General features: G+C 47.4%; 52 protein-coding genes (2 of these 52 running past the window's edge). 48 read left to right on the top strand and 4 right to left on the bottom strand.

Annotated features, from left to right (window positions below):
- Together OM416_RS14490 and OM416_RS14485 are read left to right on the top strand one after the other, a co-directional pair.
- Positions 1-653, top strand: the 3' portion of a protein-coding gene (locus OM416_RS14490) for a DUF3298 and DUF4163 domain-containing protein (protein WP_264930313.1). Its footprint begins 19 nt before the window's first position; 653 of the gene's 672 nt are visible here — the last part of the coding sequence; its start codon lies off the left edge, out of view; it ends in the stop codon at positions 651-653.
- A 225-nt stretch (positions 654-878) separates the two neighbouring features.
- Positions 879-2,666, top strand: coding sequence for a cellulase family glycosylhydrolase (locus OM416_RS14485; protein ID WP_264930311.1), 1,788 nt, complete (start codon positions 879-881; stop codon positions 2,664-2,666).
- Between the two features lie 136 nt (positions 2,667-2,802).
- Here OM416_RS14485 and OM416_RS14480 read toward each other — a convergent pair whose 3' ends face one another.
- Complete coding sequence (locus OM416_RS14480; protein ID WP_264930309.1) at positions 2,803-3,963, bottom strand: glycosyltransferase family 4 protein; 1,161 nt, start codon at positions 3,961-3,963, stop codon at positions 2,803-2,805.
- Positions 3,964-4,168: 205 nt separating this feature from the next.
- Here OM416_RS14480 and OM416_RS14475 point away from each other — a divergent pair, with 205 nt between their 5' ends.
- From OM416_RS14475 to OM416_RS14445, 7 genes are all read left to right on the top strand, one after another.
- Positions 4,169-4,738: a hypothetical protein gene (locus OM416_RS14475; protein WP_264930307.1), complete on the top strand. Its 570-nt coding sequence runs from the start codon at positions 4,169-4,171 to the stop codon at positions 4,736-4,738.
- Between the two features lie 26 nt (positions 4,739-4,764).
- On the top strand, positions 4,765-5,049 hold the full coding sequence (locus OM416_RS14470; protein ID WP_264930305.1) for a hypothetical protein: 285 nt from the start codon (positions 4,765-4,767) through the stop codon (positions 5,047-5,049).
- Positions 5,050-5,270: 221 nt separating this feature from the next.
- Positions 5,271-5,726, top strand: a complete 456-nt coding sequence (locus OM416_RS14465) for a PTS sugar transporter subunit IIA (RefSeq protein ID WP_264930303.1) — start codon at positions 5,271-5,273, stop codon at positions 5,724-5,726.
- Positions 5,726-6,043, top strand: coding sequence for a PTS fructose transporter subunit IIB (locus tag OM416_RS14460; RefSeq protein ID WP_017689749.1), 318 nt, complete (start codon positions 5,726-5,728; stop codon positions 6,041-6,043). Before OM416_RS14465 ends, OM416_RS14460 begins: the two co-directional genes overlap by 1 nt.
- A 29-nt stretch (positions 6,044-6,072) precedes the next feature.
- Positions 6,073-7,191, top strand: a complete 1,119-nt coding sequence (locus tag OM416_RS14455) for a PTS fructose transporter subunit IIC (protein WP_036610325.1) — start codon at positions 6,073-6,075, stop codon at positions 7,189-7,191.
- Between the two features lie 248 nt (positions 7,192-7,439).
- Positions 7,440-10,118, top strand: a complete 2,679-nt coding sequence (mngB, locus tag OM416_RS14450) for a mannosylglycerate hydrolase (RefSeq protein WP_264930300.1) — start codon at positions 7,440-7,442, stop codon at positions 10,116-10,118.
- A gap of 52 nt (positions 10,119-10,170) precedes the next feature.
- The gene (locus OM416_RS14445; protein WP_264930298.1) at positions 10,171-12,138 is read left to right on the top strand and encodes a BglG family transcription antiterminator; all 1,968 of its coding nucleotides are present in this window, start codon (positions 10,171-10,173) and stop codon (positions 12,136-12,138) included.
- A gap of 168 nt (positions 12,139-12,306) precedes the next feature.
- On the opposite strand, the gene OM416_RS14440 is transcribed toward OM416_RS14445, so the two are convergent.
- A complete protein-coding gene (locus OM416_RS14440) occupies positions 12,307-13,080 on the bottom strand; it encodes a sporulation protein (protein WP_264930295.1) in 774 nt (257 codons plus the stop codon).
- 185 nt (positions 13,081-13,265) lie between these two features.
- Between OM416_RS14440 and OM416_RS14435 the strand changes: the two genes are divergently transcribed.
- From OM416_RS14435 to OM416_RS14380, 12 genes are all read left to right on the top strand, one after another.
- Positions 13,266-13,706, top strand: a complete 441-nt coding sequence (locus OM416_RS14435) for a hypothetical protein (RefSeq protein ID WP_264930293.1) — start codon at positions 13,266-13,268, stop codon at positions 13,704-13,706.
- An 18-nt stretch (positions 13,707-13,724) separates the two neighbouring features.
- Positions 13,725-14,267 (top strand): hypothetical protein, encoded by a 543-nt coding sequence (locus OM416_RS14430; protein ID WP_076330198.1) that lies wholly within the window; start codon positions 13,725-13,727, stop codon positions 14,265-14,267.
- Entirely contained in the window at positions 14,264-14,806 is a 543-nt protein-coding gene (locus OM416_RS14425) for a GNAT family N-acetyltransferase (protein ID WP_264930290.1), read from the top strand. Before OM416_RS14430 ends, OM416_RS14425 begins: the two co-directional genes overlap by 4 nt.
- 48 nt (positions 14,807-14,854) lie before the next feature.
- Positions 14,855-15,379 carry a YfiT family bacillithiol transferase gene (locus OM416_RS14420; protein WP_264930287.1) on the top strand — a complete coding sequence of 175 codons (525 nt, stop codon included), beginning with the start codon at positions 14,855-14,857 and terminating at the stop codon, positions 15,377-15,379.
- A 34-nt stretch (positions 15,380-15,413) separates the two neighbouring features.
- Complete coding sequence (locus tag OM416_RS14415; RefSeq protein ID WP_145146658.1) at positions 15,414-15,932, top strand: GNAT family N-acetyltransferase; 519 nt, start codon at positions 15,414-15,416, stop codon at positions 15,930-15,932.
- 128 nt (positions 15,933-16,060) lie between these two features.
- On the top strand, positions 16,061-16,444 hold the full coding sequence (locus OM416_RS14410) for a VOC family protein (protein WP_264930284.1): 384 nt from the start codon (positions 16,061-16,063) through the stop codon (positions 16,442-16,444).
- Positions 16,445-16,700: 256 nt separating this feature from the next.
- Complete coding sequence (locus OM416_RS14405) at positions 16,701-17,381, top strand: class I SAM-dependent methyltransferase (protein WP_264930754.1); 681 nt, start codon at positions 16,701-16,703, stop codon at positions 17,379-17,381.
- Between the two features lie 48 nt (positions 17,382-17,429).
- The gene (locus OM416_RS14400) at positions 17,430-18,200 is read left to right on the top strand and encodes an SDR family NAD(P)-dependent oxidoreductase (RefSeq protein ID WP_264930282.1); all 771 of its coding nucleotides are present in this window, start codon (positions 17,430-17,432) and stop codon (positions 18,198-18,200) included.
- Positions 18,201-18,385: 185 nt separating this feature from the next.
- Positions 18,386-19,075 (top strand): response regulator transcription factor, encoded by a 690-nt coding sequence (locus OM416_RS14395; protein ID WP_264930280.1) that lies wholly within the window; start codon positions 18,386-18,388, stop codon positions 19,073-19,075.
- Positions 19,072-20,076, top strand: coding sequence for a sensor histidine kinase (locus OM416_RS14390; protein ID WP_264930278.1), 1,005 nt, complete (start codon positions 19,072-19,074; stop codon positions 20,074-20,076). Before OM416_RS14395 ends, OM416_RS14390 begins: the two co-directional genes overlap by 4 nt.
- Positions 20,077-20,192: 116 nt before the next feature.
- Positions 20,193-20,948: an ABC transporter ATP-binding protein gene (locus OM416_RS14385; protein ID WP_264930275.1), complete on the top strand. Its 756-nt coding sequence runs from the start codon at positions 20,193-20,195 to the stop codon at positions 20,946-20,948.
- Positions 20,945-22,870 carry an FtsX-like permease family protein gene (locus OM416_RS14380; RefSeq protein WP_264930273.1) on the top strand — a complete coding sequence of 642 codons (1,926 nt, stop codon included), beginning with the start codon at positions 20,945-20,947 and terminating at the stop codon, positions 22,868-22,870. The genes OM416_RS14385 and OM416_RS14380 overlap by 4 nt, the downstream gene beginning before the upstream one ends.
- Positions 22,871-22,956: 86 nt before the next feature.
- On the opposite strand, the gene OM416_RS14375 is transcribed toward OM416_RS14380, so the two are convergent.
- The gene (locus tag OM416_RS14375) at positions 22,957-23,283 is read right to left on the bottom strand and encodes an SRPBCC family protein (RefSeq protein WP_264930271.1); all 327 of its coding nucleotides are present in this window, start codon (positions 23,281-23,283) and stop codon (positions 22,957-22,959) included.
- A 146-nt stretch (positions 23,284-23,429) separates the two neighbouring features.
- On the opposite strand from OM416_RS14375, the gene OM416_RS14370 reads away from it, so the two are divergent.
- From OM416_RS14370 to OM416_RS14350, 5 genes are all read left to right on the top strand, one after another.
- A complete protein-coding gene (locus tag OM416_RS14370) occupies positions 23,430-23,855 on the top strand; it encodes a GNAT family N-acetyltransferase (RefSeq protein ID WP_264930269.1) in 426 nt (141 codons plus the stop codon).
- Positions 23,856-23,903: 48 nt separating this feature from the next.
- Entirely contained in the window at positions 23,904-24,338 is a 435-nt protein-coding gene (locus OM416_RS14365) for a GNAT family N-acetyltransferase (protein WP_169478917.1), read from the top strand.
- A 108-nt stretch (positions 24,339-24,446) separates the two neighbouring features.
- Entirely contained in the window at positions 24,447-24,869 is a 423-nt protein-coding gene (locus OM416_RS14360) for a hypothetical protein (protein WP_264930265.1), read from the top strand.
- A gap of 180 nt (positions 24,870-25,049) precedes the next feature.
- On the top strand, positions 25,050-26,270 hold the full coding sequence (locus tag OM416_RS14355; RefSeq protein WP_264930263.1) for an RtcB family protein: 1,221 nt from the start codon (positions 25,050-25,052) through the stop codon (positions 26,268-26,270).
- Positions 26,271-26,520: 250 nt separating this feature from the next.
- Positions 26,521-27,699, top strand: coding sequence for a DUF4272 domain-containing protein (locus OM416_RS14350; protein WP_264930261.1), 1,179 nt, complete (start codon positions 26,521-26,523; stop codon positions 27,697-27,699).
- Between the two features lie 67 nt (positions 27,700-27,766).
- On the opposite strand, the gene OM416_RS14345 is transcribed toward OM416_RS14350, so the two are convergent.
- The gene (locus OM416_RS14345) at positions 27,767-28,804 is read right to left on the bottom strand and encodes a LacI family DNA-binding transcriptional regulator (RefSeq protein WP_264930752.1); all 1,038 of its coding nucleotides are present in this window, start codon (positions 28,802-28,804) and stop codon (positions 27,767-27,769) included.
- A gap of 518 nt (positions 28,805-29,322) precedes the next feature.
- On the opposite strand from OM416_RS14345, the gene OM416_RS14340 reads away from it, so the two are divergent.
- From OM416_RS14340 to OM416_RS14235, 22 genes are all read left to right on the top strand, one after another.
- A complete protein-coding gene (locus tag OM416_RS14340) occupies positions 29,323-30,705 on the top strand; it encodes an ABC transporter substrate-binding protein (RefSeq protein ID WP_413775786.1) in 1,383 nt (460 codons plus the stop codon).
- A gap of 124 nt (positions 30,706-30,829) precedes the next feature.
- Positions 30,830-33,757, top strand: a complete 2,928-nt coding sequence (locus OM416_RS14335; protein ID WP_264930259.1) for an extracellular solute-binding protein — start codon at positions 30,830-30,832, stop codon at positions 33,755-33,757.
- 75 nt (positions 33,758-33,832) lie between these two features.
- Complete coding sequence (locus OM416_RS14330; RefSeq protein ID WP_062833376.1) at positions 33,833-34,744, top strand: carbohydrate ABC transporter permease; 912 nt, start codon at positions 33,833-33,835, stop codon at positions 34,742-34,744.
- 2 nt (positions 34,745-34,746) lie between these two features.
- On the top strand, positions 34,747-35,610 hold the full coding sequence (locus OM416_RS14325) for a carbohydrate ABC transporter permease (RefSeq protein ID WP_017689719.1): 864 nt from the start codon (positions 34,747-34,749) through the stop codon (positions 35,608-35,610).
- Between the two features lie 11 nt (positions 35,611-35,621).
- Positions 35,622-37,088, top strand: a complete 1,467-nt coding sequence (locus tag OM416_RS14320; RefSeq protein ID WP_264930255.1) for an NHL repeat-containing protein — start codon at positions 35,622-35,624, stop codon at positions 37,086-37,088.
- The gene (locus OM416_RS14315; RefSeq protein ID WP_264930253.1) at positions 37,069-37,689 is read left to right on the top strand and encodes a YIP1 family protein; all 621 of its coding nucleotides are present in this window, start codon (positions 37,069-37,071) and stop codon (positions 37,687-37,689) included. The genes OM416_RS14320 and OM416_RS14315 overlap by 20 nt, the downstream gene beginning before the upstream one ends.
- Positions 37,690-37,703: 14 nt before the next feature.
- A complete protein-coding gene (locus OM416_RS14310) occupies positions 37,704-40,289 on the top strand; it encodes a DUF5696 domain-containing protein (protein WP_264930251.1) in 2,586 nt (861 codons plus the stop codon).
- Positions 40,286-41,185 (top strand): carbohydrate ABC transporter permease, encoded by a 900-nt coding sequence (locus tag OM416_RS14305; protein ID WP_264930249.1) that lies wholly within the window; start codon positions 40,286-40,288, stop codon positions 41,183-41,185. The genes OM416_RS14310 and OM416_RS14305 overlap by 4 nt, the downstream gene beginning before the upstream one ends.
- 28 nt (positions 41,186-41,213) lie before the next feature.
- Complete coding sequence (locus OM416_RS14300) at positions 41,214-42,224, top strand: carbohydrate ABC transporter permease (protein ID WP_264930246.1); 1,011 nt, start codon at positions 41,214-41,216, stop codon at positions 42,222-42,224.
- Between the two features lie 28 nt (positions 42,225-42,252).
- Positions 42,253-43,215, top strand: coding sequence for a glycosyl hydrolase (locus OM416_RS14295; RefSeq protein ID WP_319951908.1), 963 nt, complete (start codon positions 42,253-42,255; stop codon positions 43,213-43,215).
- Between the two features lie 223 nt (positions 43,216-43,438).
- Positions 43,439-43,975, top strand: coding sequence for a hypothetical protein (locus tag OM416_RS14290; protein WP_264930244.1), 537 nt, complete (start codon positions 43,439-43,441; stop codon positions 43,973-43,975).
- A gap of 205 nt (positions 43,976-44,180) precedes the next feature.
- A complete protein-coding gene (locus OM416_RS14285; protein ID WP_264930242.1) occupies positions 44,181-45,758 on the top strand; it encodes an extracellular solute-binding protein in 1,578 nt (525 codons plus the stop codon).
- Positions 45,759-45,781: 23 nt separating this feature from the next.
- A complete protein-coding gene (locus OM416_RS14280; RefSeq protein WP_264930240.1) occupies positions 45,782-46,750 on the top strand; it encodes an ABC transporter permease in 969 nt (322 codons plus the stop codon).
- A gap of 59 nt (positions 46,751-46,809) precedes the next feature.
- Positions 46,810-47,682 (top strand): carbohydrate ABC transporter permease, encoded by an 873-nt coding sequence (locus tag OM416_RS14275; RefSeq protein WP_413775785.1) that lies wholly within the window; start codon positions 46,810-46,812, stop codon positions 47,680-47,682.
- A gap of 43 nt (positions 47,683-47,725) precedes the next feature.
- Positions 47,726-50,080 carry an AraC family transcriptional regulator gene (locus OM416_RS14270; RefSeq protein ID WP_264930238.1) on the top strand — a complete coding sequence of 785 codons (2,355 nt, stop codon included), beginning with the start codon at positions 47,726-47,728 and terminating at the stop codon, positions 50,078-50,080.
- Positions 50,081-50,122: 42 nt separating this feature from the next.
- The gene (locus OM416_RS14265; RefSeq protein WP_264930236.1) at positions 50,123-51,640 is read left to right on the top strand and encodes a sulfatase; all 1,518 of its coding nucleotides are present in this window, start codon (positions 50,123-50,125) and stop codon (positions 51,638-51,640) included.
- Between the two features lie 151 nt (positions 51,641-51,791).
- Positions 51,792-53,690 carry a hypothetical protein gene (locus tag OM416_RS14260; protein WP_264930234.1) on the top strand — a complete coding sequence of 633 codons (1,899 nt, stop codon included), beginning with the start codon at positions 51,792-51,794 and terminating at the stop codon, positions 53,688-53,690.
- A gap of 194 nt (positions 53,691-53,884) precedes the next feature.
- Positions 53,885-54,784: a formylglycine-generating enzyme family protein gene (locus OM416_RS14255; RefSeq protein ID WP_264930745.1), complete on the top strand. Its 900-nt coding sequence runs from the start codon at positions 53,885-53,887 to the stop codon at positions 54,782-54,784.
- A gap of 168 nt (positions 54,785-54,952) precedes the next feature.
- Positions 54,953-55,561 (top strand): DUF1349 domain-containing protein, encoded by a 609-nt coding sequence (locus OM416_RS14250; RefSeq protein ID WP_264930232.1) that lies wholly within the window; start codon positions 54,953-54,955, stop codon positions 55,559-55,561.
- A gap of 78 nt (positions 55,562-55,639) precedes the next feature.
- A complete protein-coding gene (locus OM416_RS14245; protein WP_264930230.1) occupies positions 55,640-56,485 on the top strand; it encodes an AraC family transcriptional regulator in 846 nt (281 codons plus the stop codon).
- A gap of 194 nt (positions 56,486-56,679) precedes the next feature.
- On the top strand, positions 56,680-57,252 hold the full coding sequence (locus OM416_RS14240; RefSeq protein ID WP_319951907.1) for a nucleotidyltransferase family protein: 573 nt from the start codon (positions 56,680-56,682) through the stop codon (positions 57,250-57,252).
- Between the two features lie 51 nt (positions 57,253-57,303).
- Positions 57,304-57,671: the 5' portion of a YdcF family protein gene (locus OM416_RS14235; RefSeq protein ID WP_264930228.1), read on the top strand. It continues 367 nt past the right edge of the window; 368 of the gene's 735 nt are visible here — the first part of the coding sequence; its start codon is at positions 57,304-57,306; its stop codon lies off the right edge, out of view.

The following is a 57,671-nucleotide window of genomic DNA, read 5'->3' as shown; positions in this document are numbered from 1 at the left end:
AAAGAAAAAAATTGAGATGGATAAATTACCTTTTGATCACTGTACTGATTGCTATAATTCTTCCGAGTAGTCATGTAGAGGCAGACAGCTCGATTACAGTGAAAACGAAGGTCCAATATTACAAAGGACAGCCATACATACATCTAACAGGTGGAAAGAAATCTGTGACAGATAAGCTAAATAAGACATTTAAACTCCACGCAGTGAAAGCAGCTCGCTTGGACAAAGAAGAAAAGAAATCAAACAAAAATTATTTCTACATTACCATGGCCAGTGTAAAATACAATGCCAAAGAAAAGTTATCTGTGGTATATGAAGATCATGTGTACGCTGGCGGAGCACATGGAATGGATGCGACAAAATCATATAACTATGATTTAAGAACGGGGAAAGAACTGAAGCTAAGCGAGTATGTCAAAGACGATACTCAGATGGAGAAGGTAGAGAAATCAATCTCCAACAGTCTATTAGCCATGTATAATGCAGGAGTTTCTATTTTTGAAGAAAATATTTATGATTTTCAGCTTGATCAAACATCTCAATTCTTTTTATATGATAAAGGGATCGTCATCCGATTCCATCCTTATGAGGTTGCACCTTACGCTAAAGGGTTTGTAGATATCAAAGTCCCATACAGTAAATTCAACCAATAGATCGTATGCAATAAAAGACATGATCCAGTTCGATGAGGTCATGTCTTTTTATATAAAATATTTTAAAATAATCTAAAAAATACCAACATTTTCTGACATTTTATAGTATATTAAGAGTGTCTGGGAGGTGAGTGATGAGATAATCCATGTTGGTGATCTGTTCGGCTTCTATGTGTCTACATACCGTGTGAATAGCTTAACCCATCCCAAGAAGGAGGTTTTGTTATGAAGCGAATTGGAAACATGTTTCGGAAAGCAATGCTGTTCTCTCTGTCATTAATGCTGGTGTCTATCGCGTACTCACCTCATCCAGCTTCCGCTGCAAGCGGGCCTGTCAAAGGATTTCATGTAAGCGGTACCAAGTTATTGGATGCTTCAGGTACACCTTTTGTCATGCGTGGGGTGAATCATGCCCATACCTGGTTCAAGAATGATCTACAAGCGGCTATTCCGGCTATTGCTGCGACAGGTTCCAACACCGTACGTATTGTCTTGTCTAACGGAAGTCGCTGGACAGCAGATTCACTGGCGGATGTAGAGCAGATTCTGGCGCTGTGTGACCAGTACCAACTAACCGTTATGCTGGAAGTACATGATGCCACCGGGTCGGACAGTATTGCTGAACTGCGGAAAGCCTCGGATTATTTTATCAGCATCAAGGATGCCTTGATTGGCAAAGAAGATCGTGTGATCGTGAACATTGCGAATGAATGGTACGGTTCATGGGGAACCGCAGTATGGGCGGATGGATATCAACAAGTGATTCCTGAACTCCGTCAGGCCGGCATCAAGAATACGCTTGTCGTAGATACCGCAGGTTGGGGGCAATACCCTACAGCGATTTTCAATCGTGGACTGGATGTGTTTAATTCGGACCCACTGGCAAATACCATCTTCTCCATTCATATGTATGAATACGCAGGCGGTGATGCAGCAACGGTCAAAAACAACATTGATCATGCGCTGGCCATCGGCGTACCTGTCATTGTAGGCGAATTCGGATTCAAGCACACCAGTGGTGATGTGGATGAAGCGACGATCTTGAGCTACGCACAGCAAAAGGGAGTTGGCTGGTTAGCCTGGTCCTGGTACGGTAATGGTGGCGGTGTAGAATATCTTGATCTGAATAACGGTCCAGCAGGTTCCCTGACCGATTGGGGACAGACGGTGGTCAATGGACCGAACGGTACGCTGGCTACCTCTGAGCTGAATACGATCTATACAACCCCTGGATATCAACCTGTTCCAGATAACGGTAGTGGGGGAGTTGTCACGATCCCGGCCGCGCCGACAGGTGTAACAGCCACGCCGGGTAATGGACAAGTAGCGCTGAACTGGAGCGCATCTCCCGGAGCAGCGAGTTATATTGTACAGCGTGCAACAACGAGCGGAGGAACATATACGGATGTAGCCACGAATGTGAGCGGAACAACCTACACCAATACGTCTTTGACGAATGGAACCACGTACTATTACAAAATCAAAGCCGTGAACAGCGCGGGCTCCAGCCCAAGCTCGGTACAGGTGAGTGCGACACCACAGGCGGGTACAACCACGCCAACGTCGAACCTGGTTCTGCAATATCGTGCGGCAGATACCGATGCAACGAACAATCATATCAAGCCCTACTTTAATATCAAAAACAATGGTACATCTGCGGTTAACCTGAGTGGTCTGAAGATCCGTTATTACTTTACAAAAGACGGCTCCGAGGGGTTAAATACCGTTATAGATTGGGCGCAGATCGGAGCAGCCAACATCACGACTAGCATTGGAAGTATCACGGGCACGAATGCAGATACCTATGTCGAGATTGGTTTCACTTCGGGTGCAGGGTCTCTGCCAGCGGGAGGTCAGACGGGAGACATTCAGCTGCGTATCCACAAGGATAATTGGGGCAATTTCAACGAAAATAATGACTATTCCTTCCGTCCAACGCAAACTACCTATGACGTGTGGAACAGGGTGACTCTCCATCAGAATGGCAACCTGATTTCCGGGGTCACACCTTAACGTAAAGCGTATCCGCTATTCAGGCTGACCGTAGTAACGTTTACATGCTGCGGCAGCCTGAACGGGCGAACGGGTTTAACTTTGCATAGGGCAGAGACTGTTGTTATAGGTTGTTGAAAAAGCTCATTTCGTCAAACTAAGCTGTAATAATTCGATCTTTCGTTCGTCGATTCCGATGTTCTATCGCTTCCTCATAGTCCCCGATTAGTGTATCAAAAATATGCTCCCACGACCGCTGCTCAGCCAGCTTTCTGCCTTCCAGTCCCATCATCCTCAATTGGTTTCCGTGATTTCCCCAGAGACATATCTCCCGAATCAGTGCATCAGCCTGACCTGGCTCGAATAATACACCATTGCGGTGGTGGGATACCAGATCCTTGACACCTCCAGCATTGGCCGCTACCACTGGGAGTCCTGAAGCCATCGCTTCCAGTACCACATTGCCAAATGTCTCCGTAGAGGAAGGAAACACAAACAGATCTGCCGAAGCATACATAAAAGCAAGTTCTTCGCCATGCATATATCCTGTAAAGGTGACATTCGATGGGGTTTGTGTACGCATTTTGGGGAGAGATGGGCCATCGCCAACGATAATCCAGTGTACTCGGGACTGCATTTCCTGTGGCAACTGCTGCATGGTAGTTGTGAGCGTAGCGATATCTTTTTCGGGGGCAATGCGTCCAACGTAGAGTAAAATAAGGGGAGCGGTGATCTGATATCGTTCACGGATATCCGAGCTGCGTTTATCAGGAGAGTACAGGTTGCAATCAATCCCGCGGGACCAAAGCTTCAGACGCTGAATGCCTTGAGCTTGCAGGGTGTTTAACGTTTCCTGCGATGGGGTGAGTGTTGCATCACAGGCACGGTGGAACCATTGGATATATTTCCAGTAGAGCGGAATCATGCTTTTCAACCGGTAGTATTCGAGATAACGATCGAAGTGGGTATGGTAGGAGACAACATGCGGAAGATGATGTTTGAGCGCATACCTCAGGCCAAGCAGCCCCATATTAAAAGGCGTGGCGATATGCATCAGATCGGGCTGAAAGTCTTGTAGCTGTTTGTGCGTGTTTGCTCTGTTGGGTAGAGCGATGCGGCATTCGGGATACAGAAAAAAAGGAATGTTAGCAACCGATCTGACTTGAGTCTCATGGCTTCCTTCAATGACGGAGTTCGGAGTAAACAGCAGATGTTCAATTCTTCTGCGGTTCAGATGGTTACTCAAGCGGTGGAGCGTGCCAGCAACACCATTGGTTTCCGGAAGATAGGTGTCTGTGAACAAGGCCAGGCGCATCATTACCCCTCCCAAGACTCGTGATGCCAAGATCATAACAGCGGAACATTTTCCAGAGGTCAAGTGCACGTTAACTTGACGCTTTTCCCTGTAAAATTGATAACAGGATATAAAATACCAACTTTCATAAGCTCAACTTGTATAGCGTATTCTGCTATGATGTAATAACGTGTCGGCGTATATAGAGAGATACAGGAGGCAGAGAAAGATGAACAAGTTACAAGAAGAACTGCAGGAATTGTTACCACTCGATCAGCTTGAGGAGATGTCAGGTGAAGAAGTGGTGGGGAGTATTGCCATGGACCTTTATCGGGCTGAGTTTGCGACGATTCGAGAGAGTGGACCGGAACTCCCGCAAGTATTGCGAGATACCATTCTAATCATTGATCTGGATACCGAGTTGTCCATGAACGGAATGACCGGTTTCCTTGAGAATGCCAGCGGGCAGTATCTCGGTGAGACAATAGCAGCGATGGAGCGGATCGGTAATGAGGCTGATGCCGTAATCCTGAAGAAGATCGAGCAGATATTGTCCGAGAGCGGCGTAACGCACGGGAAATTACGAGATAATGTGAATGGCCTGTCCGAAGATGACATCACGACAAGCCTGCAAACACACGGGGAACAGATTCATGAGGTATTGCAGCGAATTGAGCTGGAAGCCGGCAATATAAGTATGCAATCCGATAACGAAGAAAGTTTTGACCTGTTGTATCAATATGTGGATGCGAATAAAGATCGTCTGAGACAGGAGATGCAGCAATTCTTGTCTAATTGAATGGAAAGAGGAGGCAAATGACAAGCATGAACAAACGATTAGCGATGGAATCCGTTCTGGTTACTCTGTTATTCATCATCGGTTTTGTAGCCTGGAATGTCGTTCAAGGCATGATGATGACCATGAATTACGTACCTGATCTGATGAACACCGCTTCATCCGGTACCCCATTGCAATCCAAGATTGCTTTTGGAACCCTTGTTCAATGGAATATAACATCCATGATCATGGCTGTTGCCGGATTCATTTTGCTCGCCGCTGCATATTACGGTCTTCGATCAGGAATGCAGCGCTGGACACAGCGTTCCTGAAATTTGTCCGCTTAGGCCCCACATTCAGTGTACTTACGTGATCTATATAACACACCATTTACAACTGCCCTGAGTCCATTAGACTCAGGGTTTTTACTGTGGCTAATGTTTTTCCGCTTCGAAGGGGAAATTTTCTAGATCCAAGGTCCAGGCAGAATCCGTTACAATGATCTTGTAAGCGCTTATCGTTTTGGATAGAGAGAGGAGGAGAGACAGAGATCATGATTACAACCAATCAGATTTATCTCGATCAGACATTGCATAGCAAAGAGGACGTATTTGATTTTATATCTGCGGAGGCAGAGCGTTACAGCATCACTACAAACCGTGCGCAACTTGCGGCTGATCTGTGGGAACGCGAACGTGTCTACTCCACCGGACTTCAGGATCACTTTGCGATTCCCCATACCCAGAGTGAAGTTGTAACACGTCCGGCGGTGATGGTCATTCGGTTGCGGGAGTCCATTGATTGGGAATCACATGACGGCAAGCCGGTAAAATATATTTTTGCCATCCTTGTGCCTAAGGGTCATGTAGACGTATCCCATCTACAAATTATCTCTTCACTTGCCACCTTGTTGCTTGAAGATTCATTCAAAGAGGCTATCGCAGAAGCAGTGCAGCCGGAAGATGTATATACGTTGCTTCATCAATATACGGAAGGACTGGTGTCATAATGAAAATCGTAGGTGTTACGTCATGTATCGCAGGTCTCGCCCATACTCCGATGGCCGCCAAAGCATTGGAGAAAGCAGCTCAACAACTGGGATATGAGATCAAAGTGGAACAGCAGGGGGCTATGGGGCAAGTCAATAAGCTGACGGAAGAAGATATTGCTGCAGCGAATTTTGTACTAATTGCAGCGGATCAAACGGTGAAGGACATGGATCGGTTTGGCGACAAAAAAGTCGTGCGTGTCAAAATCGGTCATGCCGTAAGTCAGGCAGAAGCGGTATTAACCAAAGCTGTTGAGGCTGTGAACGCACAAGCTTAACCCCACCTTCCACATGAGGAGAGAGTACGATGAGAAAATGGTTCGGTGAAGCAAAAACACATCTAATGACAGGTATCTCCTATCTGCTGCCGGTCATTATCGCGGGTTCCCTGGTCGTTGCCATCTGTAAAATTATCGCACTATCGATGGGCATTACCGATCTTGATCCGTACAAAGATGGAAGCGGATTCTTGCATATTTTATATCTCGTGCAAAATGTAGGATGGAGCGGCATCGGACTATTGACGATTGTCCTGTCCGGTTATATTGCGTACTCCATTGCCGACAAACCTGCGCTGGCCGCAGGGCTGATCGGCGGGGTGCTGGCACAGCAGACCAACGCCGGTTTCCTCGGCGCGTTGATCTCAGGCTTCTTTGCCGGATATATCACCTTGTGGGTTAAAAACAAAGTCAAGATTACAGGTCCGGCCGCTGGCTCGGTACCATTAATCATTTTACCGCTGATTACCGTCGGTTTAACCGGATTTCTGATGGCGGTCATTCTCGGTGGCCCGCTGGGCGCACTGAATGAGTATCTGATTGCCTGGGTTCAAAATATGAGCCAGAGCGGAACGAATACCGTTGTGCTTGCCATTATTCTGGGAGCGATGATTGGGTTCGATCTCGGTGGACCCGTCAACAAAGCGGCATGGATGGCAGGCAACGCCCTGTTCCTGTCCGGTGTATATCTGCCGAATATTTTTATCAATATTGCCATCTGCATTCCGCCGCTTGGTTATGGCTTGGCGACATTGCTGATGAAGAAGCGTTTTTCCAAAACCTATCAGGAAGCGGGCAAAGGTGCAGTGATTATGGGCGTGATCGGCATTACGGAAGGTGCTATCCCGTTCACACTGCGTAACCCTGCGAAGATGATTCTGGTCAACATGTTTGCCTGTGCAACGGGTGCTGCCCTGACTGCATTGCTGGGAGCACACATCATCATGCCACCGATCGGTGGGTTATATGGAGCTGTATCGGTAGGTACCCCAATCGCGTACCTTGCCGGAGGCATTGTCGGTGCACTAATCGTGGCGGGAGGCACCATGCTGGTGAACTTCCGTGATGAAGAAGAGAAACAGCCTGCCAAGACTCAGGAAGCTTCGGTGAAGAAAAACGGGGAAGAAATCGAACTCGTTTTTGACTAAAAGTACATGTTCAAAAAGATCGGTTTTCAGTATCGAGAAGATGGGATGAAGGTAGAAATGGAGTAGCGGAGCGTAGGGAAAACTACGTGAGCAACTACAATGTTTCCGAAGGAAACAACCTTCGTAAGCATCCACTTATTTCGGCTGAATTCCATCTTCGATGCTGATGATGCCAACAGGCATCCCTCGTAATCAAAAGCGGACTTTTTTGAACAACCTTTAAAAAGCATCTGGAGGGATATAGAGATATGAGTGAGAGCAATCGCACCAAAGTACATGTGATTCCACATACGCACTGGGACCGGGAATGGTATTTTACGACCTCCCGTTCCAAAGTGTATCTCGTCAAACACGTCAAGGAAGTATTGAACGCACTGGAAAATATCGAAGGATTTCATTATTACCTGCTGGATGCACAGGGCTCGCTGCTGGATGATTACATCCGCTGGTGTCCTGAAGATGAGGAACGCATTCGCCAACTGGTTTCAGCCAAACGACTGATGACGGGACCCTGGTATACACAGACGGATCAATTGGTGATTTCCAGTGAATCCATGGTTCGAAACCTGTATTATGGTATGAAAACAGCACAAAAGTACGGACATGCGATGAAGGTTGGTTATGTCCCGGATGCATTCGGACAATCGGCACAGATGCCACAGATCTACCGCGAGTTTGGCATTGAACGTTTCCTGTTCTGGAGAGGCGTATCAGATAATACGAATCCACATACCGAGTTTACGTGGGAAGGATCGGATGGTAGCCGTGTATTTGCTGTACAGATGCCATTCGGGTATTACTACGGCGGTAACATTCCAGAAAATGAAGAAGATCTGATCCCTTATCTGGAGAAACAGATTGGTGCGCTGGAACGAAAAGCCTCGACCAAACATATCTATTTCCCTAATGGATTTGACCAGGCACCTGTCCGGTTGAACCTGCCGGAGTTGATTGAACGGTTCAATGCGCTGGATACAGAACGCGAATATGTGATGAATGAACCGGAACGTTTTCTGGCGGAGATCGAAGCGGATAGTCAGGATCTGCCTGTACTTCGGGGTGAATTAATGGAAGCCAAGCACATGCGCATTCACAAGTCCATTTTTTCCACCCGTGCGGATCTCAAACAACAGAATAACCGGATTGAGAATCTGATTGCCAATACGCTCGAACCTGTGCTTGCCATAAGCCATTCTCTCGGGCATGATTACCCGCATCGCATTGTGGAGGACATTTGGAAGCTATTGTTTGAGAATGCGGCACATGACAGCATCGGTGGCTGTAACAGCGATACAACGAATCAGGACGTTGCGTTCCGTTACAAACAGGCCTATGATATCGCACTGAATCTGCTCGATCTGCATATGCGGATGATTGCTTCAACGATACAGCAGGAGGAGACATTTGCGTTCACCCTGTTCAACACGCTACCGTATGTGCGAGGCGGGGTTACCGAGATTGAAGCTTATATTCCGGAAGAATCCTTTGTGATTCGGGATACAAAAGGGCGCGAGCTGGCCTATACCATTTTGGAAAAAGTAGACCAGACCGATTATGTGCTTGGACAGCACATCGATCTCAATCCAAGCCGCAAAGTGTATCTGCCGGAACGGGTATATCGCGCGAAATTGCTGGTGGAACTGCAAGAGGTTCCGGCAATGGGCTACACCCAGATTATCTTTGATTTCAGTCAGGGCACTGCACCCGTTATTGAGCGGCGTAACGGGGACATGATTGAAAATGAATATTTCACCATTGCGCTGCGAGCAAACGGCACCTTGCAAATTACGGACAAGCGTTCAGGCCAAGTGTATGCAGATCAAATGGTCTTTGAAGATAATGGGGATGACGGGGATTCCTACAATTATTCTCCACCCGAGCGGGATCTGATTGTTTCTTCGGCTGGTAGCCAGATGAGTGCAATGACCACCCAAACGTCTGTAACCCAGACATTATCCCTGCGTTTCACGTTGGATGTTCCCTACGATCTGGAAGAGCGCGCCGCAGGCATCACGTCGGGAGCATTGCCAATGCAGGTGGACATATCCCTTCGCAAAGGAGAAAAGCTGATCCGCTTCCACATTCAGGTGCAGAATGAGGTGTTTAACCACCGTCTGCGTGTCCTTTTTGATACAGGAATTGCTTCCGCTCTATCCATTGCAGATCAGCCTTTCGGTGTGATTGCTCGTCCAACCTCATTGCCAGAAGTGGAGGTATGGGAGCGCGAACAATGGCAGGAGAAACCGATCACCATTGAAGCGATGCAGAGTTATGCAGGGTTGAACAACGGTTCGCATGGTATGGCTGTGATGACGGAAGGTGTACGTGAGTACGAGATTGTTGGGAAGAAAATGGATACCATTGCCCTGACCTTGTTCCGTACGTTCGGTTTCATGGGTAAGGAAAACCTGTTGTATCGTCCCGGACGGGCTTCCGGTGAGAAAATTGTAGCAACGCCAGACGCGCAATTGCTTGGTGAGCTCTCCTTTACCTTCGGCCTGCATATCCAGACTTCTGGATTCGACGAAGCGAATGTAGCCCGTGCTGCGCGTGAATATTTAACACCGATCAGCAGTTATCAGCTGTGCGACTTTTTGAACGGACGACTGATCTTTGCTTTCCGAGATGAGGAACGTGTGCTGGAACCCGACTACAGCCTGATGTCGTTCAGCGGCAATTCCAACGTGGTGTTAAGCAGCTTTAAGAAAGCAGAGGAGAGTGACGGATACATTGTGCGTGTCTTCAATCCGTATTTGTCACAGTCTGCAAACGTGAACATGCACTTTAATCAACCTGTACATGCAGAGCGTGTATCTCTTGGTGAACACCCCCTGGAGCCTCAACAGAGGTTAACCGAGGGAGAAGAGGTCGTTCGTTTACCGGAACTCGCACATTGTAAATTGATGACGGTACTTGTATCGATATAAGGTGAGCTTTAGTTCTACACAATCCTGATCAGAAGGGAGGTCGGATATCGGTATGATTTTTCCAACTAAACGGTTGAAAAAGCTGTTCCACCTCATTCATGGTGAAGGACAGGAACAGGCTTGGACGAGCCAAGCGCTTGCAGACAGGCTGGAGGTTACGGTGCGTACCATTCGGGATGATCTGAAAAAGTTGGATCATATCCTTACGGGGCATGGCGGGAGCCTAGAGTCCAAGCGTGGATGGGGATATTCCATTCGTGTACACGATGCGAAGCGGTATGATGAGCTGTTGGAGGAACGGAAGGATGATCTGCAAAAAGGTGCGCCAGTACCTGGGTCACCCGATGAGCGTATCCGTTATGAATTGTTCAAGCTGCTTGGTGAACCGGGTCATATTAAGATGGAAGACCTCGCTGATCAGCTGTATATAAGCCGTGCAACGATGAACAACGATCTGAAAATCATTCGTCAGATTCTGGAGAACTACCAGCTTCAGCTTCAGATCAAGCCAGGACATGGTGTGAAGGTCGTCGGTGACGAGCAAAGGTTCCGTTATTGCCTTGCCGAGTACGCCGATGCGCGAGATGAAGAACTGGGACCGGAAGGCATGACTGCTGCACAGGAACGTTTGCTGTATCCAATCGAACCCGCGCACATCCGCGAGATTGTCATTCGCCATGTAGGCAAACAGAATGTTCGTATTGCAGATGTGGCCCTGAAAGATCTGATTACGCATCTGGCTGTTATGGTATTGCGCATTAAACAGGGGCATGAACTGGAGCGATTCGAGAAAGTGGAGGCGAATCTTCAGGATCAGCAACTTGCACAACACATTATTCAAGACCTGGAGTCGTTATATTCCATTCACTGTCCAGTCGGAGAGCGAGATTATCTGTTGCTTCATATTGTTAGCAAAAAAATGACCGCTACCGATTGGAATGGACTCCGAAGTGACCCATTATATGTTGCTGTACAGCAGATGCTGGGTCATATCTATGATCGGTACACCTATGATCTGCGGGATGATGACCGCTTGCCGAATGATCTCTATGCCCATCTGAAGCCTATGATTACACGGTTGGAACATGGCATGAATATGCGGAATCCACTGCTGGGACATATACGTAAATATTATCCACTGGCTTATGAGATTACGATCAGTGCAGTGAAACAGCTACAGACATACGTACCTCATGAGATCAATGACAGTGAGATTGGTTACCTGGCTCTTCACATTGGTGCAGCATTGGAACGTAAATACCAGATTCCTCATCGCAAACGGAAATCCGTATTACTCGTCTGTGGGTCAGGATACGGCACAGCCCGTATTCTTGAATCCAGATTACGCTCTTTATTTGCCGAGCTGGAGGTCTCTCGTGTAGTATCGCTAAGAGAGTACGAGGAGATGGGGAGTGTGCCTGAAGATTTGGTCATTTCCACGATCCGGTTACGGGAGTCCAAAGGCAAACCGTCGGCCGTCATTGCTGCGATTCCATCGGAACGCGACATGGCAACGATCACTCATCTGGTGCGAACTAGTGATGAGCAGGAGGAAATGACGCTGCTGCGTTACTTTGATCCAGCATTGTTCATGTTTCGGTCCGATCAGCCTAACAAAATGACACTTATGGCTGAGATGAGCGGGGCGCTGTTGGAGAAGGGAATTGTAACAGAGCAATTCTGGCCAGCTGTGCAGGAGCGGGAAAAGATGGCTTCAACCGCGCTTGGAAGAGGTATGGCGATTCCACATCCCATGGAGCTGAGTTCAACTCGTACGACCGTATCGGTATGTCTGTTCGAGAAGCCGATTCCGTGGGATGAAGAGAATGAAGTACATGCGGTATTTATGTTATCCATATGCAAAGAGGATTACGAACAGGCGATGGGTATCTATGATCTGTTTGTAGAGTTGATTCGGCAGGAGGAGCAGCTGGAAAGCCTGAAATCCTGCGGCAGCTTCGATGCCTTTGCCCAACTTATATGCGAAACGTTGAGTCTGAAAAGTACCGAAGTGTATTGATATATAAGTTCACTAAGGATACTTCCACTGACACTCCGATGACAGAATAACCTTCCGATCGCTGTTATCCCCGGATTTTTCTGATCCCCTTTTCGAAAGGGGAAAAACCGTCCTTCATCAGATTTGTCTGATAGAGGACGGTTTTTATTCGTTTACACAAACTATAGATTAGATATGTTTGGAAATGACTTCTTCCAGTCCTTGAGCGACAGAATGCGGACCCCGCTCCAGGTGTCTTTCATACAGATGCAGGCGGACGAAGCTCTCATCCGTTCCCATCGCTTCAGAGAATATTCCACTGAGTCCACGAGCGCGGCGATCGATCTGTAATAACAGTTCCAGTGAATCCCCCATCGGATAGAACAGCACTTCCAGTTCATCCAGATGCCCACGGAACTTGCTCGTTGGCACAAATTCGAATTCCTGCACAAATGGCAGATTGCCGCCCAGCTTCGGCGCATAGTCATTGGTTACTTCACGCAGCTTGAAGCCAAGGATATCAATTGCATCGAGCACGGTGTTCATGTCTTTGCTAGGCACAACATGCAATCTGTCCCGGTCGGATGGGTCCACGGCGCTTGAGATATCGAGGCCCGTTTCTACCCATACTTCTGCACGATGTAGTGTAATAGGCAAATTTTCTGGCAGGTCAAATGAGAAGTCTTTCTCCAATTTGGCTCCAGGCTGCAATGTAAATCCTTCGGTGAGCAAATATTTGGCTATAACAGCTGTTTCTTTTACTTTGCGATCATCGCGCTCCCGTATGTAATGGGTTTTGATTGAAAGATAGATTCGATCTACATTCTGTTCCACATCTCCACCTTCAATGTACACAACCCCTGAGATGATTCCTCCAGGCGTGACCTCTGGTGTATGCAATTCTGTATTTACTTTGGCTGCTCCAACACCTACACTGGCTAACATTTTCTTGAAAAATGACATGCGCTCAACCTCCAGATCAGATGGTTTACTATTTGGGGATAAATACGACTTCGACCTTAATACGGAAACTGGAAGAGAAGCGTTTCAAATTTTAGTAAAGATATAACCCTATCAAAACAGGAGAATCGACTTACCTATGTCGAATGGTTTGGAAGAAGGGATTTTTTGTAAGGAGCTGAAGCCGAGTGAACACAGAATTTTCAGAACAGGAACATGGTGAGACTGGTGTCAAAACTATCTCTGAAAAGATGGCGAACGGGGAACAGAAATATAAAATGATAGCAGAAGACGGCAGTTATTATTGTAGAACCGTTGCTTCAGCCCAGGGAGCATGGCAAAACAGTCATGTACATATCAAACTAACGGAGTTTTATGTTGTGCAATCCGGATGGATTGCTTATGCCAGTTATGGAGAAGATCAGATGCTTTCGATTCAAGTGATGCGTGAAGGAGAGCACATCGTTGTCCAGCCGAGAGTTCATCACAATGTATATATGTCAGCCAATAGCGTTATCCATACAATTAAATATGGGTTGAATACACATAGTGATTGGTCTGCTTCTCCGGAATTAGACTGCGTTACACAAACATTAATGGAGAGCGAATTGCTTCAAACTTACGGATAATCTTGGGGGGTTAAATACATGCGTAGAAGTACAATATGTTGGCTAACTGGCATTGCGATTGTTATTGTAGCAACTTTCATTGTATATAATAATTTGACCCCGAGCGTTACAGAGCAGGATGTTAGCTTAAAGGGCACGATTCGGCAGACCGCTTCGGAGAAATACGAGGTGCAATTATCTATTACACGCAGAAAAGAAGATAAGAGTCAGCATACTGTATATCCCGTTGTGCCTGGCTGGGGTTCAATATCGTTTAGTGATAAAAAGGACAACCGATTTATTCAACCTGTTTCCGTCGGCAGTACGGGTGCAATGGAAGGAATTCTTCGTCAAGCGTTACAGAGGCAGTCAGCCACGGCAATGACTGAATTTTCAGGGTTCTCCATACCTGATGCAGCGGGCACGTACAAGATGCGTTTTACCATTCATCCTTTGGATGAGAAAGCAGAACTTATTCAGCATCCCATGATCTATTATGTTCATAAAGAAAATGTTCTGGGCAAGGACCTGAGTTGGGTCTCGGGAACTCCGCTTGAAATCATTAAGGAGTATGCAGAGTGAATAATGTATATGAATCAAATGAAATCACCGTACGTTTTTTGGAAATTGAAAATGAACACCATCTGGTGAAGTGGCTGACTGACCCGAAAGTCCTTCAATACTATGAAGGCCGTGATCGGCCGCATGATCTGGAACGGGTAAGAGAACATTTTTACAATCAGGATGATAATGCTACTCGTTGTATCGTGGAGTATGGAGGAAGTCCGATTGGATACATTCAGTTCTATGAGCTTGAGGAAGAGGAACGAACGGAGTATGGTTATGGAGACACGGATGAAATCATCTATGGAACGGACCAGTTTATTGGAGAGGTAGATTACTGGAATAAAGGTATAGGTACACAGTTGGTGCAATCCATGCTTAATTTTCTGATTAATGAAAAACAAGCCCGTAAAGTGGTTATGGACCCTCAATCCTGGAACTTGCGAGCGATATCCTGTTATGAGAAATGTGGTTTCCAAAAGATTAAACTGTTAGAGAAACATGAGCAGCATGAAGGACAGATGCAAGACTGTTGGCTTATGGAATATACACTGTAGTTGCTGTTTAAAGTTATTTTCAATCATACAAACAAGGAGGAATAATGGATGGATGAAAGATTTCCGATAGGACCATTTGTACACACGGGCGAGGTTACGCCTGCACAGAGAGAGCAGTGGATTCGGGATATTGCTGAGTTGCCTGAACGCGCGCGCGAAGCGGTAAAGGGACTGAGTGAAGAGCAATTAAGTCTGCCGTACCGAGAAGGCGGATGGATGCTCAAACAGGTGATTCACCACATGGCAGACAGCCATATGAACAGTATGATTCGTTTCAAGCTGGCACTGACAGAGGATACACCTACGATTCGGCCTTATTATGAAGAGCGCTGGGCTGAATTGAGTGATTCAAGAGACCTGGATATCGAATTCTCGCTGCAAATTCTGGATGCGCTCCATCGTCGCTGGGTGTTTCTGTTAAACGCGTTGACTGATGCAGATTATGCCAAACAATTCTATCATCCCTCATCGAAAGAAACGACGAGACTGGATTACAATCTGGGTATGTATGCTTGGCATGGCAAACACCATGTTGCCCACATCACATCGCTTAGAGGAAAACTGGGAATTTAAAGAACCAATAGACCTCTTATGAAAGGAGTGCATCATGACGAATATACATATACGGCTCTTAAATGAGAATGATCCATTTGTAATCTCGCAGGCTTTTCAAGCGCAGGGATGGCATAAATCTGCCGAGCAGTATTTCCATTACCTAGCTGAACAGCAAAATGGGAAACGTGTGACCCTAGTTGCGGAGTTCAATGGAGAATTTGCCGGTTATGTTAATGTATTATGGGTATCACATTATCCGGCGTTCAAGGAGCAGGGGATTCCTGAAATCAACGATTTCAATGTGCTGATGAAGTACCAGCGCCAAGGGATTGGTTCACGGTTGATGGACCGAGCAGAGGAAGTTATTCTGGAACGAACGGATGTAGCAGGCATTGGTGTAGGTGTGTTTTCCGATTATGGCAAAGCGCAAGTTCTATATGCCCATCGCGGGTACATACCAGACGGTCACGGTGTACACAAACTTGATCATTACATTCAGCCGGGTGAAGAAACGATTATGGACGACGATGTTGTACTTTATCTTACGAAGAAGTTAAGAGCCACGCAATAAGTGTAATGTGTTCTTAGTTACCAAAGAAAGATGATAAAAAAGCTATCCTGCATGTTATACTCTATTGGAATTTGAGGAATGATAAGTAGGATGTTGAGAGATTAGATGATTAGAGGAGTGAAGGATGCATGTTTAGCAAAGTCGGCCAGATTATGTTGTATGTCAACAATCAGGATGAATCATTGGCATTTTGGACGGAAATTGCGGGGTTCCATATTGTGGATGAAGTAAACCTTGACGAGGGTATGAGATGGATTGAGATTGCGCCTACCCCAAATTCGCAGACGAGCATTATTCTTCATGACAAGGCATTTGTGGAGCGGATGTCGGCGGGTGTAAATCTGGGCACACCTTCGTTAATGTTCTTCACCGAAAATTTGGATCAATTATATGCCGACTTGTCTAGTAAACATGTAACGGTTGGAGAGATTGTCGAGATGCCAACGGGGCGTGTCTTCAACTTTGCCGATAACGAAGGAAATTACTTTGCTGTACTGGAACGGGCGAAGTAAATTACAACTTAAAACAGCACTATTGCAAGCGATCGACATTCCATGTCGGTCGTTTTTTGTTGGGAAAAAGCTTATGTTTTCGAATATAAAACACAAGAAAAATAGAGAACTACTGGGTAAAAATGTTATAATAGAGTGTGGATAATTTAATGAAAATAACAAGAATTTGATAGCGGAAAATGAGGAGTGGAACGGGAATTTAAGGAGGAATGTGGTTGTGGAAAAGACGATTAAAAGTGTACAGGATCTGTATGATATGCTCGATGCCGACTTCAGATCTGCCAAGCAGTTTTGGGAGCCTTTCTATGAGGATCGGAACAGACCAATACCCTTTTTCCCAAACAAACCGGATGAAAACCTGGTAGCGCATGTGAACACAGGTGTGCTGAGCGGCGGCAAGGCACTGGAACTGGGTTGTGGCCCAGGTAGAAATGCATTGTATTTAACTCGCCAAGGGTATCAGGTAGATGCTTATGATCTTTCGGAGACAGCTATTGCCTGGGCTAAGGAGAGGGCGGCAGAAGAGCAACTGGATGTGCATTTTGAATGCCAATCTGTGTTCGAATTGGCACCAGAGCAAGAATATGATCTTGTCTACGACTCGGGTTGTCTGCATCATCTGTTACCACATCAGCGCATTCCTTACATAGAAATGATCCACAATGCACTCCGTCCAGGAGGATATTTTGGAATGACTTGTTTTGCTCCGGGTTTTGGCGATATTGGTGGGCCGGAGACCGTTATGAATGATTGGCAGGTGTATCAAGAGAAGTCGATGCGAGGTGGTCTTGCATTCACGGAGGAGAAGCTTCGCTACATGCTGGAAGATGGCTTCGAAAGTGTCGAGTTCCGTGCGATGAAGGCGATGGAGCAGCATGAACCGTGTTTTGGTGTACCTTTTCTGTGGGCCACGTTGTGGAGAAAGAAAAACTCCTAAGAGTAGTGGAATAACATGCATTGGAAATAGAGGAGGTGTGGTATCTTAATGGGAACAGGAACAGGAACAGGAAAAAGACACTTTATCATTACAGGCACATCCAAAGGGATCGGTTTACAACTTGCAGAGTTATTATTGGCTAAGGGGGATTACGTTTACGGTATTTCACGCGCGGGTTCGGATCTGTTGGAATCAGGCGAGGAATGGAGCGGGCGTTACCACCATGTTCAGTATGATCTTGCCGACCTGACTGGGATTGATGATTTGATTACACGTGTATTGAGCCAAATTCCGTCTCAGGAAGCCGATTTCATTGGACTCATTAATAACGCAGCGATGCTAGAGCCTCTAAAACCTGTCGATCAGTGCAGTGCGGCAGAGATAAGTCAAAGTCTTAACATCAGTCTCGCAGCGCCAATGATATTGAGTTCATCTTTTATTCAACAAACGAATCACCTGTCCGCCAGGCGTAAAATTGTCAATCTCTCATCGGGTTCGGGGAGTTATCCTGCGCCTTCAATGGCAGTGTACTGTACATCCAAGGCAGGCATGAACATGTTTACCCAATGCGTATCTTTGGAACAAACGGGCAAACAGAACCCTGTTGAGATTATTGCTTTTGATCCGGGGATGGTTGATACGGAATTACAGGCTGTTGCACGAGGCAAAAGTGCAGAGGAATTTGCCCTTGCTGGTGTGTTCAATCAAGTATATGAAGCGGGACAATTAAGGTCGCCACGAGACGTAGCGATGCAGTTGATCGAGCATATGGACGCACACAGTGATGCAAGCCATGTTATGCACACCATTGAGAGATAACATGATATATGTATTTCGGATCTTTTTCTTTACGAAGTATGCATACTTTTTGATATAAGCCCAACTTCCCTGTACACTGGAATCAGCGATCGGAAGTACGATTTGTAACGGTAAAGATGATCCTGCAACAACGGAGTCTAATTACCTTTTTCAACCTTAGAAGATCAGAAACGTGGTGAAGTCTCTTGTTTAAAATTATGCTCATTGAAGATGACGAATCGTTATTCAGTGAAATCAAGGAACGCTTAACCCAGTGGTCGTATGACGTGTATGGTGTGCAGGACTTTGGCAAGGTATTGCAGGAGTACAGCGTGATTCAGCCGCAACTGGTCATTATTGATATTCAGTTGCCCCAATATGACGGGTTTCACTGGTGCCGGATTATTCGTTCGCACTCCAATGTGCCGATTATCTTTTTGTCCTCACGGGATCATCCTGCGGATATGGTCATGTCCATGCATTTGGGTGCAGATGATTTTATCCAGAAGCCTTTTCATTTCGATGTATTGATTGCCAAGATCCAAGCGACTTTGCGGAGGGTGTACAACTATAATACAGAGCATATTGAACTCCGAACCTGGCGCGGTGCGGCTATTGAATATGTGAAAAATACGTTGACCTGTGGGGATGAATCCATCCTGTTAACCAAAAATGAGATGTTCATCCTTAAAGTGCTGGTCGAGCACAAAAATCAGATTGTTACCCGTGAGGATCTCATCCGGAGCTTGTGGGATCATGAGCATTTCGTGAGTGACAATACACTCACGGTAAACGTTAACCGGTTACGGAAGAAACTTGAACCCCTTGGACTGGACGGTTACATTGAAACCAAAGTAGGTCAGGGCTACATGGCAACGGAAGAGGCGGAAGCATGATCGGCAAATACATACGGGAAAAGGCTAGCTGGTTATGGCTGTTGGTAAGCATGCAGCTCATTATCTTATTGGTGGCCTACCTGGACTCGTCCATTCCATTTCAATCTGTGATGTATATCGTAGGATTGAATGTAATGGTATGCCTTGTTTTTATCTGGGCGAGATACCTGAAAGAAACCCGCTTTTATAAAAAGTTGAACACTTGGGATCATACCTATGATCTTGGAGAGCTTGAGATCGCCGAGAGTCCCTATGAACTCATCGTACACGAGGCTATTACCTCCCAGTCGGAGCGGTATCGTAAGGAGTCGTCACATCATTTTATCGCTTTGGAACAGGAGAAGGATGAGATGTTGTCCTGGATTCATGAGGTGAAGACCCCACTGACTGCGTTGCAACTGATGATCGAGCGCTTGCCAGATGATAAGCTACAGAATCAAATGACATATGAATGGTTACGAATTCATCAGTTGCTGGATCAGCAGCTTCATCAGAAGCGTATTCCGTTCATTCATAATGATCTGTTCATCGAAGAGACCGAACTTGAACCGGTATTGAATAGCGAGATACGAGCACTGAAATCGTGGTGCATTTCCAAAGGCATTGGCTTCGATGTCTCCCTCACGGCTACTCACGTGCTGACAGACAGCAAATGGTTAGGCTTCATCCTCCGGCAGTTGTTGAGCAATGCGGTGAAGTATAGTGATTCATCGGATATTCTCATTGAAAGTCGGGAACAGGATGGACACATCATACTCATGATTCAGGATCACGGGCGGGGGATTGAGGCTCAAGATTTGCCGCGTATATTTGATAAAGGATTTACGTCTACCCGAGGCAGAATGAATGGGTCAGCTACTGGGATGGGACTATATTTGGTTCGTCAGGTGGTCCAGACGCTTTATATGAACATTCATGTAAAATCTTCTCTTGGCGAGGGCACAATCGTCACACTTACTTTTCCGCGAAAAAACGACATGGTGCATCTTGCAGGCATGTGACAACAATGTCACATGCTTTTTGGTTTTGTTCGGTGAATCGCACGATAACACTGCACATCCCGCCTATGATATAGACATGAGCATTTTGCAGAAGATCTAAGAGGAGCGAGTGGGATATGTGGATACTGGAAGCCAAAAAAATTCATAAAGTCTATGGTAATAAACTGAATAAACAGGAAGTGCTGAAGGGGATCGACCTCGGGGTAAGCAAGGGAGAGTTTGTCGGTATTATGGGGCCTTCGGGTTCGGGTAAAACGACGCTGCTTAATGTACTTTCCTCCATTGATCGGGTGAGTCAGGGCACGATTGATATTGAGGGCAAGGAATTCACCGGAATGAAGGAGAAACAGCTGGCTGAGTTCCGCAAACATCATCTGGGCTTTATTTTTCAGGAATATAATCTGCTGGATACGTTGACGGTGAAGGAAAATGTATTATTACCGCTCTCGATCACGAACATTCCAAAGCAGGAGGCACACCGGAAGTTTGAACAGATTGCCGGTGAACTGGGAATCTACGAATTAAAAGACAAATATCCATCTGAAATTTCGGGTGGTCAGAAGCAGCGGACTTCGGCAGCACGAGCATTTGTCCACGAGCCGAGTATCATTTTTGCGGATGAGCCGACAGGAGCGCTGGATTCCAAGTCGGCTTCGGATCTGCTCAGCAAGTTAAGTGATATGAACAATGCACGAAAGGCGACTATTATTATGGTTACCCATGATCCGGTTGCCGCAAGTTATTGCAGCAGAGTAATCTTCATTCGTGATGGTCAGATCTATACCCAACTGAATAAAGGAGACGAGTCCCGGCAATCGTTCTTCAACGATATTATCAAAACCCAGGGCGTGTTGGGTGGTGTACAGCAATGAGCTTGAGTTATATTATCTTCCGCAATCTCAGGAAGAATCTGAAGAATTATTATCTCTATGTATTTGCGCTTGTGTTCAGCGTGGCCTTATATTTTTCCTTTGTGACGTTGCAGTATGATTCTTCCATGGATGAGGTAGCTGCTTCAACGAAAGGTGCGGCCGCCATAGGCACATCTTCGGTACTTTTAATCGTCATTGTCGGCATCTTTTTGCTCTATGCCAATACGATCTTTATCAAGCGGCGCAGCAAAGAAATTGGGTTGTTTCAATTGATCGGACTGACGAAAGGCAGAATTTTTGGCATTTTGAGTGCGGAGAACAGTATTCTCTATTTTGGCTCTATGGCTGTCGGTGTGTTAATTGGGTTTCTTGCGTCCAAGCTGGTATTGATGATCTTGTTCAAAATTCTCGGTGTCGATGCGATTACGAAACTGTACTTCTCACCAATGGCCTTGCTGCAAACGGTCATCGTCTTTACGGTCATATACCTGCTCATCATGCTGATGAACTATACCTTTATCAATGGGCAGAGTATCCTCTCGCTCTTTCGGGTATCAGCCACTTCGGAACAGCAGGTGCAGAAGATGTCTGTCGGACAGATGATTACAGGCGTCTTGGGTATTGCCCTGATTTTGTATGGATACTTCTTATCTGCACGGCTGTTCAGCGGCGAGGCAATGGATATGCAGAAGTTGATGTATACGATGCTTCTGATTCTGTTCTCGGTCATATTGGGGACATACCTGTTCTATAAGGGATCGGTAAGTTTTATTTTTAATCTGATTCGCAAAAGTAAAAACGGATACCTTACCATTCATGAGGTGTTGTCTTTATCTTCAATCATGTTCCGCATGAAATCCAACGCATTGCTGCTTACAATTATTACAACCGTGTCGGCGCTTGCTATAGGCATGCTGTCGCTCAGTTACATTTCGTATTATTCAGCAGACGTGCAGGCCAAGGAAAGCTTGCCGGAGGATTTTTCTTTTGCTCAGGTGGATATGAAAAATCGCTTTGTTGCGGAGTTGGAACACAAACAGATTCCATATGAAGAGAAGCATAGACAGCCCATTTATATTGAAATTGATGCTCATAAAGTGATGGATGAGTCCATGACGGAACAGTACCTGTTTAGTAGTGTGTTGAGTGACAACATGGTGGATAACATTGATTTGAAGCCAGGTGAAGTGGTTTTCATGGGATATGGAAATGCGATTCAGCAGTTGATTTCGATTCAGGAGAAAGGTCCAATCGTCTTGCATGGATTGAAGCGAACGCTGGCACAACAACTGATCGGAACAACCAAACGTGGAGTCCTTCCCGCGTATTATACTGGGGGCACGCCTGTAGCGGTGGTAGATGAGACGGTATATCAGCAGCTGAAGCAGGACATCGATCCCGAGCTGCAGAAAGCCGAGTGGGCTGACTACTATGGTGTACGTATTAAGAACGAGGGGCAGGCTGAAGATGCATACGCCGTATATAAGGAGCAGCAGTTGGAAGCGCCAAGTTTCTCCCAGATTGAATTCAGAAATAACCAACGTAACACGATGGGCCTAATTATGTTCATTGTTGGATTCCTTGGGTTGACGTTCTTGATCACATCGGGATGTATCCTGTACTTTAAACAAATGAATGAGAGTGAAGAGGAGAAGGGCAATTATACCATTCTTCGTAAACTTGGATTCACGCAAAGCAATCTGTTGAGAGGAATTCAGATCAAGCAGTTGTTTAACTTCGGTATTCCGCTTGTGGTGGGATTGAGTCATAGTTACTTTGCCGTGAAGTCAGGTTGGTTCTTCTTTGGTACGGAGCTGGCGACACCTACGGTCATTGTCATGATAGTCTATACATTGCTATATTCAATTTTTGGCCTGTTGTCTGTGTGGTACTATAAACGGGTAATTAAGGAAGCTTTGTAGAATTGGGATCAGGAGATGCTGATATAGCAAAATAGGTTGAGTAAAGGGCAGCTGTAATGATTACAGACTGCTCTTTTTCTTGCTTTCTATCCCTGCTCAGAACCGGTGTTGTATTTAAGGATTGCTTTTTCAATATCGTCTCCAGTCCAGCCTTCTTCATGGGGAACGATAATCTGTTGTGTGAACGTCAGCTCGGAACGCTCTCCATGAGAAGTGACTTCAACGGTAATCGTATCAACAGTTTCGCTAAATTGTGGCATCTCAAATGTAAGCACCAATCGGCTGGGTGGATCAATCTCCAAGTATTCTCCAATAGCTCTATAATCCTTCCCCTCACGATGGTCTACGATTTCCCAAGTACCGCCGACTTTGGGTTCATTCTGTACAACTTTATACAGATAAGTATAATGCAATTAGTTACTTTTGTTTAACGGGTTATCTGGAAAATGAATATAGCTTCGTAAAAAAAAGGATGATTTCGGAATTAAGTCGAAATGATTAATAGAGTCCATGAATCTGATTCATGTATAACAGTGTAACGAGGGGAGTGGAACAGAAGATGTCTCAGTTAAACATCAATCAAAGTACTTCAGAAGATTCGGCATATGTTCGCCAGCGATTAGTCGCATACAATGCGACCCATGTGAGTGAGGAATTAAGAAATCGGTATGAAGAATTTAATTTTAATATCAAAAATGAGACTGGCGAGATTGTTGCAGGAGTGCTCAGTACACTTTGCTGGAATTGGGTAGAACTTGATATCCTTTGGGTGGACTCCGATCAGCGGCATCGGGGATACGGTTCCCAGTTGTTGCTTGAGGTGGAGCGTATTGCGCGCGAGAAATCCTGTAATTTTATTATGTTAAATACATTCTCATACCAAGCACCGGAATTTTACAAGAAGCACGGATACCAATTGATCACAACCATCGAGAATGCTCCAACAGGGCATTGCCATTATTACTTCAAGAAGGACCTTAATTAAGATAGAATATAGAATACCAAATAAGAAAGAACGTCAGGAGGACATATTATGGTTACGATCAAAGCCATTGAACTACAGGACCTGCCAGGTTTAAGCAAACTGTATGATGAGTTGATGGGTATGCCTACCAATGAGCAGCAGATGAAAAAGATGTTTCATTACATACAGCAGAATGGTCATTATCACGTGCTTGGGGCATTTTACAATGGCAAACTGGTCGGATCGGTTATGGGGATAGAGTGTATGGATCTGGTGGGTCCATGCAAACCGTTCATGGTTGTGGAGAATGTGATTGTGTCGGATCAGGTACGCAGACAGGGGATTGGGCAGAAATTAATGCTCCAGATTGAGCGGATTGCGAAAGATCTTGGTTGTGGTTACATGATTCTGGTGTCTGGCGATCAGCGCAAGGAAGCGCATATATTTTATGAGAAGCTGGGTTTCAAGGATGAGAAGGTTCAGGGTTACCGGAAGCATTTCTAATTAAACGATCAGTTAAAAAGTTCTTACACAAGTGGAAGGATTACTTAATGAGTATGGCGAATAAGGCATAGTCTTAACAAAAGAGATGAATAAGAGGGAGGCACTCTCATGTTCAAAAAATGGGCTAATGTCTTCATGATTCTGAGCCTGGTATTCGCCGTATGTTCCCCAACTTCCTATGCTGCTGCCAAAACGGTGAAGGTCACCGTGACGCTGGTGAGCGCAGAGCTTGTGGAGAATAATTCTGTCGGCAATGAATGGGCTATCGGAGCAAGTGTGAACGGCAAAGATTTGGAAGAGGGCTCGTCGGTTACATTAAACCTGAAATCCACAGGTACATTGAAACTGGAAGCCATCGCCGAAGAACAGGACAAGATTCCGGATTACGGAAGCAAAAGCACAAACGTCAAACTATCTTCGTTCTCCAAGTCAACCAACAAGACACTTTCCGTAGTGGTCACCGAGAACAGAGGAAGATATTCTGGTAACACAGCAACTTGGGCGTTCAAGTTTAAGATTAGCAAGAAGTGAATAGGAACCAACCAACCGTGAGAAAAGGGAGCCGAGCTCTCTTTTTTTATGCATAGATAATTGGTGATCTAAAAGGAAGAGAACGTTTCGAGCATCGCGGATCTTTGTTAAACTAATGAAAGCAACAGATCAAAATCTAAGATGAATTTTCAAAAAAATACATAGGAGGTTAACACAATCATGCGTATCGTAGATAACATTAAAGTCTGGGGGGAGCCGCTGGAGAACGCCGTAAGTCAGGCGGTGACTTGCTCGCAATATGGAGATGTATTGGGTGTGGCTCTGATGGCCGACCATCACAAAGGTTACTCGCAACCCATCGGTGGTGTTGTCGCTTATCGGAATATGCTCAGTCCGTCAGGTGTCGGATATGATATTGCCTGTGGCAACAAGGCTGTGCGCACGAATCTGATGTGGGACGATATTCGGGATCAGATTGCAACGATCATGGATGACATCAATTCGACTATATCTTTCGGCGTGGGCCGCAACAATCCAACACCCGTAGATCATGAATTGTTCGACGATGCGAGCTGGAAGCTGTTTGATACCATAGAGCCGGGATTACAGCATAAGCTGAAGACTCTGGCACGCAACCAACTTGGAACCGTAGGCAGTGGAAATCATTTCGTAGATATTTTTGTAGAAGAGACGACGGGCAAGGTATGGATCGCGAATCATTTTGGCAGTCGCGGATTCGGTCACAAAGTGGCGAGTGGATTCCTTAATCTTGCTGCAGGGCGTGAGTTTAGTGGCAAAGCTCCCGGTGAGTCGATGGATCAGCCGCCTACATTGTTTGACCTGAATAGTGAAATGGGTGATATGTATTGGGACGCAATGACTTTGGCGGGCCGCTATGCCTATGCAGGACGTGATTATGTCATTGAACAGGTGCTCGGAATTCTCGGGGCAAGTGCTGAATACGCCGTACATAACCATCACAACTTTGCCTGGAAAGAACAACACATGGGTGAAGAGGTGGTCGTAGTCCGCAAAGGTGCAACGCCACTGGCACCCGGGCAACTCGGTTTTGTCGGAGGTAGTATGGGCGATATCTCCGTAATTGTGGAGGGCATCCACAGCGAGGAGAATACCGAATCATTCCGCAGCACCGTACATGGGGCAGGGCGTACGATGAGCCGAACCCAGGCGGCTGGAAAAATGAATTACAAGCTTCGCACACGCATGGGCGGTGAGATTAGCGAAGCACAGATGCATGAGGCGATTCGCGCCTATGGCGTGGAGCTGCGGGGAGCGGGCACGGACGAAAGTCCGTTTGTGTACAAGAAATTGCAAGACGTACTGAACGCACATGCGAATACGCTGAAAATCAACCATATGCTGCGTCCCGTTGGTGTCGCCATGGCCGGAGGCAATGAATTCGATCCTTATAAGGATTAGTCATATATGTTCAACTTGAACATTTACACGATAACGGAGAGGGCAGAAATGACTTGAAGAAGTGGAGCGTTCGCCTAAAAGCTTTCTAAAAGAAAGCTACATCGGAAGCATACGCTATCACCGGATTTCCCCTTTCAAAAAAAGGAATAAAAAAATCTGGGGATAACAGCGATCGGAAAGTTATTCTGCCATCGGAGTGCCAGTGTAATTATTCATTAGTTGAACTATATATAGAGAGAGGGTGAACTTCATGAGAAATTGTGCGATATATAGCTCTCAGTTTGACCTGGATCAGCTGTTTGAAGTGGTTCAATCCATTTATCCAGAGGATGCCATTGAGCGGCAGGAGGACAAGACCCACATTCAAGTGACTCAGAAGAAATGGTTCAGTAAGAAAACAAAAGGCTTCAATATTATGACGAGCCAGACACATCCTGAGGAATTTACGACAATGATTCAGGGGATGCTTGGATTTTTGAGTCAGATTGAGGGGCGTAATGCTTCGCTCCAGGAAAAGGTACTGATCAAATGTTCCACACTTAACATGGTGGTTGGTATTGAGACGGAAGAGGATATCTCGGAAGAATTCTATGGCGAGTTATTGCGTTTGGCTGATGCGCTGGATGCCGTCATTTTCTGGGGAAGGGGATCTCTGCTGAATGCACAAGGCCAGCTATTGCTGGATGTGAATGGAGAATCCGAAGTGGAAGATTACACGGTAACAGCGCACACTAGTTTCCTTGACGGTAGCAGACCTCAGTCGGAGTCTGCGATTCAACGTAAAGCGAGGTCAGAGCAACTGTTGATTGAGCAAGGAGTTCCGTATAATGCGAACTTGCCCGCAAGAGCCGGAGACGAGCACACGACGATTCGAAGTGAAGTGGAAGTCGCTCGACGTGCTGTTGCTTTGTGTCTTGCTGCGCTTAAGGGAGAGTGTCTGGGAGCTGGTGAAAGTGCGGAAGATACAGCAGCGTTGGTTCAGGAAGTGATCGACAAGTATGAGGCGACATCTTTCTTTTCTCCCGTAGAGAAGGCATTTATCGATCAGCACGGAGCAGAGCAGCAGGAGATCATCTCCTTCTCTTGGGGATATGAAGCCTACCACGTGATGTTGTGGGCGCTTGGTTATGTGAAGGAACTGGGTGCACCAACGGAGTTGTGTAACGTAGGGAAGGATGTCGGTTATTTGCAGCAGAAGGATAGCTTTACCGACTTTCTCTCGGATGCATCTCTGCGTAGCAAGAGTGAGATTTTGGATGAAGCAGATCTGATCTACCGTTACAACTGGCTGTGCGTAGATAGTCGGGTAATTGACAAAACACCTCCCGCTGGTCTGAATGGCGGAGTGGCTTATGAGCGTCACCGTGCATTGAACTGGCTGATCTGTTACCTGGATCGGGACTGGGATGATGTGCGTACGGATACGTAGAACGGTATAACAATGCAAATACCCCTGTAGCCGCACGAATACGGTTAAAGGGGTATTTGGTGTGCTTTTACCCGCTATGCCTGCCGAACTGTTCGCGAATAATGACGTCAGCAAGAATCAGCTTTTTCTCGACGTTACTTTCTGGATTCGCAATGCGCCATAACATCTGATCTACTGCACGCGCACCGAGCAATTCCTTGTTCACATTAACTGTGGCCAGCACGGGAATGTTGTCGTAGACATTATCAAATCCGGTGACAACACACTGATCGGGTACACGAATGCCCATACTTTCTAGGGCCTCGATCGTGTAGAGTGCATAGAAATCATTCGCACATACAAAAACTTCAGGCAGATTATCCTTGTTCATCACCGAAGTGAAGGTTTGGCGGAATTCCTCTAATGCCTGATTGCTCAGCTCGGGAATCTGATGGATTTCCATCCCGTGACCCATGAGCACAGAAGTATAGGCAATCCAACGTTCGTAGAAGCTGTGAGCATCACTGGTGTTTCCAACGAATTGGAAGGTTTTGAACCCCTTGCGGAGCAAATAGAGCATGATCTCGCGCATGGACGCAAAGTTATCGGTAAATATGCTGTCGCTGTGGAAAACAGGGTCCAGATGATCGACCATCACGACCGGTATGCCGAGCCGTTTGATTTCAAGCAGAATCGGCGTTGAGATGGAGCCAACGGTAATGATTCCCCGAATGGCATCCGGATTTAACAAGGTGAACAACTGGTCTGCTGATGGTTCCGTTAAGGTAAGGATATTAATGCCTTTCTGGTTCAGCTTGGACGAGATCCCGTTAAATACGGGCCCCCAGTATACGGATTCTTGATTTTGATACCGGACATTGGGAAATAAAATCAAGATCGTACCGCTTGAACGGGTGTTCTTCGGGTCCTGAGATTCATTGCTGTTATACAGTTCACCAGACAACATGCTGTTATCTTTGAAATATCCAAGTTTGCCAGCGGCCTTGAGAATGACATCCCTCGTCTGATCGCTAACGCCCGATTTTCCAGACAAAGCCCGTGATACCGCAAATTTCGACAAACCCGTAAAATGTGCAATTTCCTGAATTGTTACCTTCGTCTTCATCATACCATCCTTACATTCGTAGTTCTGCCGTATTCCTTATTTGGAGCGATATCCAACTGATTCTAGTATAGCATGATGTATTTCTCTTAATCTAATAACGGACAGAGAATTCAAAATGTTAGTGGTGCACAGTATTTTACGATAGACAATGAACGTGAAGGTAAGCACATTTTCAGATAGAATGACGAATTTTGTCTTCGGAATTATTATTTTGTTATTTTTATAAAATAACAAAATAATAAAATTTATTGAAGTTTTCAGTAAGCATGTACTTAGTAAACGCACTAGTGAATAAGCTGTATTACAGGAAAATTAGAGCCTAATCAGCATTTTATCAGAATAAATAGAAAATGTTAACAACAAAAATGTTGACGCTTACATTTTGCTGTGTTAAATTTTGTTTGTCAAAAACAAACGAGAAAATAACAAATGGTGGTGGTTGTTCATTTTCGATTGGTTGATGAGTGGGGTTAACGATGTAGAGATTGGTATACACATTCGGGGAGGTTGTTAAAATCATGATGAGAAGATGGAATGTTCTACCTCTGATGTTATTGGCAGTGATGCTTTTTGTATCCGCTTGCAGTGGTGGGGGGACAGCGCCGACGGGGACTGACGCAGAGGGAACAACGAACTCAGGCAACAGCACCGAAGTCGCTGAAACAGAAAAAGAGGACGTAGCAGAAGAAGTTGTGGCGAATGTGCCTGATCTGGGTGGACGTGTCATCAAGGTTGCGGCTTGGTGGGATCTGAAACCGGCAGGAGAGACGGCCTCGGATAAGGCCAGACTCGATAAAATTCTAGAGGTAGAGAAGAAATACAACGTAAAATTGGAGTTCGTCAACGTACCTTTCGAAGAATACATGAATAAATTCACCACGTCTGCGCTGGCCGGCGAACCCTTCGCTGACATCGTTCAGATGGAATACAAATCCGCACTACCCGCTATCCTCAAAGGGCAACTGTTGCCCATCTCCGAATTCACTACACCTGAGAACAACATCAACCAAGAGGCTAACCTGATTACTAAATTTCCTGCCATTGCAGGCAACGAATACGCCTTCGAATCGCCAACCAGCATCGGTCTGGGACTTCACTATAATCGTGACTTATTCAAAAAACTGTCGTTACCTGATCCGCAAGAGCTGTATAACCAAGGCGAATGGGATTGGGATAAATTCATGGAACTCGCCAAACAGGCAACCAAAGATACGAATAATGATGGCAAAACAGATGTATACGGATTTTCTGGCTGGGCCCTTGATGTCGTTCGTCATTTTACCGCAGCCAATGGTGGCACGATTGTAGATGATGCCAATAGCAAAGAAGGATTGTCTGATCCGAAAACGATTGAAGCTGCGGAATTCGTCAAACGCCTGTATAACGTGGAAAATGTCGTGAAGGTCAAAACCGGCGACAAAACCAACTGGGAGGAAAGCAATACGTTCAAGGATGGAGACGTAGCTCTGTTTACCGCCGCCGAATGGCAGTTGGGCGATCTCACCTTTGCAGTCGGTGTTGTACCGATCCCGAACGGTCCACAGGGTAGCAAAGAGGTAACGTATGCAAACAACGCGGCATCGGCGAAGTTCATTCCGAAAGGTGTGGAGGATCCAAAGATCGTCTACCAAATCTATGAAGAGACCTTCGACATTCCGCAGATTGAAGAGTATCCAGGTCAGGATTATCTGGAGAGCCGCTATACCGACGAGAAGGATATCGCCATCATTCGCGAGCACATCGCCGGAACGGGCCGCATCTTGCTGGATGATGCCTACACGGGATACCCATTCGGGGATTATGTGAACGATATCATCAAAAACAATGCTTCCGTGACAGCAACAGCCGAGAAATACAAAGCACAGGCACAAGCGGCCATTGATAAACTCGGCAAACAATAAGAACTTATCACCAGCAAACGATTCAGGCAGGGGGCTCGTGTCGGCAATGTTGCACGGAGCCCCATTTTCCTGAACCACCAAATCGGTATTGCTGGCATCAGCCTTGATGAGGAGGACTCGTAGGATGGCTGGAATTCTACAACGCAAGACATGGATATTGTCCACAGTAATCATCGTGGCGGCAGCCTGCATCATTCTATATGTAACTTCCGGCGCTGATGTGAAGAGTGCAGACATTCCACCTGGCAGTCTGCCTGCCATTGAAGTGGATGCGATCTTGCAGCAGACCCGGCAGAAGAAGGGATACGAACAGTATCGGTCTGTAACGGGCCAGGCTTCGCAGCCGAGTGTGGACATCACCATTGAAGCAGGAGATTACATAAGAGCCGAAGGTGAAGACGTCCGCAAACTGACTCATTATGAGGGAATGGATGGTGTATCTCTCTATACCGGAGAGACCGGACAAGTCGATTGGACCATTAACGTGCCGGAGACTGGGTTGTATAACCTGTCCGCAATCTATTTTCCCGTTGAAGGCAAGAGTTCGGCCATTGAGCGTGCATTGTACATTGACGGTGAACTTCCATTTGCGGAAGCCGCCTATTTGCAGTTTGATCGGGTATGGGCGAATGAGAAAGATGTCGTTGAACAGGATAACCAAGGCAATGACCTCCGCCCGAGACAAATGGAGCAACCTCGCTGGATGGAAGAAACGTTTCAGGACTCAGACGGGTACGAACAGGCTCCATTCAAGTTTTATTTGGGAAAAGGGGAACACACGCTAACGCTAAAATCATCGCGTGAACCCATGGTCATTCGATCCATTCGCCTTTTCAATGAGAAGACAGCGGTCCCTTATGCGGAGACTGCAGGGGCACAACATTCTGATTCCTCCGGGCAACCGAAGGATATACTTATTCGCATTGAAGGAGAAGCCGCTATTGCCAAATCTTCACCTACGTTATACCCGACGAGCGAAAGGTCAAGTTCTGCTGTATCTCCTTATAGCGCTTCCCAGGTACGCATTAATACGATTGGCGGCTTTAACTGGCGTCTGCCAGGGCAATGGATCGAATGGGAAGTGGATGTGCCGGAGAGCGGACTTTATCATATTGGTTTTACCGCACAGCAGAATTTCGTCAAAGGCATCTATTCTACACGCAAACTGACCATCGATGGTGAAGTTCCGTTTGCAGAGATGGCCAAAGCACCTTTCCGTTATCAAAGTGACTATCGTATTGATGTCATGGGTGGCAAGGAAGCATACAAGTTTCAATTGGACAAAGGAAAACATGTGCTACGGCTGGAGAACAGCCTCGGTGACTTTGCACCCCTTATCCGCAATGTGGAGGACAGTCTGTACAACTTGAACTCCATGTACCGACGCATTCTGATGATTACAGGTACCAAGCCTGATGAATTCCGGGATTACCGGGTGGAGAAGCAGATTCCGAACCTGCTGGAAGTATTCAGCGGAGAAAGTAAACGCCTCAAGGACGTGGCTGCACAGCTTCGTCTCCTGTCGGGACAGTCCAGCGATCAGGAAGCGCTGATTAAGACGATGGCGCTGCAACTGGACGAGATGATTGACAAGCCGGATACCATTCCAAGACGGCTTGCGGCTTATAAAACCAATACAGGCGGTCTCGGTACATGGGTGCAGCAGGCACGAGAGCAGCCCCTTGAAATCGATGCATTATATGTCACTTCGGTCGATCACGATATTCCTGGAACAGGCATGGGGCCACTTGCCAAGCTCGGTCATGAAGCGAAGATATTCTATCATTCGTTCTTCATTGATTATAACCAGCTCGGCAATGTAGCGACATCGGAAGATCAGCGGACGGTAACCGTCTGGATTGGTAGCGGACGTGACCAGGCGAATACGATGAAGGCGATGATTGACAAGACCTTCACACCAGACAGTGGCATCCATGTCAATCTGAAGCTGGTGAATATGGGAACCTTGCTGCCAGCGACTTTGTCCGGTGAAGGACCGGATGTAGCGATGCAGATCGGCAATGATCTGCCGGTGAACTTTGCGATGCGGAACTCGGCTGTAGATCTGACGCGATTCAGTGATTATAGCACCGTGGAACAGGAGTTCAGGGAAAGCGCTATCGTGCCGTATGCCTATGATTCTGGCGTATATGCTCTGCCGGAAACACAAACCTTTAATATGCTGTTTTATCGTAAAGACGTGCTTGAAGAACTGGGGCTTGAAGTGCCTCAGAACTGGGAAGATGTTGAAGCTCTGCTCGCGATTCTGAGCAAGAATTATATGGAATTCGGTATGCCGATTGTGACCCAGGCCAATATGCAGGGAGTTAATATTCCGCCGAACTCACAGTATGCCACGATGCTGCTTCAGAACGGAGGCGCCTTCTATCGGAACGATGACAAGGAATCGGATCTGGATTCCCGGATCGGGATCGAGACGTTCAAGCAGTGGACGGAGTTCTATACCGATTACAAGCTGGAGCGGGAATATGATTTTGCCAACCGTTTCCGGACAGGACAGATGCCTATTGGACTAACGGATTACACCATGTACAACCAGTTGTCCGTATTTGCACCGGAGATTCGGGGACTATGGGGATTCGTTCCTGTCCCGGGAACCGTTCAGGCGGATGGAACCTTGAATCGGGATGTACCGGGTGGAGGAAGTGCGGTCATGATGCTGGAGAGTGCCAAGGATCAGGACGCGGCATGGGAGTTCATGAAGTGGTGGACCAGTACGCCAGTTCAGGCGGAATTCGGACGGGAGATGGAAGGGCTGATGGGTGCGGCTGCCCGTTATCCAACGGCCAACATCGAGGCACTGGATTCCTTGCCGTGGCCTGCGGAGGATTACGCCAATCTCAAAGCGCAATTCGAAACGGTAAAGGGTATTCCTGAAGTACCCGGTGGTTATTTTACAGGTCGCCATCTATTCAATGCATTTTACAAAACCGTTGTTGGCCAAGTGGAAGCCAGGGAATCCATCATGGATTATACCCAATATATTCAGGACGAGATTCGAGTCAAGCGTAATGAATTTGGTCTTCCGTAAGCAGAGGGAGGGTTAATCGTGCCACAAATATCACTCCGAGACGGACAAAACAGTCCTCCTGAGAAAGCGTCAAGGATGGGCATGAAATCGTGGTGGAGCTGGAAGCTCCAGGAAATGAAGGCCAGCAAACATTCCTATGTCCTGCTTGCACCTTATATGCTCCTGTTCATCATGTTTACCGTGATTCCGGTTGTCATCTCGATCATTCTCAGCTTCACCTACTTTAACATGCTGGAATTTCCGCGTTTTATTGGCTGGCAGAACTATACTCGTCTGTTTCTGGAGGATGATGTATTCCTGATCGCGATCAAGAATACGTTGCTGTTCGCCATTATTACCGGACCAATCAGTTATATCGCCTGTTTCGTCTTCGCATGGATCATTAATGAGTTAACGCCGAAATGGAGAGCGTTCATGACGCTGATCTTCTACGCGCCCTCCATCTCGGGCAATGTGTATTTTATCTGGCTAATGATCTTCTCGGGAGATCGTTATGGTATTGCCAATGGGTTGTTGATCAAATGGGGTTTTCTGCTGGAGCCGATCCAATGGCTGAAGACAGAAGCTTACATTATGCCGATCCTCATTCTCGTGCAGCTGTGGCTGAGTCTCGGAACCGGATTTCTGGCGTTTATCGCTGGTTTGCAGACGGTGGACCGGACGTTGTACGAAGCAGGAGCAGTGGATGGGATCAAGAATCGCTGGCAAGAGCTATGGTATATTACCTTGCCTTCGATGCGTCCACAGCTCATGTTCGGCGCAGTCATTCAGCTCACAACCTCGTTTGCCGTGGCCGATGTGTCGATCGCACTAGCCGGGTTCCCGAGCGTGAACTATGCGGCAGAGACGGTGGTCACCCATTTGATCGACTTCGGTACAACACGGTTTGAGATGGGCTACGCATCGGCGATTGCCACCGTGCTGTTCATGATTATGGTGGGCACTAACTTGCTGGTACAGAAACTGCTTCGAAGGGTGGGAGAATAGCTATGGCTGCAATTGCGACAGGCAAAAAGCGGGTGAATCGCTCACTATCGGGAAGCCTCTCCCTGTTTGCCCTTCTGCTCGTATTTGGTGCCTTCATGGTGCTGCCGCTGATCTATGCGATCAACAATGCATTCAAACCATTGGATGAGATTTTCACCTTTCCACCAACGCTGTTTGTCAAAAATCCCACGTTCAGCAACTTTACAGATCTGCTGAATCTGCTGAGTGACTCGTGGGTGCCGTTCTCACGTTATATATTCAACACGGTATTTATTACAGGTATCGGAATTGTAGGCCATGTGCTTCTGGCTTCCGCAGCGGCCTACCCGCTTGCCAAACACAAGTTTCCGGGCAAAGTATTCATGTTCCAAGTGGTCGTACTGTCACTGATGTTCACACCTGCAGTGACGGCAATTCCGAACTATATGATCATGTCATGGCTCGGATGGATCGACACGTACTGGGCTGTTATCATTCCGGCATTTGCGTATTCACTCGGGTTATATCTGATGAAACAGTTCATGGAGCAGATCCCGGATGCGCTGCTGGAAGCGGCCAAGATTGATGGTGCCAGTGAATACCGGATCTTCTGGTCCATCGTCATGCCCAATGTGAAGCCAGCCTGGCTTACATTGATCATTCTGTTGTTCCAGATGTTATGGGGCAGTGATGGCAATGGATACATCTACAGCGAGCAGCTCAAGACCCTGCATTATGCAGCAGGGCAGATTATTCAGGGCGGAATATCCCGGGCAGGAGCGGGTGCTGCGGTAGCACTGATTTTGATGAGTGTGCCGATCACGCTATTTATTTTCTCTCAGAGCCGAATCATTGAGACGATGGCGAGTTCGGGCATGAAGGATTAAGGGGGAACGATATGGCACGCACAGTGAAAAGATGGCTTGTTCTCCTGGCGGCAGTATCTCTGCTGCTGGTGAATGCCGTGCCTGCGGCGGCCTCCCCGGCGCCGTATGAGAGTTATAACTACAACTACTGGAAAGAGGCGGTTCCTTCACCGGATGCCTATCTGCCCGAGCGTACCATATCAGGCCGTGACCTCGGCATTAGTGAATTCAAAGACCCTGGTGATGTGAACGTTTCTTCCTCTGGATTGATCTATATTTTGGATAGCGGCAACAGCCGAATTGTCGTCTTGGACCCAGGCTTTAAGCTGCTGCGCGTCATCGATGGATTCATGATGGATGGTAGCAAGGAGACCTTTAACCTTCCAGGTGGATTGTTTGTAGATGAAGAAGAACGCATGTATGTCGCCGATACGGGAAACAGCCGTGTGGTTGTTCTGGATGGAGAGGGGACGCTGATGCATACCATCACGAAGCCCGAGTCAGATATCCTATCGACCCAATTCCAGTTCCAGCCCTTGAAGCTGACGGTGGACCATGTGGGCCGAGTGTACGTTGTGGCACAGGGGGTCTACGAGGGGATTATGCAGTTTGACGAGAGTGGGAAATTTATCGGATACGTCGGTACGAACAAAGTGGAGCGGGACTACGGCGAATATATCTGGCGCATGTTATCGACCAAAGCCCAGCGAGCGCAGATGGTCCTCTTTGTTCCAACGGAGTTCTCCAATGCGGATATCGACCACAAAGGATTCGTGTATGCGACGAATATTGATCCTGGCTCGAATGAACCGATCAAGCGGCTTAACCCGTCTGGCGAAGACGTACTGAAGCGGTTTGGTTATGTTGACGTCAAAGGCGATATCCGGTTCCGTAACAATCCCGGTCCATCCAAACTGATTGATGTGAAAGTACTGGGCAATGGCATGTACAGTGTACTGGATGCGACACAGAACCGGGTGTTCACGTACGACGATGAAGGTCATCTGCTCTACATATACGGTGGCAAAGGAAATCAGGTGGGCACACTCAAAACACCTGTCGCGATTGAACAATCGGGTGAGCACCACTTGGTTCTGGATCGGGGCAAAAACAACCTTGTCGTCTATGAGCCGACCCGTTTTGGTGCCCGTGTGAATGAAGCGGTGGCACTCCACTATCGGGGCGAGGACACAGAGGCCGTGAATATATGGAGAGAAGTGCTTAAGCTGAATGCTAACTATGACATCGCTTATATCGGTATCGGCAAGTCTTTATTAATGGAGAAGAAAAACGAGGAAGCGCTGGGTTACTTCGAACTTGGAATGGACCGCAAGAGTTATTCTGTCGCATTCAAAAGGCATCGGCGGGAGATGATGAAGGAACATTTCGGTACATTCCTGACCGCTGCAATCGCGCTGATTGTCATTCTGATCCTGACCCGGGTGGCGGTTAAATGGAGACGGAGGAGGCAGGTTGATCGTGAAGCAGGATTTCATTAAGTTTCCGCTGCATCTCATTTTTCATCCCATTGATGCATTCTGGGACCTCAAGTCGGATAACCGGGGACGGCTGCTTGTTGCTTTTGCAGCACTGGCGCTTACCGTTGTCATGATGATTTTGCAAAAGCAGTATGCCGGATTTCTCGTCAATTACATCGATCCTCGTACGATTAACAGCATCATCGAGATTGCCACGGTGGCGGTGCCGTTCTTTCTATGGTGCACGGCCAACTGGGCAGTTACGACCTTGATGGAAGGGGAAGGCAAGTTCAGGGAAATCGTTCTGGCGACAGGTTACTCCCTCATTCCGATTATTCTGATCTATGCCCCGATGATCGTGATCAGCCGGTTCATGGTGCAGGAGGAGACTGCTTTTTATTATCTGTTTAATAGCATTGCGTTCTTCTGGTTTGTACTGCTTCTGTTCATTGGCATGATGACGGTGCACCAGTACACGGTGATTAGAACCATCATTACGATGGTGCTGACGCTCATTGTAATGGGCATTATCGTATTCCTTGGCGCACTGGTCTTCAGCATGCTGCAACAGCTGTACGAATTCGGTTATAACATTTACCGCGAGTTGATTTTTCGGACCTAAAGGAGGCGGCATCCGTGAACAAAAGGCAACGATTATATACGGTGCTGGCTGGTGGTACAGCTGTGATCATGATTGCAGCCGGGCTGCTGTATATAAACAACAGGGGAGTTCCAGCCGTAGAAGCTGCGGCTTATCTGGACACAACAACCAAAGCTATGCCCGTCATGGAGGAACCGTTGCAATTCCTGACCGATTCTTCGCAGGGTGTGCCGGGGATGCAACTGGTCGACGAAGATCAGGGATTGGCCCTGTACTTTAACGAGGAAACAACGGAAATTGCAGTACGTGACGGGAAAAGCGGAGAGATCTGGTATAGCAACCCGAAAGAACGGGCTGAGGACGGTCTTGCTTCCTCGTATGAAAAAGAAGTGCTGTCCTCCCAACTGAATGTGTCTTTCCGGGATGCGATGGGCACACTGGAGAACTTTCCGAATTTCAGCTCCAGTATTAGCAACAAACAATTCACCGTGGGGCAGATCGATAAGGGGATTCGGGTGAACTATACGCTCGGTGATACGTCACTCGGCATTGATGCGCTGCCCAAACTGATTAGCAAGCAGCGGCTGGAGGAGAAGGTTCTTTCCAAGCTGGATGCTACGGTCGCAAGGTATACGTCTGCTCGTTATTATCCAACCAAGAACAATCCGGATATTCTGGAACGGCTGGATGGACAGATCTCGAAGCAACTTGTGCTGAACAAGATGCTGGGTGCCTTTGAGACGGCGGGTTACACGGCGGACGATCTGGCTTTTGACAATCAGGAGAATGGAGTCGAAGGTGGGGGTGTATCGGATAAGCCCAGCTTTGTCATTTCTGTCGAATACCGGTTGGATCAAGGGGCACTCGTTGTGACCGTTCCTCTGAGCCAAATAGAAGAAAGTGGGCAATACCGCATTCGGAATATTGATTTGCTCGCTTATTTTGGTGCTGCGGATACGAAGGGTGAGGGTTACATGCTCGTGCCCGACGGTTCAGGCAGCCTGATCCATCTGAACAACGGCAAAACCCAGGAAGAGCAATATGTACAGCGCGTTTATGGCGCAGACCCGAATGATAATTCGCTCAGTCGTCCTCAGGTTAGTGAATCCGCGTATATGCCCGTGTTTGGTCTGAAGAACGGGGAGAATGCCTGGTTTGCAGTCATTGAAAAAGGGGACGGCATTGCCAGTATCTCCGCGGATATTGGAGGCAGACAGAACAGTTACAACCATGTGCATGCGACCTTCTCTCTACGGGGGGAGGATGAGCTGGAGATGTACACCTCGCAGAAAATGCAGGAGATTCAGCTGCTTAGCGAAGAGCCTTTCCGTGGAGATATTCAGGTCCGTTATCATTTCCTTCATGGAGAAGATGCCAGTTACTCGGGCATGGCCCGCCTGTATCAGCAGCAGTTGATAGAGCAGGACGTACTGAAGCCGCTCGCAGAACAGACGGAGTTGCCGTTCTATGTGGATGTGCTTGGTGCAGTGGACAAAAAGGCTTCTTTCCTGAGTGTGCCTTATCGGACCACCTTAGCGATGACGACGTACGAACAAGCCACCGAAATGGCGGCGAAGTTGCAGCAGGAAGGTGTGAACCGCGTACAAATGCGTTATCAGGGATGGTTCGGTGGTGGCATCAGCCATCATACGCCAACCCGGGTGAAATTGGACAGTGAAGTGGGTAGTCGTTCCGAGCTACAAGCGTTGTCCGCTAACCTGGAGCAGTCGGGTGGAGCTCTGTTCCCGGATGTGGCTTTCCAACATATTTATTACGATGATTTGCGCTTTGCTCCTTCCTCGGATGCAGCTCGGTTTGTAACGAAGGAGACAGCGGAACTGTATCCATACAATCCTGCACTTAATCGCATGGATCAGAGTAAGGACAGCTATTATTTGCTCTCAGCGGCCAAGCTTCCTTATGTGGTGAGTGAGTTTGCTGACCAATTCAATAAACTGGGCATTGGTGGATTATCTCTTCGTGATCTTGGGCAGGTCCTGACTTCAGATTACCGGGATAGTCGGGTGATTCATCGGGAGACGGCGAAGAACATTGTGAAGGAGCAGCTGGGCAAGCTGGAACAGTCCTATCCAAACCTGATGGTATCCGCAGCAAATAGCTACGCTTGGGGAAGTGCACAGCATGTTGTGAATGTACCCGCAGGGTCAAGTCGGTTCAATATTACCGATGAAGAAGTCCCTTTTTATGCGATGGTCATTCATGGGTACATGAACTATGCGGCATCTCCGATGAACACGTCGGGGGATCAGGATCTCCGGAAACAGTTGCTGCGCAGTTTGGAGCTTGGGGCAGCTCCATATTTTCAATGGACCTATGAACCATCATCCAGGCTGAAGCTGACGAATTATGATTCGGCTTACGCAACGGAGTATGCATATTGGGTGGATAACGCCGTTGCATTGTATAAGCAGGCTAATGAAGTGCTGGGAGAGCTGGAGAATGAGCAGATTCTCCAGCATGAACGCATTCAGGATGGCGTGGTCCGGATCACCTATACTGGCGGTACATCCATCCTTGTGAATTACAATGCGGATGCAGTAACGGTGGATGGAACAACGGTTGGCGGAACGGACTATGTGGTGGGAGGAGTGAACCGATGAGAACCATTCGATTATCGCTGAAGTCACGGAGAGCGCTGCTTGGACTTGCGTTTATCTCCCCGTGGCTGCTCGGTTTCATCTTCCTCTTTGCCACACCACTTCTGCAATCGATTCGGTTCAGTCTGAGTAATCTGTCCGTTGCTCCGGGTGGGTACGTTCTGGACTTCGTTGGATTTAAAAATTTCAAGGATGCGCTTCTGGTTGACGCTACATTCAACCGGATTCTGGTAGATTCAGTTGGAGCGATGGTACTGAACGTGCCGATGATTCTGTTCTTCAGTCTGTTCACGGCGACACTGCTCAACCAGAAATTCAGAGGCAGAACGATGGCACGCGCGATCTTTTTCCTGCCTGTTATTCTGGCTTCCAGTGCAGTCGCAGCAGCGGAGTCTGCGGGATTAATCAATCTGATGGGGGATGCGAGTGCGGTGGATGCATCAGTTGATGGCGGTGCTTCGTTCAACGTGGTATCCATTGTGCGGATGCTGGCGGATGTGGGATTACCGATGGCCTATGTGGATTACATCGTTGAAGCCATCATGCGGATCTATGAAATTATTAGTAGCTCAGGCGTTCAGATTCTGATCTTCCTCGCCGCGCTGCAATCGGTACCGGGATCGATGTATGAAGTTGCGAAGATCGAAGGGGCGACAGCCTATGAATCGTTCTGGAAAATTACATTTCCCATGGTCAGTCCGTTGATTCTGACGAATGTCATCTATACGATCATTGACTCATTTGCCGGCAGTCCAGTCACACAGGCCATCTACCAAACCGCATTCAAAACCCAGAACTTTGGCTTAAGCTCGGCGATGTCCTGGCTGTACACGCTAGTGATTGGTCTTGTATTGATCGTAGTGGGCTGGGTCTTGTCACGGCGGGTTCACTACAATTGACGGTTAACATTAAGGGAGGCTTCAGATTATGGCTGCATCAGGGACAGATCGCATGGTGGTAGTTCCGAAGCAGAAATATCACATGCATCGGGTGCGAAACAAGACATCGGATCTTCTCTATTCCATATTCAGATATGCACTGGTCATCGGTATTTCATTTATTATTTTGTATCCGTTATTTCTCAAACTGTCAGTTACGTTCAAGGATAAGCAGGATATCTACAATCCAACGATCTATATGATTCCCCAGCACTTTACATTGGATAATATCCGGCTAGCGGCGCAAGTGATGGATTACCTGCCTCTGCTGGCGAACACCTTATTGTTCGTTACCATTACAACGCTTTTGACAGCCATGTCCTGTGCGCTTGCAGGCTACGGCTTCGCCCGGTTTTCTTTTCCGGGTAGCAATGTGCTCTTTGTGCTGGTAATTCTCACGATTCTGGTACCGACAAGTACGCTTATGGTACCAATGTATCTGCATTTCCGCAGCTTTGACTTTATGGGCATTATCCAGTTGTTCTCTGGAAAAAATGGCATCAATCTGCTGAATACGTATTGGCCTTCCGTGATCACGGCTGCTACAGCGGGAGGACTGAAGGCGGGGCTGTTCATCTATATTTTCCGTCAGTTTTTCAAGGGCATGCCAAAGGAAATCGAGGAGGCCGCACTGATTGACGGTGCAGGTGGATTTAAAACGTTTGCCCGTATCATGTTACCCAATGCAATCTCGCCGCTGATTACGGTCATTCTGTTCTCGTTTGTATGGCAGTATAACGATACCTTTTATTCGGCATTATTCATGAGTGAAAGTCCACTGATCTCACTGAAGGTGGCTTCCTTGCCTGCACAGGCGAACCAGTTGATTCCGCAGCTGATGGGCTTTGGCTCGAACTCGGGCATCAAGGCCGATCCGAACTATGTGGCGATGATTGTGGATACAGGCATTTTGCTGGCGATTGCACCGCTGATTATTTTGTATCTGTTTGTGCAAAGGTATTTCGTCGAGAGCATTGAACGTTCTGGTGTAGTGGGTTAACATGGTAAATCCAATTGGAGGTATAGAGATGACAGTGCGTGAGATCAGCAGAGTTCCGGTGAATAAAGCAGCGACACCCGAAGCGAAAGAACTGCTGGCGTTCCTGGTCGAGCGTTATGGGAAAGGGATGTTGTCAGGCCAGCAGGATTACAGCAATCTAAACTGGATTAATGAAAACACAGGTCGGAAACCAGCTGTGATTGGCTTTGATCTCATGGAATATTCGCCATCAAGAACAGAGCGAGGCGCGGTCTCCCAGGAGATCCGGGATGCGATTGCATGGCACCGACAAGGTGGCATTGTGACGCTGTGCTGGCACTGGAATGCACCGATGGATCTGATCGATGAACCAGGTAAAGAGTGGTGGCGGGGGTTCTATACGGACGCGACAACCTATGATCTTGCCTCCGCGCTAACTGATACTGAATCGGAAGCATATCAGTTATTGATCCGGGATATCGATGTTATTGCTACACATCTACAGGAGCTGAAGGATGCTGGTGTACCTGTTTTATTCCGACCACTTCATGAAGCAGAAGGTGGGTGGTTCTGGTGGGGAGCGAAAGGCCCCGAACCTGCCATACAATTATACCGGTTGTTGTATGATCGATTGGTTCAAGAACATCAGCTGCACAATCTCATCTGGGTCTGGAACTCCGAAAAACCGGAATGGTACCCGGGTGATGATATCGTGGATATTGTCAGTGTGGATGTGTATCCGGAAGCAGGAGACCATAGCCCGCTGGCAGCACGTTACGCTAACCTGCGAGAACTTGTGAAGGATAGCAAAATCATTGCACTCGCTGAGAACGGCTCCATCCCTGATCCTAAACAAATGAAGGAACAGGATGTGCACTGGAGTTGGTTCTGTACTTGGACAGGTGGATTCCTGAGAGACGGGAGTCATAATGAACTAACGTTTTTGAAGAAAGTGTATAACAGTGAAGAGGTTATTACGCTCGATCAGTTACCGAAGTGGAGTTGGTTGTAAGGCTGTCATTGAAAGGATACTTAACTTACAAAAAGCGTCAGCAAGGCATGAGAGAATTATGCCAATGCTGACGCTTTTTAGATGAAAAGATCTCCTGCGAATGGATACAGGTCTCGATGAATGAACTAATTTGCTACAGTTATTTCCATAAATGTTGGCATGATGTACACTATGACTAACGAATATGGATACGGAACGATTTGTTGGAGGTGGTGAGATTCCTATGACGGACTTGAAGGCGTATCATTATTTTGAACAAAGTCTTGGACCTTTCCGCAATCTCTCCAGCCTGTCTAATGAAGAAGCGGAAACAGTTACCCAACATATCCGTCATCAAGGCCGGAATTTTGCCAGTCAGCGATCAGCTGATTACATGACCATCCGTAGAGCACTTGAACATAAAGCGTACGAGCAGTTTAAGGCCAAGGGCGGAACCCCCACCAATCGATATCCCCACTATCTGACCCTCGGTGCATGTGAATGGCTGTCATCTTGGTATACCGAACCGGATCAAGTAATCATTCCGTGGGAAGATCTGTCTGCTGAAGTTGTGAGCTTCACGTATGGAGACCTCTTTCCAACAATGCGATATAAGGATGATAAACCTTACCGTAAGCAGATCTACACCAAGGATGAAATCCTGGAAATTATTCAGGTCTATGGTTGGCCTCAGGAATGGAACCGTCAAGGCGATCAAGGCCCGGAACGATATATTGAAGTACAAGCGTGGGATGAGCGCATTATCAGACCTTATCGTTGATGCGAAGGCGTTTAGGGCACATTTTCACCTGTTTATAACCGGTGCAAAAAAGTGCAATTGCAGGAAATACGGGTGTTCGTTATAGTGAGTGAAAGCTTTGACGGGTCAGGAAGAATCTTCTTCAAGAGCCTGTCAAAGCCCCTTTTTTAATCGTTAATCCGATTAAGACTATAGGTTTAAGAGACTAAGGAGGATGGGAAAGCCTATGCAAAAAGTGGGGAAACGCAACACCCGTAATCTGGCCTGGATCATATTGATTGTCATGGTCATGTCCGTGGTGCTTAGTGCATGCGGAAATAAAGAAGAAGGACAGGTAAGTGGCAACAGCGGCAATGCCGACGATCCGTTGGAAGTCAGCATTATGACCATCACGCCGAGTGCCGTCCCCGCTGCTGATGATAATGTAATCAAACGCGCCATTGAGGAAGCGACTAACTCCAAAATGAATATCCAGTGGGTCTCCAACAATATCTACGGTGACAAGCTCAATCTGACCCTGGCTTCCGGGGATATACCTGATCTCATCATGATTAATGATCCGTTTGGAAGTACCTTCACCAAGATGGTTAAACAGGGTGCTTTTTGGGATATCACCCCTTATATCAAGGATTATTCGAACCTCAGCGGAGGCATTCCCGATATAGCTTGGGATACAACCAAGGCAGCAGATGGCAACAATTATGGGATCCCGCGGCCTCGCCCGGTCACTGGAGATTCTTTTTTTATCATCCGCAAGGATTGGCTTGACCGATTGAATTTGCAGGTGCCAGAGACCACAGATGAGTTGTTCAACGTGATGGAGGCTTTTGTGGAGCAGGACCCCGATGGTAACGGAACCAAAGATACCACGGCACTTGCCGCTTATATCAGTCCGGATGATCTCGGTTGGGGAGGTAATCTGGGCCCCGTACTCGGAGCCATTGAGAATTCTTTTATCGGAACCAATAGCAGTTGGAAATGGGATGAGTCTCAGGGGAAGCTGGTCTACAGGGAGCTGTTGCCTGAGGTGAAAGAATCCCTTCAATATCTAACCAAAGCCTATAGCAGCGGCATGATGCCGGAAGATCTGCTTTCGCTCAAGCTGACGCAGGCCAGGGAACTGTTCAAGCGCAATCAGGCGGGCATTATCGTGGACAAGACAGGTACAATGCGCAAAATCTATGCCGATGACCTGAAGAAGGTCGATCCCTCTTTCAAATATACGGATTTCTATCCTTTGACCAATCTGAATGGATATAATCCGAAGGGTTCGGGATACAACGGTATTCTGGCGATCCCAGCGAGTGTGCCGGAAGAGAAGATGAAACGAATTCTCCAACTCGTTGATACCTGGATGAATCCGGAAGTATTTGGAATCCAGCAGTTCGGGATTGAAGGTACGCATTATGAAGTGGTCGATGGTAAAAAGGTAACAAGTAGTGAAAAATTGACGGCGGATAACGCGTCAGATTTCAATCATATCGTTAACGTCATCGACCTGCCTTGGGATACCACGGGTGAAACGGATGAAGAGACACAGGCCAATGAACTGTTCAAAAAAGTGGAGGCAGAGCGAGACAAAACGAGCGTAGCGGATCTGGCCGCTGGTCTTCAGTCCGAGACTGGGCAGAAAGTGCTGCCTGAACTCAACAAGAAGATCCAGGATCTGAAAGCGAAAATTATTTTGGGCCGGGAGCCGATTGAAGCTTGGGATGCCTTTGTGGAAACCCTGCGGAATGATCCGAATTTCCAGGCGATGAGTGATGAGATGACCGAAGCTTACAAGAAAAGAAATGGACAGTGATCTGAGGGAAGGAGCTGCAAACCATGAGCACCCATGAGCAACGAATGAGTACGGTTAAGGGGAAGCAGACTTCATCCAAAAAGAAAGGGTTAAACCTGCTGTCCGCATTTCGGCGTGACCAGTCGTTATATTTGCTCGCATTGCCGGGCGTATTGTTCTTCCTCGTTTTCAAATACATCCCGATGTGGGGCATCATCATTGCATTTCAGGATTACTCGCCCTTTCGGGGGATTCAGGGCAGTGAGTGGGTGGGCTTGCAACACTTTACAGCACTCTTTGGTAATCCGGATTTTGCGTTGTTGTTCCGAAATACGCTGGCAATCAGCCTGCTCAATCTGATTTTGTTCTTTCCTTTTCCGATCCTGATTTCCCTGGGACTCAACGAACTGCGAAGTGTGGCGTATAAGAGACTGATTCAAACGATTATCTACATGCCGCATTTCCTCTCCTGGGTGATCATTGCAGGGTTAACGCTGCTGCTGTTCGCCAAAGGAACGGGACTGATTAATGAGTTATTCGCTTTATGGGGATGGCCCCGCGTGGATATATTGACGAACCCGGACAGCTTCTGGATTATGGTCACCTTGCAAGCGATGTGGAAGGAAGCTGGTTGGGGCACGATTGTGTTCCTGGCCGCCATGGCGAGTGTGGATACTCAGCTGTATGAGGCAGCACGCATGGATGGAGCGGGACGATTGCGCCAGATCTGGCATATTACGTTGCCTGCCATCCGCAGTGTCATCATCGTGCTCTTGATTTTAAGACTCGGAGACATCATGGAGGTGGGGTTTGAGCAAATCTTCCTTATGTACAACGGCGCTGTATCTGAAGTGGCCGAAGTGTTCGACACCTATGTATACCGCACAGGGATCGAGCAGGGCGATTTCAGCTACAGTACAGCGGTTGGACTGTTCAAATCCGTAATTGGTCTAGTACTGGTCGTTGTCGCAAATCGTGTGGTTAAGCGCATGGGTCAGGAAGGCGTCTACTAGTTCGATCCGGCACCTATCCATACCCGGTCAGCCATTAATCAATGGAGAGGAGGTTTTGAATGCATCGCATGAAATGGAGTGAGCGGATTGGACAGTCCCTGAATGTGGTTACGCTTGGACTACTGGCTGTGGTCATGTTTTTCCCGCTATATTATGTTTTCGTCGTTTCATTCACGGACCCCGGAGAGTATTTGCAAAAGAAAATTGTACTCTTTCCGGAACGCTGGTCTGTTGAAGCCTATACGTATTTGTTATCCACGCCTGCCTTTGCACGCTCGCTGGGGAACAGTGCATTTCTGGCAACCGTCGGCACGTTGTGCAGCCTGGCTGTATCATCCTCTCTGGCATATGCGCTGTCCCAGAAGCGATTCCACTTCAGAAAAATACTGATGTTCCTGATTGTACTAACCATCTTGTTTAGCCCAGGCATCATTCCAAATTATCTGCTGGTGCGGGAACTCGGGCTGATCAATAATATCTGGGCATTAATTCTGCCTGCGCTCGCCAATGGCTGGACAGTGTTGCTGATGAAAAATTTCTTCGACAGCCTGCCCGCAGAGATCAGCGAAGCGGCATCCATGGATGGCTGTAGTGCCATCCGAACCTGGTACACGATTGTGTTGCCCTTATCGATGCCTGCGCTTGCTGCTTTTGGATTGTTTTTCGCTGTAGGCTACTGGAATCAATTCTTCGCGGCACTGTTATACCTGAATGATTCTGCCAAATGGCCCATCCAAGTATTATTGCAAAACATGTTGCTGAACGCATCCAATATCGATCTGGTTGCGCCTGGACAGCAGGTGGAGACACCGCCGACAGAAATGTTGAAGATGGCCGCGATTATTGTAGCCATATTGCCAGTACTGGTGGTGTATCCATTTATTCAAAAGCATTTTGCCAAAGGAGCACTGATCGGCTCGGTCAAAGGATGAATCTGCATTCAGGCGGGTATTCCCGGGAAGGAGGTCCATACAGATGATATTCAAGCGCACAGCAGACCCATTACCCAAAGGGCGTTATTTCAGGCGCAGTCTGATGATGATTCTGTTTATCGCTTGCATTCCGGGAGTTATTACAGGGGTGCTGCTGTATGGCTGGGTCACCGTCAAAATGGAAAAGATTTTGCAGCAAACCCATCTGCATCAGTTTGAACAGCGTACCGTGTGGGTTGGCGATCAATTGGATGCGCTTGAATTGACCTTCTCGCAGTGGGCCTTCGATCCGGTTTTCGATAATCGTCTGAAAGAGCTCGATTTTGTATTCAAGTATAAACAGGTGCATGAACTGTACCGATTGCTGCTGATGATTCAGAATTCCAATACATTGATCGGCAAAGTTCAGTTGTATCTGGGGGAACCGCAGGCCGTGAAGATGGATTCTGAACGGTATGATTTTATCAAAGACACTGGGGAGATCGAGAAGTATGAACTGCTAACTCATCAGCCCCAGGCCACATATTGGTCCCGCTCCATGGATAGCACCTCCATGATGATGGTGAATCGACTTCCGGGTGGAAGCGACGATGCACTCGGGGCACTAACGATCACGCTGGATAACAAGCAACTGGGTAACATGTTACAGACCTTGTCTCCGTATAATGGCGGGACGACATTCCTGCTGGATGAGCAGGGCAAGCCCATGCTCCCACAAGACCAATCGCTTGGTGGATTACAGCATGCTGTTCGTGAACATCTGTTGAACCAGGAAGGGAATCTGTCTTCATTTCTGATGGAATATGAGGGCCTGACCTACTCGGTTCAATCGGGCACCTATCGCAGACTGGGTACCGATTGGACTTATGTGTCCGCGGTGCCTCTCAATGAAATTGTAGCTCCAATTGTGTCTGTACCCCGAATCATTCTTCTCGTCAACGGATCTGGACTCTTGCTGGCTCTGATCCTGTCGTGGGTCGGTTCGCTGCAACTCTATAAACCGTTTACGAAATTACTGCGAATATTTACCGTGGCTTCTGTCCGCCCAAATGGGTCTGTACAACTGGATGAAATCAAGCATATTGAACAGCGCTGGATTGGCGTTAATCAGGAGAGAGAATCGTTGCAGCAACGGTTGGAAGAGCAACTTCCACTCGCTCGGGAAAGCTTGCTGATTCAACTCACGCTGGGTCATCTGTTATTGTCATCCGACCATGAATGGAAGCAACGTCTGGCACAGCTGGGCTGGGTCCTTCGAGATGAGCGGTTCATCATCCTGTTTGCTCACATTCGTCCGAGTGCAGTTCTTCTATATGGGGCAAAGGAGCAAAATCGGAGCGAATCTCAGGAGTGGATCAGTTTTGCCGCAACGGACATGCTGAACAGGCAGTTGGAGGATCTTCCTTACCGTGCCGAAACGATTAATTACCATGACATGTCCATTGCACTGTTGCTCGCTATCCCTCCAGAGGTCCAGCCAGAGACGCCTGAATTCAGAGATGAATTATCTCGAATGGCCCAGCATTGGCTGGAAGCCGTGCATTCGGAATGGAACGTCCGTATGACAGTATCGATCAGTAAACTCACATCAGATGCATCCCATATCCCACAGCTGGTCAGAGAATCGAGGGCTGTGTTGAGGAAAAGACAATTCTCTTCCAACGCGACCATCATTGATATGAATGAGGAGGCAGCGCAGGATGTGAATGAACATGGAGTATATCCGCTTGAGCTGGAGCAGGCCATCATCTCGGCATTACGTAGTGGTGAACAGGACTCTGCTCTGGAACAGTTCAGCATATTTATTGGCACGTATGCTGGATCTGAAGTGCCGGAGAAGCATGTTCGTCAGGCTTTATTCCAACTGCTGGCACGCATACAACATACCCTTTTGCAATTAGGGGAAGATCCGGTCGAACTGTTTGGGGTAGGGATGTATGAAGAGGTACTGCAACTGCATGATTTGGATGAATTGTTCCAGTGGTTCAGGGAACGGATTGTGCACGTATGTGTAGAGGAATTCACAGGCAAGGAAGAGAAGCAGATACAGATGGCGGTTCATCAGATGAAGGAGCATGCGCAGCAGCAGTATGCAGAAGCATTATCGCTGGATGAATTGGCAGATCTTCATGGGATTCATTCCTACACGTTAAGTCGGGCGTTCAAGCAGACATTCGGGCAAAATTTTGTGGACTACTTGACGGAGGTAAGACTTCACAGGGCCAAGGAGCTGCTTGAATCAACAGATGTCAAGATCAGTGAAATTGCGGAGCAGGTGGGCTATCAGCCCAGTTACTTCAATCGTTTGTTCAAAAAAAGTGAGGGAACGACGCCAAGTCGTTACCGGGAAGACATTCACAAGCATACCGGGCACAATCGGGGTAACCGCTCCGTTTAAATCACGCCTTAGTTTTCAGCCCAAAGGAGAGTGAGATGTGACGTGTCACAGGACAAGCCAAATATTATTTTTCTCATGACAGATCAGCAACGATGGGACTGTATTGGAACGTTCAATGAACATATTCATACACCGAATCTGGATAAACTTGCAGCCGAGGGAATCACGTTCCAGGATGCGGTCTGCCAATCGCCGATGTGTGCGCCAAGCCGAAGCTCCATGATGATGGGGTATTATCCATCCCAGCTTGGGGTCCGAACGAATTATGGCGGTTTGTTCGAGGAAGACAAACTGCCTTCCGAACCGTTGCCGGAGTTAATGCACCGCGCAGGGTATCAGACAGCCGGATTTGGAAAAACGCATTGGAACCATAGTGATGGTGTAGAGGAGCCTTCTACGCGAGGGTTCGAAGTAAGATCGATCGGTCTTTCTCGTCAAAGTGGTCATTATGAACAGGGAGCGACAATGATGGGCGACTCCCATCCCGAAGCACTGGAAGCCTATCATCAGGAGACCAAGGATTTTGGCAGCGGCGAGGAAAATGTCAACGGTTATACAGGGCTTACGAGTCAGATTCCGATGAACCAGCATCGGGATGGCTGGGTAGCCGAGCAGGCGCTGCAATTTTTGGATGAAGGGGTAGACCCGGAGCGGCCGTTATTTTTTTATCTGTCTTTCCTGAAGCCACATGCCGGGTTCAATGTGCCCCAAGCATTCGAAGATCTGTACAGGCTGGAAGATATTCCGGATATCCCGCAACCGCCTTGGGAGGATGAAATGCAGACTCACCTGGCAGCTTCGGATGAATTGAATTCGAATAGTCGCCAGTCGTATCTCGACAAGAAGAAGGTATGGGACGAGCGCAGTTTGGAGGAGCGAAGGAAGACAACGTTAAGATACTGGGCGAATTGCTCCTGGCTCGATCATTACTTTGGACTCGCTTTGGAGAAGTTGGAGAACCAGGGAAGGCTGGAGAACGCGCTGATTGTATTTGTCTCGGATCATGGAGAGATGTTGGGGGAACGACAGTTTCGCTTCACCAAATACAATCTGTATGACAGTAGCGTGAGGGTGCCGCTTATCTTGTCCGGTACCCACATTGAGGAGCAGAAGCGCGGAACGATTGACCAAGGGCCTGCGGAGTTGGTGGATCTGGTGCCGACATTGACACGTGCAGCCGGACTTGAAGCGAATCTGATGCTTCCTGGTGTCGATCTGCTGGGCGATCTCCGGCATCGCGGAACGTTCTGTGAATTTCATGGAAAGGGCGTAACGGCGCCTCATTCGGCTCCAGCCTATATGTGGCGGACCACGGAGTGGAAGCTCATTCTGTACATGGAAGGCTCTGTCGCGGAGTCCGCATCCAGAGTGCATGAAACGAAGGGGGAATTGTATCACCTGACGGTTGACCCTCATGAGTGGACGAATCAGTATGATGAGGATCAGCATGCTGTAATTCGGGAGCAACTAAAGACCGAACTGCTGATGCATCTGGCTGTCAGTTGGGCGAAAGGCCCCTTTTTCTATGATCGTGGAGGAACCAAGCCGTTAGAGCGGTAGATAGACCCTGTTGACCGGGCAACCGGAGGCAAAGCAGTTATTGCTGAACCAGTTCAGTCGATCTCATTAGATTGGCTCGTAGGGACAGAGATAACCGGCTTTGCTTTTTTTTGTAAGCATATACTAACCAATCGATGGAGGGGAATTGTAAATGAAAACCAAATCAACTGTGGTCAAAGGAACAAAAGTACTATTCACATTGCTGTTAAGTGGAGTTATTGGATGGACTGGTGTTGTTTCACCGGGAGGGGGCGTACTTCAGGCAGATGCCGCAGAGGGGTCTGCACCACGTCTGGTTGAAAATCTGGGAAGAGGTCTCACTGCCGTATATCTGGGAGAGAGCAAGGTATATCTGAGCTGGCGTCTGCTTGGGACCGAACCGCAGCAGGTTACATTTGATATCTATCGTCGGACGGGTACAGAAGAGGTGAAGCTGAATGACCAGCCTTTGACACAGGGAACCAATTATACGGACACCAATGTAGATGTAACTCAGAGCCATACGTATATCGTGAAGTCTTATGTGGAGGATAGCTTACAGGATGAGAGTGCAGAGGTTGTGTTGGCGGCGAATCCCGAGATCCGCAATTATTTCAGTATTCCATTGCAAAATATAACATCCAATCCGTCCGATTATTTTGTGCAGCATGGCTGGCCAGGGGATCTGGACGGTGATGGGGAATATGAATACGTAGTCACCCGCATTCCGGTGAACGGAGGCAATAAATATGTGGAAGCCTACAGCCTGACCGAAGGTTTCCTATGGCGAATTGATCTGGGGCCTTACAGCGTGACCACGATCGATACATATAATGCGCCACCTGCTTCGGTGAGCGAATTCGGTGTGGCTGGACTGGGCGGCTGGCGTGACAACGACAATATAACGGTGTTTGATCTGGACAGTGACGGGAGGGCTGAAGTGCTGCTGCGTACCTTTGAAGGGGTAGCGTTTGCGGATGGTCAGGTCGTTCCTGCTACAGCGGAGCGTGCACAGTATGTTTCCGTCGTGAATGGATGGACGGGAACAGAAGCGGCACGCACAACGATAACCAATGATTATGCAGCCGATGGTCCGCTCAGTGGGCACTTTGGCATTGCTTATCTGGATGGTGAACATCCAAGCCTGATTACGGCGCTCAAAAATCGTACGCTCAGCCGCAACTTTCAGTATGTGACGTCAGCCTATGACTATGCAGGTGGTGCCCTGACCGAGCGTTGGAGACATGCGGGAGCGGACGGTGAGTTTTTCCACCAGATTCGTATACTGGATCTTGACGGGGATGGGAAGGATGAGCTGTCATTCGGAGGCTGGGCGCTGGATGATAACGGGGAGACCTTATACAGTCTGCCGGGTGTAGTCCATGGCGATCGTTTCCACATTACAGACATTGATCCGGATCGACCGGGGCTGGAGCAATTCGGGATTCAGCAGGCGGAGAACGGAAACGTCAATCAATTCCCTTGGTTTTATGCCGATGCGGCGACGGGCGAGATCATTCGTACAGGGGAAATCCCGCAGGATGTCGCACGGGGAACACTGGCGGATATTGATCCAACGCACCATGGGCTTGAGATGTGGTCAAGTTCAGGCAATATCTACAATGTGGACGGCGAAGTGATCAGCTCAGTTCAGCCCTCAACCAATTTCAGAATTTGGTGGGATGGTGATGTGCTTGGCGAGCTGCTGGATAAGAATTTTGTGGAAAAGTGGGATTGGGAGCAGAACACAACAACACGTCTGTTTACAGCCGATGATGTTCGCGTGAATTCCAGAAACGCCCCTGTGCTCTATGGCGATCTATTGGGGGATTGGAGAGAGGAAATTCTCTATGAAACGAGTGATTTCACAGCATTACGTCTGTACACAACAACGATACCATCCGATGTCCGCATCTACACGTTGCCGCATAACCCGGCCTACCGCAATGGGCTGGCGGTGAAAGGATATATGCAATCCTTGTTGACGGATTATTATCTGGGTGAAGGAATGACAACACCAACCGTCCCGAACATTCTTCCCGTCGTGTACAATGGGGATCATGAGTCTTAAACCAAGGGAAGGGGATGTTTCAGATGCATGGTCAGATATCCAAAAAGGAAACTTCCTGCTGTTGTTCTGCAAGCCGAAGTGGCAGGATGGAAGTGAAAATTCAATTAGAGGACAAGCCCGAATTGACGGCTTCCCGTGAGAGTGCAGCGTCTGACCATGCATCACGTCATTCCGTTGACCTTCTTGAGATTAGTATGCTGGCGAGAGACGATGGAAACATCGCCGGGCGAAACGATAGGGACAGCATATGGATTGAAGGTGGACGTTTTCTTATGGGCACCAATGATCCGGAAGCTTTTGCAGGTGATGGGGAAGGGCCTGTCCGGGATACCCAGGTGGACTCCTTTTATCTGGATGAATGCACAGTGACCAATGCGCAGTTTGGACAATTTGTACGGGAGACAGGATATCGAACAGAAGCCGAGCGATTCGGCTGGTCCTTTGTTTTTCATCTGTTCGTTTCTTCGCAAACGGCTGTGAATGTTCGTACCGTGGTGCAGCAAACGCCCTGGTGGTGGGTTGTTGAAGGTGCAGACTGGTCTCATCCCGAAGGACCTGACTCTGATGTGAATGACAGGGCTGACCATCCCGTTATCCATATCTCCTGGAACGATGCCAATGCGTATTGTGGCTGGGCGGGTAAGCGCCTGCCCTCAGAAGCCGAGTGGGAATATGCAGCCCGAGGTGGATTAATCCAGAAGAAATATCCCTGGGGCGACGTTCTGCGGCCGGATGGACAGCACCAGTGTAATATCTGGCAAGGAACCTTTCCAACTCAAAATAATGCCGCAGATGGTTATGCAGGTACAGCTCCATCCCGATCCTTTACTGCAAACGGATATGGATTGTACAACATGTCAGGTAATGTATGGGAATGGTGCGCTGACAACTATGTTACGGATCATGAAAATTCTATACTTGCTCAGATAGTTGCTTCTCCCGATGAAGTTCGCAAGGTGTTAAAAGGTGGTTCCTACCTTTGCCACCGTTCCTATTGCAATCGGTACAGAGTGGCAGCACGGATTCCCAATACGCCGGATACATCCACCGGACATATCGGTTTTAGATGTGCATCCGATGTATTGCCGGTATAGCGTGCTATTGATTGGACATACCGAATACGATTATGTATATGAAAGGAATACAAGCGACTCATGTGAGTCGCTTTTTTCCTTTTACTGATCGGAAAGGATAATTCCGTTATTTCACGAATACAACAGAGAACTCAGCGAATTCAAAATCACAGACAAAGGGTGTGCCACATGACGAATCTATTCGAACAATGTTCAGGTCAAACATTATCTGCCAATCTGGGATGGCTGAACGAGCCAGCAGATTGGTCCATTGAAGACGGCAAAGTAACGATAACCGTTTCGCCGATCAGTGACTTTTTTATTGATCCGGGAGGGGACCCGGTCAAAGCCTCAGCTCCATTTTTACATACGATAATCAAGGGAGATTTCAGCATCGTCGCTCAAGTACAGGTGGACATGAAAGAACAGTATGACTCGGGCTGCCTGATGGTGAGGGTGGACGATACGAATTGGGCTAAAGTTTGCTTTGAGTATTTCGAAGAACAGCCATCCATTCTCAGTGTCGTTACTCGTGGTAACTCGGATGATTGTGTATCAGCACCTGTAGAGGTTAAAAAGCCTTATTTACGTGTAGCCCGGGCAGGCAACAGCTTTGCTTTCCATTATTCTCAGGATGGAGAGAAGTGGAAGCTGGTTCGTTATTTCGGTCTCGACTGCCCGGAAGAGATCAAAGTTGGCATTGTGGCCCAATCCCCCATTGGGCAAGGGACGACGGTTACTTTTACAAATGTACAGCTTCAACATGGGGTGACCGGAAGTGTTCGCCGAGTAGAATAACCGGACAAAGGAAAGCACAGCATGACAGGTTATTGGGTTGTTTTTCAGTTATATTAGACATCAAGGAGTGATTAACACATGAACTGGATCAACTCATTACAGGTCGCTATTCAATATATGGAAGACCACTTGCTCGAAAATATGACGACGGAGCAGATTGCAGCGCAGGCCCATATCTCTCCTTTTCATTTTCAACGTACCTTTGCCATACTAACTGATGTTACTGTAGCCGAGTACATAAGACGCAGACGATTGACATTGGCGGCACATGAGCTGCTTCAGAGTGATATTAAAATTATCGATTTGGCGCTTAAATACGGTTTCGATACACCGGAATCTTTCTCCAAAGCCTTTCGTAGACAACATGGTATCGCACCCAGTGAGGCTCGAAAGAATAGTAACGCTGTCCAATCGTATAATCGTCTGGTTATTCAAGTGAGTCTACAAGGAGCAGAACCGATGAAGTATAAAATCGTTGAACATCCTGAATTTACGTTAGTAGGAGTGAAGCAGGCTTTCTCATATGTAGATGGAGAACACCTGCAAGGGATAGGGAAGCTGTGGCAGGAAGCGTGGACGAGCGGTACAGAGGATCGTTTGTTTGAACTGAACAATGGGGATATTCAGGGATTACTTGGCGTTGTTGTGGATCAGAACGAAATTCAGGAGAAACAGATGCAATACTGGATTGCTACGGCTTACGATGGTGAGGTACCTGATGGATTATCAACCTTCACGATGCCTGCTTCCAAATGGAGTGTATTTGAAGTAGAAGGCCCGATGCCGGAGAGCATGCAGCTTCTGTGGAAACAGATTATTTCGGAATGGTTTCCATCCAATCCTTATGAGCACGCGTATATGCCAGAGCTGGAAGTATACCCAGGGCCGAACCAACCGCCGCAAATCTGGATACCGATTAAATAAATTTTAATGGTTTCAAACTCGATCATTGTAGCCCGTAAACACTCGGATAACCGAAGCTGTTTATGGGTTATTTGGTTGTGATTAATCAGGGATTCGAAGTTGTACAGAGGATGTTCAAGCGTTGTTCATTTTATTGCAACTAGGTAAACATGATATATTGGAACAAGAGTTTATCGCATTAAGAGAACAATAAGGTGAAGCGCAGGGAGGCAGACGTGTTGCATGTGGAGAAATTCGTTCAAGCGATTATGGCTCATGAGGAATTAATGCACGACCTGCGGCGAGTTCGAAGTCTGCAATTGCCTCAATGTTACATAGGCGCAGGATATGTTCGTAATTATATCTGGGATCTTCTTCATGGATATGCCCTTCGTGAGCTGCATAGTGATATCGATGTTGTCTATTATGATGCGTCAGACCTGCGTGAGGAACGAGACATCCAGTTGGAGCGTCAGCTTCGTGAGTTGACAGGCAATGCCAAGTGGTCGGTCAAAAATCAGGCGAGAATGCATCTGCGCAATGGCACAGTTCCTTATCATTCTACTGAAGATGCTCTTCGCTATTGGCCAGAAGTTGTGACTGCCATAGGAGTACAGTTGGATGAAGAGGATCGGGTGAACATCTGTGCTCCGCATGGCTTGCATGATCTGTATCAACTCGTAGTCCGCAAAAGTCCGTTCTTCACGGATGCTGACTATTATAATCAACGCGTACAGAAGAAGTGCTGGCAGGAACAATGGCCGAAACTAACGATAATAACAGCTTGAAATAATAAGTGATTTGCGGAATAGTGGGTACAAGAAGGAGTGTCTACGGATTTGATAAAAAAGTTCTTACAAAAAAATGGACTGATCATTGATCTTGTCCTGTTGGCATGTTTTGTGGCATTTCTGATCTTCTGGGGCCAAAGATTTCCAGTCATGTTATTCGGAATGATCACGGTGGCCTTTATCGTGCTAAGGCGGATCGACTATCAGAAGCATGTTATTCTGAAGCGGATTATCCTTACCGGATTTGGCGTGGTTGCCGTCTCTTTTGTCATTATTGAAGCACTTGTATTTACACAGCTCGGTGCGAATGATCCGGAAGAAGCGGACTATGTCATTATTCTGGGTTCGGGTATCAAAGGAACAGAATTGTCATTGACCCTGAAGCAAAGGCTGGATACCAGTCTGGCCTATATTCG

This window comes from Paenibacillus sp. LS1 (genome assembly GCF_026013365.1).
GTDB lineage: Bacteria > Bacillota > Bacilli > Paenibacillales > Paenibacillaceae > Paenibacillus.
Note: the sequence above shows the minus strand (reverse complement) of the source record. Positions and strands in the feature narration are given on the sequence as shown.

Excerpts from the sequence above, each read along its gene's own strand:
- OM416_RS14485 (WP_264930311.1), top strand. The coding sequence starts at position 879 with ATGAAGCGAATTGGAAACATGTTTCGGAAAGCAATGCTGTTCTCTCTG.
- OM416_RS14480 (WP_264930309.1), bottom strand. The coding sequence starts at position 3,963 with ATGATGCGCCTGGCCTTGTTCACAGACACCTATCTTCCGGAAACCAAT.
- OM416_RS14475 (WP_264930307.1), top strand. The coding sequence starts at position 4,169 with ATGAACAAGTTACAAGAAGAACTGCAGGAATTGTTACCACTCGATCAG.
- OM416_RS14470 (WP_264930305.1), top strand. The coding sequence starts at position 4,765 with ATGAACAAACGATTAGCGATGGAATCCGTTCTGGTTACTCTGTTATTC.
- OM416_RS14465 (WP_264930303.1), top strand. The coding sequence starts at position 5,271 with ATGATTACAACCAATCAGATTTATCTCGATCAGACATTGCATAGCAAA.
- OM416_RS14460 (WP_017689749.1), top strand. The coding sequence starts at position 5,726 with ATGAAAATCGTAGGTGTTACGTCATGTATCGCAGGTCTCGCCCATACT.
- OM416_RS14455 (WP_036610325.1), top strand. The coding sequence starts at position 6,073 with ATGAGAAAATGGTTCGGTGAAGCAAAAACACATCTAATGACAGGTATC.
- mngB (WP_264930300.1), top strand. The coding sequence starts at position 7,440 with ATGAGTGAGAGCAATCGCACCAAAGTACATGTGATTCCACATACGCAC.
- OM416_RS14445 (WP_264930298.1), top strand. The coding sequence starts at position 10,171 with ATGATTTTTCCAACTAAACGGTTGAAAAAGCTGTTCCACCTCATTCAT.
- OM416_RS14440 (WP_264930295.1), bottom strand. The coding sequence starts at position 13,080 with ATGTCATTTTTCAAGAAAATGTTAGCCAGTGTAGGTGTTGGAGCAGCC.
- OM416_RS14430 (WP_076330198.1), top strand. The coding sequence starts at position 13,725 with ATGCGTAGAAGTACAATATGTTGGCTAACTGGCATTGCGATTGTTATT.
- OM416_RS14420 (WP_264930287.1), top strand. The coding sequence starts at position 14,855 with ATGGATGAAAGATTTCCGATAGGACCATTTGTACACACGGGCGAGGTT.
- OM416_RS14415 (WP_145146658.1), top strand. The coding sequence starts at position 15,414 with ATGACGAATATACATATACGGCTCTTAAATGAGAATGATCCATTTGTA.
- OM416_RS14410 (WP_264930284.1), top strand. The coding sequence starts at position 16,061 with ATGTTTAGCAAAGTCGGCCAGATTATGTTGTATGTCAACAATCAGGAT.
- OM416_RS14405 (WP_264930754.1), top strand. The coding sequence starts at position 16,701 with ATGCTCGATGCCGACTTCAGATCTGCCAAGCAGTTTTGGGAGCCTTTC.
- OM416_RS14400 (WP_264930282.1), top strand. The coding sequence starts at position 17,430 with ATGGGAACAGGAACAGGAACAGGAAAAAGACACTTTATCATTACAGGC.
- OM416_RS14390 (WP_264930278.1), top strand. The coding sequence starts at position 19,072 with ATGATCGGCAAATACATACGGGAAAAGGCTAGCTGGTTATGGCTGTTG.
- OM416_RS14385 (WP_264930275.1), top strand. The coding sequence starts at position 20,193 with ATGTGGATACTGGAAGCCAAAAAAATTCATAAAGTCTATGGTAATAAA.
- OM416_RS14380 (WP_264930273.1), top strand. The coding sequence starts at position 20,945 with ATGAGCTTGAGTTATATTATCTTCCGCAATCTCAGGAAGAATCTGAAG.
- OM416_RS14370 (WP_264930269.1), top strand. The coding sequence starts at position 23,430 with ATGTCTCAGTTAAACATCAATCAAAGTACTTCAGAAGATTCGGCATAT.
- OM416_RS14365 (WP_169478917.1), top strand. The coding sequence starts at position 23,904 with ATGGTTACGATCAAAGCCATTGAACTACAGGACCTGCCAGGTTTAAGC.
- OM416_RS14360 (WP_264930265.1), top strand. The coding sequence starts at position 24,447 with ATGTTCAAAAAATGGGCTAATGTCTTCATGATTCTGAGCCTGGTATTC.
- OM416_RS14355 (WP_264930263.1), top strand. The coding sequence starts at position 25,050 with ATGCGTATCGTAGATAACATTAAAGTCTGGGGGGAGCCGCTGGAGAAC.
- OM416_RS14350 (WP_264930261.1), top strand. The coding sequence starts at position 26,521 with ATGAGAAATTGTGCGATATATAGCTCTCAGTTTGACCTGGATCAGCTG.
- OM416_RS14345 (WP_264930752.1), bottom strand. The coding sequence starts at position 28,804 with ATGAAGACGAAGGTAACAATTCAGGAAATTGCACATTTTACGGGTTTG.
- OM416_RS14340 (WP_413775786.1), top strand. The coding sequence starts at position 29,323 with ATGATGAGAAGATGGAATGTTCTACCTCTGATGTTATTGGCAGTGATG.
- OM416_RS14335 (WP_264930259.1), top strand. The coding sequence starts at position 30,830 with ATGGCTGGAATTCTACAACGCAAGACATGGATATTGTCCACAGTAATC.
- OM416_RS14330 (WP_062833376.1), top strand. The coding sequence starts at position 33,833 with ATGGGCATGAAATCGTGGTGGAGCTGGAAGCTCCAGGAAATGAAGGCC.
- OM416_RS14325 (WP_017689719.1), top strand. The coding sequence starts at position 34,747 with ATGGCTGCAATTGCGACAGGCAAAAAGCGGGTGAATCGCTCACTATCG.
- OM416_RS14320 (WP_264930255.1), top strand. The coding sequence starts at position 35,622 with ATGGCACGCACAGTGAAAAGATGGCTTGTTCTCCTGGCGGCAGTATCT.
- OM416_RS14305 (WP_264930249.1), top strand. The coding sequence starts at position 40,286 with ATGAGAACCATTCGATTATCGCTGAAGTCACGGAGAGCGCTGCTTGGA.
- OM416_RS14300 (WP_264930246.1), top strand. The coding sequence starts at position 41,214 with ATGGCTGCATCAGGGACAGATCGCATGGTGGTAGTTCCGAAGCAGAAA.
- OM416_RS14295 (WP_319951908.1), top strand. The coding sequence starts at position 42,253 with ATGACAGTGCGTGAGATCAGCAGAGTTCCGGTGAATAAAGCAGCGACA.
- OM416_RS14290 (WP_264930244.1), top strand. The coding sequence starts at position 43,439 with ATGACGGACTTGAAGGCGTATCATTATTTTGAACAAAGTCTTGGACCT.
- OM416_RS14285 (WP_264930242.1), top strand. The coding sequence starts at position 44,181 with ATGCAAAAAGTGGGGAAACGCAACACCCGTAATCTGGCCTGGATCATA.
- OM416_RS14280 (WP_264930240.1), top strand. The coding sequence starts at position 45,782 with ATGAGCACCCATGAGCAACGAATGAGTACGGTTAAGGGGAAGCAGACT.
- OM416_RS14275 (WP_413775785.1), top strand. The coding sequence starts at position 46,810 with ATGCATCGCATGAAATGGAGTGAGCGGATTGGACAGTCCCTGAATGTG.
- OM416_RS14270 (WP_264930238.1), top strand. The coding sequence starts at position 47,726 with ATGATATTCAAGCGCACAGCAGACCCATTACCCAAAGGGCGTTATTTC.
- OM416_RS14260 (WP_264930234.1), top strand. The coding sequence starts at position 51,792 with ATGAAAACCAAATCAACTGTGGTCAAAGGAACAAAAGTACTATTCACA.
- OM416_RS14255 (WP_264930745.1), top strand. The coding sequence starts at position 53,885 with ATGCTGGCGAGAGACGATGGAAACATCGCCGGGCGAAACGATAGGGAC.
- OM416_RS14250 (WP_264930232.1), top strand. The coding sequence starts at position 54,953 with ATGACGAATCTATTCGAACAATGTTCAGGTCAAACATTATCTGCCAAT.
- OM416_RS14245 (WP_264930230.1), top strand. The coding sequence starts at position 55,640 with ATGAACTGGATCAACTCATTACAGGTCGCTATTCAATATATGGAAGAC.